Genomic DNA, 55,226 nt, shown 5'->3' on the forward strand with positions numbered 1-55,226 from the left:
TCGGCCAGGTAGGCATCGGGCGCGTCCTTGGGGCCCAGCGCGAACAGGTTGATGTGCTGGGTGCGGCCCGGCGTCTTCGAGGCAAAGGCCAGCTGACGGCGCTGCGCCAGCGTGTTGATCGCGGTGGACTTGCCGGCATTGCTGCGTCCGACGAACGCGATCTCGGCCAGATCCCCCTCGGGGAGGTGCTCCAGCTGCGCGGCGGTGGTCAGAAAACGGGCGCTGTGGGCCCAGGCGAGGGCGGTGCGGACGCTCGCGGAAGGTGCCGGGGCGCCGGGACGGGAGGATTCAGTCATGGAGCATTGTAAAATCCATCGGTTTGGTCCTCCGGTGCTTGTGCCCTGGAGGCATCGTCGACATTCCCAACCTCCCCGAGGCCCTTCGAGATGAAGACTCCTGTCGCGTTCGCCATCACTGCCGTGTTCGCCGCCCTCCTCGCGGCCCCCGTGTTTGCCGCCGACGCGCCGGCCGCGCCCGCCAAGCCCGATCTGGCCCTGGGACAGGACCTCTCGACCAAGGTGTGCTCCGCCTGCCACACCAACGATGGCTCGCGCGGCATCGTCGCCAATCCGATCCTGCAAGGCCAGCATGCCGCCTACCTGGTCAAGCAACTGACCGAATTCAAGGCCGGCGTGCGCAAGAACGCCGTCATGAACGGCATGGCCGCGCCGCTGAGCGACGCCGACATGCGCAATGTCGCCGCGTTCTACGCCAGCAAGCAGGCCAAGAACGGCTATGCGCGCAACAAGGACACCGTGGTGCTGGGCGAGAAGATCTGGCGCGGTGGCATTGCCGACAAGAACGTGCCGGCCTGCGCCGGCTGCCACAGCCCGAACGGTGCCGGCATCCCGAATCTGTACCCGCGCCTGGGCGGCCAGCACGCCGAGTACCTCGAAGCCCAGCTGACGAACTTCCGTGCCGGTACCCGTGCCAACAGCGTGCCGATGATGGACATCGCCGCGCGCATGAGCGACCAGGAAATCAAGGCCGTCGCCGACTACGCCGAAGGCCTGCGTTGAGGACGCCGGGCGCGTGAACTGAGCCACGCCGAACGGCGCGCGGAGCCACCGCCCCGCAGACGACGCGCCGCTATCATCGCGCCCATGCCCTACGTGCTTCGCGACCCGAACGGCGCCATCGCCAGCCTGCACCGCCACGCCCCCGCCGGCGATGCCGGCGAATTCCTGCCCGACGATCACCCCGATGTGCAGGGCTTCGTCGGCCACGCCGAATTCGCCCGCCTGGACGCCGATTTCGTCCGCGTGCTGGAAGACGTGATCGACACCTTGATCGCCAGGCACCTGATCGCCATCACCGACCTTCCTGCCGAGGCCCAGGCCAAGCTGTTCTCGCGCAAGAGCTTTCGCGAACATCGCTCGGGCCACGCCCTGAACCTGTTCGGCGACGCCGGTCCGCCGAAGCTCGGCGACCTCTGAGGCTGGGCCGCGCGCGCCGGCCAAGCCACCACCCGCAGCGGGGTTCCCGCGCCGGCCTGACGCCGCCGGTTCCACGACCGCGTAAGGTTCGCCCTCATGGTCCCGACCAAGGCTCATCGCCCGATGCCGACAGCGCCGCTGCGGCAGGTCGAACCCTCCGTCGAAAAGGCATTCCCATGCTCCTGCTCAAGAACCGTGGTTTCAAGCACCCGCTGGCCTCTGAGATCACGCCGCCAGCGGTCTTCCATGACCGCCGCGACTGGCTGCGCCGAGCCGCGCTGGCCGGTGCCGGACTCGCCGCCTGGACCTCCCGCGACGCCCTGGCGCTCGCCCCGGCGACCGGCCTGCAACGCCTGCAAGGCAAGCGCAGCACCGTGGCGGGGTCGATGGTGATGGACAAGCCCACGCCGCTGGGCGACGTGACCGGCTACAACAACTTCTACGAGTTCGGCACCGACAAGGACGAGCCCGCCCGCAACGCCCACACGCTGCGGCCCCGCCCGTGGAGCGTCTCGATCGAAGGCGAGGTGAAGAAGCCCGGCGTCTACGGCATCGACGACCTGCTCCGCCTGGCCCCGATGGAAGAGCGCATCTACCGCCTGCGCTGCGTCGAGGGCTGGTCGATGGTGATCCCCTGGGAGGGCTATTCGCTGGCCGAACTGATCCGCCGCGTCGAACCCACCGGCAACGCGAAATACGTGCAATTCGTGACCCTGGCCGACCCGGCCCAGATGCCCGGCCAGCGCTCCGGGGTGCTGGACTGGCCCTACACCGAGGGTTTGCGCCTCGACGAGGCCATGCACCCGCTGACCCTGCTGGCCTTCGGCCTGTACGGCGAGGTGCTGCCCAACCAGAACGGGGCCCCGGTGCGGCTGGTGGTGCCATGGAAGTACGGCTTCAAGAGCGCCAAGTCGCTGGTGAAGATCCGCTTCGTCAGCCAGCAGCCGGTGAGCAGCTGGATGCAGGCCGCACCGCAGGAATACGGCTTCTACTCCAATGTCAACCCGCATGTGGACCACCCGCGCTGGAGCCAGGCCACCGAGCGCCGCATCGGCGAAGGCGGCCTGTTCACGCCCAAGCGCCCGACCCTGATGTTCAATGGCTACGAGCCGCAGGTCGGCGCCTTGTATGCCGGCATGGACCTGAAGAAGTACTTCTGATGAACCGCCTGCTCCTGCACCCCGCGGCCAAACCGCTGCTGTGGCTGCTGCTGGCCGTCCCGCTGGCACGGCTGGTCTACCTCGGCAGCACCGATGGCCTGGGCGCCAACCCGGCCGAGGCGTTGATCCGCGGCCTGGGCGACTGGACGCTGCGCGGCCTGTGCCTGACGCTGGCCATCACCCCGCTGCGCCAGTGGACCGGCTGGAGCGGCCTGGTGCGCTTTCGCCGCAACATCGGCGTGGCCGTCTTTCTCTACGGCACGCTGCACTGGCTGGCCTACGCCGTGCTGGACCAGGGCCTGGACCTGCACGCCCTGCTGAAAGACATCGCCAAGCGGCCGTTCATCCTGGTCGGTACGGCGGCCTGGCTGGCCCTGCTGCCGCTGGCCGCGACTTCGTTCAACGCTGCGATCCGCAGGATGGGGGCGAAAGCCTGGCGCGACCTGCACAAGCTGGTCTACGTGATCGGCCCGGTGGCCCTGCTGCACTTTTACTGGATGAAGGCCGGCAAGCACGATTTCGCCGAGGTCGTTCTCTACGGCGCGATCGTCGCCGTGCTGCTGGGCTGGCGGTGGTGGCGGCGCCAGCCCACGTCCGTGCCGTCGTCGGCAGCGCGCCGTCCGATCGTCGGCTCGTCCGCGAGTCCGCCTCGATACGAACCTTGACGCCGGAGCGTCTGGCCGCACGCGGGTGCCGCAGCCCGGCATCCCTGTTTCATCGAGGCTCGGCCGCTGAAAGCGCCTGCACCACCTGGCGAAACTCGTCCTGGTTGACGTCGGAGATCGCCCAATACGTCATGCCGTTGCGCGACCAGTTCGCCAGCTGAAACCCGCGCTCGGCCTGGAAGGCCGCAGGCCGGTCGGCCTGCCGGGTTGGCCAGACATAGGCATCGACGATGTGCGGACCCTGGCGATAAACCAGCGCAGCCACCGGCCGTTGATCCAGATAGTCGATCCGCGCGCCCAGCAGCGTGGAGCCAGGAATCTGCAGTTCGCGCACCGGCGGCGAGAAATCGAGGCGGGCCGACAGCCAGGGCTTGACAGTGTGGTGGTCCGACGACGCCACGTCGACCAGGCGCTGACCCAGCGTCGAACGCACGTGGCTGGCGATGACCTCGTCGATCCGTTGCCGATCGCGGTCCCGATGCTGCCAGGCCAGGCCCAACCCGACCATCACCGCGGCCGACAGCCCGAGCGAGGCCAGCGCCGGACGCCAGTCCCACCCGCGCCAGCCGCGCCGCACGGCCACGCGGCGGTTCTCGGCGGCTCTCGGCGGCGGCTGCTGCGCGGAGAGCGATTCGGCGAGCCGGGCCCGCAACCCGGGCGGCGCGGCGTGGTACGAGAGGTGCTCGCGCAGGAGCTGGCGCGACCGGCGCATCGCCTCGACGCGAGTGCTCAGGCCGGCGTCCTGCGCCAATCGGCGCTCCACTTCGAGCCGGCTGCCCAGATCGAGCTCGCCGTCGATGAAGGCCTCCAGCCAGGGGGCGTCGAACTCGGGCTTCATGACGTGGTTCCATCGGGTGGGTTGCGCGGCACCTCGCGCAGCACGGGCCGCGCGCCCGGCGCCAAGGCCCGTCGCATCATGCCGCGCGCGCGGGCCAGGCGGGACATCACGGTGCCCACCGGCGCGTCGACGATGTAGGCGATGTCGGCATAGGCCAGGTCCTCGAATTCCCGCAGGATCAGCACTTCGCGAAAGACCACGGGCAGCTCGGCCAGGGCCTGGTTGATCAGCAGCTTGTCGGCGTTGCGCGAAGCCGCCCAGTGCGGCTCTTCGCAGGCGGGCGCTGCGACCTCCGACATCGCCGCTTCGTCGCCGTCGAATGCCGTCTCGGCGCCGGGCCGGTTCGCCTTGAGCCACGAGTAGCAGGTGTTCCTGACGATCTGAAGCAGCCAGCTCCTGGCGTTGTCGCCGCGAAAGCCGCCGATGTAGCGCATCGCCCGCTCGAAGGCATCCTGCACGATGTCCTGGGCGTCGGCATCGTTGCGGGCCAGCCAGCGGGCCAGGTTGTATGCCGCATCGAGGTGAGGCAGGACCAGCACGTCGATGCGGCGCCGGCTGTCGTCATCGAGCATGGTGCCCCCCATGGTGAAGTGACCGGCCGGGCCGCCCTTTTATTCCCGACACCCCGCCAGCGTATCGGCTTCTGGCGCCGCCCGGGAATGACCAACGCCCTGCGCCGGTCTTGCAGGACATGGTGGCGCGCTTTCGAGCCCCTCGTCAAGCGACGGTGGGCGGCGCACCCCGCCTGCAGGAGACCCGCATGGAACCGATGGACCGGAGACAGTTCTTGCGACTTCATGGCCTGGCCGGCGTGGTCTTCGCGTCGGGCCTGGACGCCTGCGCGGGCGGCCCCGGGACGTCGGCAACGGCCCGCGACGACTTCTACTTCGTGCAGTTGTCGGACGCCCACTGGGGTTATGTCGGCGGCGCCAACCCGGATGCGCGAGGCACGCTGCCGAAGGCGGTGGCCTCGGTCAACGCCTTGTCGCCGGCGCCGGCCTTCGTGATGTTCACCGGCGACCTGACCCACACCACCGACGATCCCGTGGAGCGTCGCAAGCGCCTGGCAGAGGTACGCGACATCGTGTCGACGCTGAGCGTCCCCGTGCTTCGCTTCATTCCCGGCGAGCACGATGCGTCGCTGGACCAGGGCGCGGCGTTTCGGGAGTTCTTCGGCGAGACGCACTATGCGTTCGATCACCAGGGCGTGCATTTCATCGCGCTCGACAACGTCAGCGACCCGCACGCCCAGCTGGGCGACGCGCAGTTGTCGTGGCTCGCCCAGGACCTCAGCCGCCAGGCAAGCGACCGCCCCATCGTGGTGTTCGCCCATCGCCCACTGTTCGACCTGTACCCGTCGTGGGATTGGGCCACGCGCGACGGTGCCAAGGCACTGGCCCTGCTGACGCCCTTCTCGAAAGTCACGGTGTTCTACGGCCACATCCACCAGGAACACCACCACCTGACCGGGCACATCGCCCACCATTCGGCCAAGTCCTTGATCTTCGCGCTGCCGGCCCCCGGTTCCCAACCCAAGCGGACCCCGCTGCCCTGGGATCCGTCGGCCCCCTACCGCGGCCTGGGGTTCCGGGAGGTGCAGGCCCGCTCCGGCGCGCCCCTGGCGATCACCGAATGGCCGGTGCAACGGAGCTGAGGCCATGGACGCCGAGCGTGATCTCCGCGACCGCCGCCGTTTGCTGATGATCGTCGGCGTGTCGGCCCTGTGCACGCTGGCCGGGCGGGCGTCGCCGGCCCCCCCGGAGCGGCGCATCGAACTGGTCGCCAAGCGCTTCGTCTTCATCCCCGACGCATTGCAGCTCCAACGCGACGAGGCGGTCGTCCTGCACATCGCCGGCGCCGACGTGCCGATGGGGTTCAGCATCCCGGACCTGGGCCTGCGAACCGACCTCCCGCCCGACCAGTTCACGAGCCTGCGCCTGAAGCCCGACCGGACCGGTCGATTCGTCTTCCTCTGCGACGTGTTCTGCGGCAGCGGCCACGAATCGATGAACGGCATGCTGACGGTGAGCGCCTGACCTGCGCCACGCCCGGCTTGCCGGCCGGACCTTGCGCCGTTCGAAAGCACGGTGAGGCGAATCCTCGGCCTCCGCCCCGACACCGGCCTGGCGGCCGGTGTTCCCCTCCACTTGATTCAGGAGCCCATGTCATGATCTTCTCTCGCACTTCATGGTCCCGCGGCTGGCACCGTCTGGCCGCCCCGGCGGCAGCGCTAGGAGTGGCCACCGGCGCCTGCGCGGCCGGCCACGTCATCGCCGGTTCGCGCCTGAGTGTCGACTTCGCCGATCCGGCCACCGGCTGGACCACCACCGACGCCGACCGCGTCGACGCGATCGACTGGATCAACAGCAGCGGCGCTCATGTCACCAACTTCGTCAGCAACGGCGGGCCGCTGCATTGCAACGACCCGCAGGAGTTCTTCGGGCAGGCCTACGGCGAACCGGAAGGCACCTCCCCACTGATGATCTTCGGCGGGTCGATGTCCACGTGGAAGAGCACCAAGCCCAGCGCGGGAAGCACCAAGACGACCGTTGCGAAGTGCCCCGACTTCGGTCCGCCGTCGGCGCTGACCGCCAGCCACTACCAGGTGTTCGGCAGCAAGTCGAAGTCGAACGAAATGCTGGTGACGCGGCGCTTCCTGTTCGGCGCCAACACACCGCTGTTCAGCGGCAAGGGCTTGCGCGGCTACGTGCCACGGCTTCCGATCGGGGTCTACAACCAGGTCCTGATCCCGAATGCCGCCGGCACCGGCATCAACGTCGTCGATGCCCGCGGCTGCAGCGGCGATTGCGAAATCACCGACTGGAACGGCCGCTGGTTCGCCGACGACGACGGGGTCGGCAACGGCATGGTGGTGATCCGCGCCCTGTCATCGACCAGTCCCGCCTACCTGACCGTCAACAACGACAGCTTCTCGGCCTCGAACCTGAGCTCCATCGTCCTCGCGCAGCCCGCGAGCGGCTGGACCTCCACGCTGACCGAGATCGAGGCCTTGTGCTTCTACGACCTGCAGAGCTGGCCCGCAACGCAGCGTCAGGCGCTGGCCTTGCCCAAGGGGTGTGCCGTGCCGCCGTGAGCTGCCCCCGGTCGCCCGGCCGTCGCCGCTCAGCCCTCGGCGAACAGCACCTGTCGGATCTCGGCCACCAAGGTCTCCACCGCCGCGGCCAGTTGCGCCAGGGCAGCCGGTGCGGGCGGCACGCCACGATGGAGCTCGGCCTCGACGGTCAGGATCTCGTCGACCAGATCGACGGCCCCCAGGGCGCCCACCGCGCCGCGCAGCTGGTGCAGCAGGCGCCCCAGCACGTCCAGCCGGCCCTCGGCCTGGGCCGCTCGCAGCGCTTCGGCGTCCTGGCCGTGGTGACGGGCGAAGACCTGCAGCAAGCGTCGCAGCAAGGCCTGGTTGCCGCCCAGTCCCGCCAGCGCGCGGGGCAGATCCAGGCCGGGGACGGCGAAGGGCGGCTCGCCGGCGTCGCCCGGCTTCGGTGGCAGCGCACCCGCCGCCAGTGTGGCCGCCAACCAGCGGCGCAGCACGCGGGCCAGCTCGCTCGGATCGACCGGCTTGGCAATGAAGTCATCCATGCCGGCGGCACGGCAGCGCTCGCGGTCGTCCTCGAACGCGTTGGCCGTCATCGCCACGATCGCGGTGCCCGCGTGGCCCGGCACCTGGCGGATGCGGCGCGTCGCTTCCAATCCGTCCATCTGCGGCATTTGCAGATCCATCAGGATCAGGTCGTAATGACTCAGGCGGGCCATCTCCAGCGCCATCTCGCCGTCGTCGGCAAGGTCGGGGCTCAGCCCCACCGCTTCGAGCAGTTGCGCACTGACCTCGCGGTTGAGCGGGTTGTCCTCGACCAGCAGCACCCGCGAGGTCGGATCGGGCCGCCACACCGCCTCGAGGCGCGCTTCGGCCGCCTCGCGCTCGCGCGGCAACGCGCGCGCCAGCGCGTCGTGCAGCAGCGACGGCGACACCGGCTTGACCAACACCGCCGCGAAGCCGATTTCGCCCAGCGCCGGTTGCGGCACCTGCCCCCCCATCGCCGAAATCATCAGGAAGGCGGGCTGCACCTCCAGCCCCGCCGCCCGGATGTGGCGCGCGGTCTCGATCCCGTCCATGCCCGGCATGCGCCAGTCCAGCACGCACAGCACGACCGGATCGCCCGCGGCCTCGGCCGCCGCCAGCGCCGCCAACGCGGCGCCGCCGGAGGCCGCGGTGTCGACGCGCAGCCCCAGCATCTCCAGCATCTCGGCAAGCACCACCCGAGCGTCTTCCAGGTCGTCCACCACCAGCGCCCGCGCGCCCTCGAAACGGGCCATGGCGCGGCGACCCGGCACCGGCGCCAGCGCCGGCTCCAGCGGCAGGTCGAACCAGAACCGGCTGCCCTGGCCCTCGCGGCTCTCGACGCGCAGCACGCCGCCCATCAGCTCGACCAGCCGCCGGCTGATGGTCAGCCCCAGGCCGGTGCCGCCGAAGCGCCGGGTGGTCGAGGTGTCGGCCTGTTCGAAGGCCTTGAAGATGCGGACCTGCTGCGCCGAGTCCATGCCGATGCCGGTGTCGCGCACCTCGTAGCGCACGAGCGGCCGGCCGTCGGCGTCGTGGACGCGGGTCAGGTTCACCCGCACATGGCCACGGTCGGTGAATTTCACCGCGTTGCCGATCAGGTTCACCAGCACCTGGCCCAGGCGAAGATCGTCACCGCGCAAATGGGTGGGCAGCGCCGGGTCGATGCGCTGCACCACCTCCAGGCCCTTCTCGATGGCCGGGTCGCACACCAGGTGGCAGGCCTGGCCGACCATGTCGTCGACATCGAAATCCCGCGACGCCAGGGTCAGCCGGCCGGCTTCGATCTTCGAGAAGTCGAGGATGTCGTTGAGGATCGCGAGCAGGTGGCGGGCCGCTCCATGGAGCTTGTCCAGGTGGCTCAGTTGCTGCGCGTCGGCATGGCGCCGCGCCAGGTGCGCCAGGCCGAGGATGGCGTTCATCGGCGTGCGGATCTCGTGGCTCATGTTGGCCAGGAATTCGCTCTTGGCGCGGGTGGCCGCCTCCGCCACGTCGCGGGCGCGAGCCAGTTCCTCGGTGCGCTCGGCCACCAACTCCTCCAGATGCAGGCGATGGCGGGCCAGCTCGTGCTCGATCGCGACGCGCTCGCCGATGTCGCGCGCGACGGCCGTGAACCGCCACTCGCCCGCGACCTGCGTCTTGGACAGGCTGACCTCCAGCAGCAGCGCCTCGCCGCCTCGCCGGCGGCCAGGGACCGGGGCACGCGCGGCCATGCGGCGCTGCCGGCTCTGCTCGGGCGTCTCGGCGGCGTAGGCGTCCAGATGGGCCTGGTGCCGCGCTTCGGCACCCGCCGGCAGCAGCCAAGCGAGCGGCTGGCCGACGATCTCCGCCGCGGCGTAGCCGAACAGCCGCTCGGCCGCCTCGTTGAAGCTCTCGACGGTCCCCTCTGGCGTCACGGTCAGCATCGCATCCGGGGCCGCCGTCAGCAGCGATCGCCACCGCTCCTCGCTGTCGGCGAGCTGGCGCAGATGCAGCGCCAGATCCGTCGCCATCCGGTTGACCGCTTGGCCCAGGCGGTCCAGCTCGCGCGTGGCCAGGCGCGGCACCTGGTGGTCGAGGTGTCCGCCGCCGATCGCGGCCGCCGCATCGCCCAGACGGCGCAACGGCCGCCCCACCAGGCGGTCCAGCCCCAGGAACAGCACGGCGGCGGCGGCGAGGAACATCGCCAGATCGAGGACATGCTCGCGCAGCGCCGTTTGCCACAAGGCGCCCAGCGCCGGGTTCAGGTCATAGCGCAGCACCACCGTGCCCACGCGGCGGTCCCGCGGCAGCGGCGCAAGCGCCGTGCGGTCGAAGGCCTGCACCAGCAGCATGTCGCCCAGGTCGCGGCGTTCCATTCGCTTGGCCACACCACCGGCGCGCAGGCCCACGGCCCAGTCGGGGGCCATGCCCGCCAGCGCACGGAACGGCTGGCCGACCTGGGCACTGTCGGTCGACACCATCACCTGGCGATCGGCATCCAGCACCGCCGCGTAATCGACCCGCGGGTCGGCCGTGGCCTGCACCACCAGCTCGGACAGCAAGGGCAGGCTGCCGGGTTCGGTGCGGGCCGCGATGACCGTCAGCAGCGCCAGCTCGCGCTGCCCCTGCGCGCGCGCACCCGCCCAGACCGCCGCCTCGGCGTTGTGCACCTGGTGGAGGAACGACACCAGCAGCGCCACCAGCGTGCAGCCCATCACCATCAACGGCAGCAGCCAGCGCAGGGGCCAGCGGGCCGGCTTGGCGCTCACTGGACGGCCCTCCGCGCCACGCGCTGCGGGATTCGCGCTTGGGAGCGGCCCGACGCGCTCACTGGACGGCCCTCCGCGCCACGCGCTGCGGGATTCGCGCTTGGGAGCGGCCCGGCGCGCTCACTGGACGGCCCTCCGCGCCACGCGCTGCGGGATTCGCGCTTGGGAGCGGCCCGGCGCGCTCATGCCCGCCCCGGCAGAAAACCGCCGTCGACCAGCCGGTCCATGTCCACCGGGTGCCGCAGCAGCCCGGCCCGCAGCATCACATCCTGCAGTCGGACCGCTGAAGCGAGCAGCGCCCCCGCGGCCGGCGACAGGCTGTCGCGGTTGGCCTGGACGCCGGGCAGGTCCAGGTCGGCGAACGCGGCCGGCACCTCGGCCGGCGGCAGCTTCAGCCGCGGGGCGATCTGCACCGAGCACGCCACCGGATCGGTCTGCCAGTCATCGCGGGCACGGAAGTGCCCGGCCACCAGCGCGCGCACCTGGGATTCGTAGGGAGGTGCCAGGACGTCGGTCCGCATCGCCAGTGTGTCGACGATGCGCCCCGGCACCTCGGCGCTGGAGAACAGCACGCGCGCGCCGGCCTGGATCAGCCGCGTCTTGACCGGCTCGTAGCTGACCACGGCATCGACCTGTCCATTGCGGTAGGCGGCCGCGTGTTCGTCGATCGCCAAGCTGATCACCTTCACATCCCGGCGCCGCAATCCGGCGCGCTGCAGCACGGCGTCCAGCATGACCGCGCCGGTGGCGCTGGTCTCGACCCCGATGCGGCGGCCCGCCAGTTCGGCCGGCGTGGTGATGTCGGGCCGGCTCATCACCACGTCGGCGCCGCGGGACACGTCGAGCACCGCCACCACGGTCAGCGGCAGTCCGTGCGAGCGTGCCGTCAGCACCTCGTCCAGCGTCAGCGCGGCGCCCTCCAGGGCCTGGCTGGCCAGCGCCCGCAGGCTGGCCGACGACGAAGGGACCTCGATCAGGCGCACCCGGTCGTTCGAGAAATAGCGCCGGGCCCGAGCCAGGTACATCAACTCGAAACCCGGCCAGGGCTGGGCACCCACCCGCAGCAGTGCGGTGTCCGACGGCGCGCAGGCCGCGAGCGCCCACGGCCCTGCGGCCAGGCTCCATAACAGTCGCCGGCGTGGGAGCTGATGCGGCGTGGCAACAGAAACCATGGGTGTTGTAGTCCATTGTGACCCAGTCACCACAGGCTAGTGAACTTCTTCGCGCACCCTCGTCACCGCCGCAGCACGGGTGCCAGCGCCCGGCCGGTGTGCGTGCCGGCCCGCACCAAGTCCTCGGGCGTGCCGGCGCAGACCACGCGCCCGCCGGCGGTGCCGCCATCGGGGCCGAGGTCGATGACCCAGTCCGCTTCGGCGATCACGTCCAGGTCATGCTCGATCACCACCACGCTGTGGCCGCCGTCGACCAGGCGGTGCAGCACATGGATCAGCTTCTCCACGTCGGCCATGTGCAGGCCCACCGTGGGCTCGTCCAGCACATAAAGGGTGTGCGGGGCTTTCTGGCCCCGGCGGGTCAGGTCGTCACGGACTTTGCTGAGCTCGGTCACCAGCTTGATGCGCTGGGCCTCGCCGCCGCTCAGGGTGGGCGAGGGCTGGCCCAGCGTCAGGTAGCCCAGGCCGACATCCTTCAGCAACTGCAGCGGGTGGGCGATGGACGGCATGCTGGCGAAGAATTCCACCGCCTCGTCGACCTCCATCGCCAGCACGTCGCCGATGCTCTTGCCGCGCCAGCTCACCGCCAGCGTCTCGGCATTGAAGCGCTGGCCGTGGCAGACGTCGCACGCCACCTTCACGTCGGGCAGGAAGCTCATCGCGATGGTGCGCATCCCCTGGCCCTCGCAGCCCGGGCAGCGACCCTGGCCGGTGTTGAAGCTGAAGCGCGCCGAGGTGTAGCCCCGCGCCTTGGCCTCCAGCGTCTCGGTGAAGAGCTTGCGGATCGGGTCCCAGAAGCCGATGTAGGTGGCGGGGCAGGAGCGCGGCGTCTTGCCGATCGGCGTCTGGTCGACTTCCAGCACGCGGTCCACGCCGCCCCAGCCGGTGAGCGACCGGCATCCGGTGAGCACCACCGAGGACGCCGCGGCTTCGTCGGGCTTGCGCCCCTTGGCCGCCACCAGCGCCGCGACGTTGGCCAGCAGCACGTCGCGCGCCAGGCTGCTCTTGCCCGAGCCGGACACGCCGGTGACGGCCACCAGCCGCGCCAGCGGCAGGTCCACGTCCACCTGCTGCAGGTTGTGCAATTGGGCGCCGCGCAGCAGCAGCGCGGGGCCATCGGCGCTCACCGCACGGCGGGCATGCAGAGGGTGCTTGAGCGGATGGGCCAGGAAACGCCCGGTCAGCGACTCGGGGTGCGACGCCAGGTCGCCTGCGCTGCCCTCGGCCACCAGCCGGCCGCCCCGCTTGCCGGCGCCGGGGCCGATGTCGATGATGTGGTCGGCGCGGCGGATGGTGTCCTCGTCGTGCTCCACCACCACCAGGGTGTTGCCGCGCTCGCTGAGGCTCTTCAGCGCGTCGAGCAGGATGCGGTTGTCGTGCGGGTGCAGGCCGATGGTGGGCTCGTCCAGCACGTAGCAGACGCCTTGCAGGTTGCTGCCCAGCTGCGCCGCCAGCCGGATGCGCTGGGCCTCGCCGCCGCTGAGCGTGGGCGCGGCGCGGTCCAGCGTCAGGTAGCCCAGGCCCACCTCGTCCAGGAACGCCAGCCGGCTCTGGATCTCGGTGATCACGTCGCGGGCGATGCCCGCCTCGCGTCCGATCAGGTGCAGGCTGTCGATCCAGGCCTTGGCGTCCTTCACCGATCCCTCGGCCACGCGATGGATCGGCAGGTCGGCGAAGGTCACCGCACGCGACGCCGCGTTCAGCCGCGCGCCGTGGCAGTCCGGGCAGGGCTCGCCGGCCACGCCCTCCACATCCGGCTCCTCGCTGGGAAAGCTCTGTTCGCGGCCCTTGTTGTCGTCGTCGCGCACGCTGTCGTCGAAGGCCTTGCGTTGCTCGCGGGTCAGTGCCAGCCCGGTGCCCACGCAGGTGGTGCACCAACCGTGCTTGGAGTTGTAGCTGAACATGCGCGGATCCAGCTCGGCGTAGCTGGTGCCGCAGGTCGGACAGGCGCGCTTGGTGGAGAACACCTTGACGCGGCCCAGCTGCGCGGTGCTGGCGCCGGCGTCCATCAGGCCGGCCAGGCCATCGAGCGGGCTCAGCAGATGCATCACGCCCTTGCCCAGGTCCAGCGCCTGGGCCAGCAAGGCGCGCAGCTCGGCTTCGTTCCCGGGGCTCACCACCAGGTCGCCCACCGGCAGTTCGAGGGTGTGCTCCTTGAAGCGGTCCAGCCGGGGCCACGGGTCGACCTTCAGGAACTCGCCATCGACCCGCAGGTGGCTGTGGCCCCGCGCCTTGGCCCACTTGGCCAGATCGGTGTAGACGCCCTTGCGGTTCACCACCAGCGGCGCCAGCAGGCCCACGTGCTGGCCCGGGTGGTCGCGCAGGATCTGCGCGGCGATGCTCTCGGCGCTCTGCGGCATGACCGGCGCGCCGTCCTTCACGCAGTGCTGCAGGCCCAGCTTGACCCACAGCAGGCGCAGGAAGTGCCAGACCTCGGTGGTGGTGGCCACCGTGCTCTTGCGACCGCCGCGCGACAGGCGCTGCTCGATCGCGACGGTCGGCGGAATGCCCCAGACCGCATCCACCTCGGGCCGGCCCGCCGGCTGCACGATGCTGCGCGCGTACGCGTTGAGCGATTCGAGGTAGCGGCGCTGGCCTTCGTTGAACAGGATGTCGAAGGCCAGCGTGGACTTGCCCGAGCCCGAGACACCGGTGACCACGCTGAACTTGCCGCGCGGAATGCTCACGTTGAGCGACTTCAGGTTGTGCTCGCGCGCGTTGACGATCTGGATCGCATCGTCCGCGGCGTCGCCGTTCCGCGGCCGGGGCTTCAGCAGGCTGCCCAGGTAGGCGCCGCCATGGACCGCCTCGCCGCCCATCTTCTCGCTCACCCCGAGCGCCCCGTCGTACTCGGCCAAGGCCCGGCCGGTGTGCGAGCTGGGGTGGCGGCGCAGATCTTCCGGCGTGCCCACGGCCACCACCTGGCCGCCGGCGTCGCCGCCTTCGAGGCCCAGGTCGATCAGCCAGTCGGCCGCCCGGATCACATCGAGGTTGTGCTCGATCACCAGCAGCGAATGGCCGGCGTCGAGCAGCTTGCGCAGCGCGCGCATCAGCTTGGCGATGTCGTCGAAGTGCAGGCCGGTGGTCGGCTCGTCGAAGACGAACAAGGTGCCCTTCTTCGCCACCGCCTGTCGCGGCGCACCGGCGGCCTCGGCGAGGTGGCCGGCCAGCTTCAGGCGCTGGGCCTCGCCGCCGCTGAGCGTGGGCACCGGCTGGCCCAGGCGCACGTAGTCCAGTCCGACGTCGACGATGGGCTGGAGCGTGCGCACCACCTCGCGGTCGGCGGCGAACAGTGCCACCGCCTCGCTCACCGTCAGGTCCAGCGTGTCGGCGATCGAGAGCTGGCGCGGACCGCGCACGATCTTCACGTCCAGGATCTCGTTGCGGTAGCGCCTGCCGTCGCAGTCCGGGCAGCGCAGGTAGACGTCGGACAGGAACTGCATCTCCACGTGCTCGAAGCCCGAGCCGCCGCAAGTCGGGCAGCGGCCGTCGCCGGCATTGAAGCTGAACATGCCGGCGGTGTAGCTGCGTTCCTGCGCCAGCGGCGCGACGGCGAACAGCTTGCGGATCTCGTCGAAGGCACCGACATAGCTGGCCGGGTTCGAACGCGCGGTCTTGCCGATCGGGCTCTGGTCGACGAACTGGACCTCGGCCAGATGATCCATGCCCAGCAATCGGTCATGCTCGCCCGGCACCTCGGTGGCCTTGCCGAAATGGCGGAACAGGGCCGGCACGAGCACGTCCTGCACCAGCGTGCTCTTGCCCGAGCCCGAGACCCCGGTCACCACCGTCAGGCAGTGCAGCGGGAACTCGACCGCGATGTCCTTCAGGTTGTTGTGCCGCGCGCCCTCCAGGATCAGCCGCGGCGTGCTCGCGTCGACGAAACGCTTGAAGCCCATGCCCACGCTCTTGCGTGCGCCCAGGTAGGCACCGGTCAGCGTGTCGGCATGGCGGGCCTGGTCGGGCGAGCCGTCGAACACGATCCGTCCGCCCTTTTCGCCGGGGCCGGGACCCATATCGATCAGCCGGTCGGCGGCCAGCATCACCGCCGGATCGTGTTCCACCACCACCAGCGTGTTGCCGGCGTCGCGCAAGCGGTGCATCGCGACGACGATCCGGTTCATGTCACGCGGGTGCAGGCCAATGCTGGGCTCGTCGAGCACGAACAAGGTGTTGACCAACGAGGTGCCCAGCGCGGTGGTCAGGTTGATGCGCTGCACCTCGCCGCCGCTGAGCGTGCGGCTCTGCCGGTCCAGCGTCAGGTAGCCCAGGCCGACGTCGCACAGGTACTTGATGCGGGTGCGCACCTCGCCCAGCAGCAGCTTGAGCGCCTCGTCGCGCAAAGCGTCGGGCAGGCTCAGCGTCTCGAAGAAGGTCTGCAGGCGCTCGATCGGCAGCAGCATCAGATCGCTCAGGCTCAGACCAGGCAAGGCCTGCAGTTGCTCGCGCGACCAGGCGGCCCCCACCGGCAGGTGGCGCCGGACCGGGTCCAGCACCGCATCCGCATTGGCCCGGGTGCCCAGGCGCCACAGCAGGGCCTCCCGCTTGAGCCGTGCGCCGCCGCAACTCGGGCAGGGGGTGTAGCTGCGGTACTTGGACAAGAGCACGCGGATGTGCATCTTGTAGGCCTTGCTCTCCAGGTACTCGAAGAAGCGGCGCACGCCATACCACTGCTTGTTCCAGTTGCCGTTCCAGTTCGGCGAGCCGTTCAGCACCCAGTCGTGCTGGGCCGGCGTGAGCTGGCTCCAGGCGGTGTCGCGCGGGATGCCGGCCTCGCCGGCGTACTTCATCAGGTCGTCCTGGCATTCTTTCCAGGCCGGGGTCTGCAGTGGCTTGATCGCGCCGCTGCGCAGGGTCTTGCGCTGGTCGGGGATCACCAGGCCGAAATCCACGCCGATCACCCGGCCGAAGCCACGGCAGGTCTCGCAGGCGCCATAGGCCGAGTTGAAGCTGAACAGCGCCGGCTGCGGGTCGCCGTAGCGCAAGCCGCTTTCGGGGCAATGCAGGCCGGTGGAGTAACGCCACAGCTCGGGCTCGCCTTCGTCGTGAGTCGACGCCGGCCCGCCCCGCGTCGACTCCCCCCCTTCGGTGGGCGGGGCTTGCACAGCAGGCCCCCGGGGGCGCGCATTCAGCGCGTAGACGGTGAGCCGGCCGCTGCCGCGCTTGAGCGCCAGTTCGATCGCCTCCATCACCCGCACGCGCTCGGCGGTGCCGACGCGGAAGCGGTCGGCAACGACGTCGAGCTGCTTCTTGCCGTCGACCGTGCGCTCGGCCTGCACCCGCGCGAAACCGCTGGCCTGCAGCCATTGTTCGAGTTGTTCGGCGCTGGTGTTGGCCGGCAATTCGACCGGAAAGGTCAGCACCAGGCGCGGGCCGCCGTCCTGGGTCGAGCCGGCGACCGCGGCAGCGCGCGCCTGCAGGTCTTCATAGATGGTCTCTGGCGTGTCGTGCCGCACCGGCAGCGCGGTCTGCTGGTCGAACAACTGGGCCGCCCGGGCGAAGAGCAGCTTCAGGTGGTCGTTCAGCTCGGTCATCGTGCCCACGGTGCTGCGGCTGGTACGGACCGGGTTGGTCTGATCGATCGCGATCGCCGGCGGCACGCCGTCCACCTTGTCCACCGCTGGCCGGTCCATGCGGTCGAGGAATTGGCGCGCGTAGGCCGAAAAGGTCTCGACATAGCGGCGCTGGCCCTCGGCGTACAACGTGTCGAACACCAGGCTGGACTTGCCCGAGCCGCTCGGGCCGGTGACCACGGTCATCTCCCCGGTGCGAAGGTCCAGGTCCAGGTTCTTCAGGTTGTGCTGGCGGGCGCCGCGGATGTGGATCAGGCCGGAGGACATGGGGAGGGGCGGGGGCAGGGGAAGACCCGCTATGTTGGCACGAGCCCGGCCCGGCCCCGGCGCACGGGGCTTCTGCCGCGGCATGGCGGCGCGCTTTCTGAAACTTTGGGTAAAGGCAGGGTCCTGGCGGTCATCCGTCGGGCCGGCTCGGCAGTTAAGGAACGATCCGCCTGGCGTTCGCCGGGATCAGAAAGGCTCTCGATGATTCGCCCTCTCGTACTGACCCTGTCGGTGACCGCCGCCGCGCTGCTGTCGGCCTGTGTCGTGGCACCGTACGGCTACCACGGCGGCTATGTGGCACCGGTCGATGGACCGGTGGTCGTCGCGCCGATGGCGCCGCCCCCGCCTCTGGTGGAGGTGCAGCCGGCCATGCCGTTCTACGGCGCCATCTGGATCGGCGGCTTCTGGAACTGGGTTGGCGGCCGCCACGTCTGGGTCGCCGGCCATTGGGACCACCCGCGCGACGGCTACCGCTGGCAGCCGCACCAATGGGAACAGCGCGGCAACCAGTGGAACCTGCGCGGCGGCTGGCGGCGCGAACGCTGAGCGGATGCCTGGTGTTGCCGAAAGGTGAAGAAGGCGTGAATTGACGGTTCCTCGGGCGGCTGATCGGAGGCTCGGACCGTCGCCGCCGCCGCTAGCCTTGGTGCATGGATCAACCCCTGCATCGCCATGCCCACGCCCTCTCCTGCTTCGCTCGTTGAACCCACCGCCTCCCCCGCTCGCGTCCTGGTGGTGGACCCCGACCCCGACGCCCGCCGCTGGGCGGACCTGTGCCTGCGGCCGCAGGGCCACAGCGTGCATGCCACGAGCGACGCCGACCTGATCGAGACGGCAGGCCAGCGCGGTTTCGACCTGGTGTTGATGGACCCGGCCGCCCGCGCGGGCCGCGGCACCCGCCACGGCCACGATGCCTGGCAGCGCCTGCGCGGCCTGCGTGACCAATGCACCCGCCTGCCGGTGATCGTGATGCACGCCGGACACGACGCCGACGACCGCACCGTGGCGCTGGAACTCGGCGCCGACGCGGTCGTGGACAAGCCCTGCGAACCGCGTGAATTGCGGGCCCGCGTGACGGCCCTGCTGCGGCGCCTGCGCGAGCAGGCGGCCGACCGCGTGATCTGCTTCGGGCCCTGGCGACTGGATCCGGACCAGCGCCGGCTGCACGTGCCCACCGGCTTGCAGATCAGCCTGAGCGCCGCAGAATGCCGCCTGCTGCAGACCTTGCTGCGCCACCCTCGCCGGGGCCTGGGTCCCGCCCAGCTGCGCGCACTGGTGCAGGACGGCGACGGCACGCCGATCGACCGCCGGGTCGACCAGCTGATCTCGCGCCTGGGTCCGCACCTGGACGCCGACGCCCGCCGCGACCAGCTGCTGCACCGCCTGCGGGGCGTCAGCCACTGGTTCGACGCGCTGGACTGAGCCCGCCCAGGCCCGCGGCAGGTCCGGGGACCGCACGGCCCGCCGCGCAGCGGCTCATTCGCCCGCGAAGAATCGCTCGACCAGCGCGTACTGCTCGGGCACGTTCAGCGCCGGCGCGTGGCCGCAGCCGGCGATGTTGACCACCACGGCGCGCGGGCCGCGTTGGCGCATCTGTTCGGCGACCTCGGGCTCCAGCAGGTCGGAATGCTCGCCGCGCAGACACAGCACGGGCACGGTCAGCGCATCCCAGGCCACCCATTGGTCGTAGTCGGCCGGGTGGTGGATGAACTGCTGCACCATCGCCGGATCGTAGTGCGGCGTCACCCGGCCATCCGGCAGCCGTCGCACCGAGGTTTCGGTCAGGCGCCGCCACTGCGCGTCGGTCAGGAACCCATAGGGCTGGTAGACGGTGCGGAAGTACTGTTCCAGCTCGCTCACCGTGGCGAAGGCGGGCGGACTGCCGGCGTAGCTGCGGATGCGCTCGACCGCCGGAGCAGCCAGCTGCGGCCCGATGTCATTCAGCACCAGCCGGGTGATGCGACCGGCCAGCGGGCCGGCTGCCGCACGCAGGCCGATCGCCCCGCCCATCGAGGTGCCCAGCCAGCGGCACTGGGCGATCCCCAGTTGGTCGACCAGCGCGGTCGCCAGCTCGGCATAGAAGGCCAGGCAATACTCGCGCGCCGGGTCGGGGCTCCATTGGCTCAGGCCGCGGCCGATCGTGTCCGGGCAGATCACGCGGTAACGGGTGGCCAGGCGCAGCGCGATGTCGTCCATGTCGCGCCCTGTGCGCGCCAGGCCGTGCCAGGCGATCACGGTGTCGGCGTGGCCGGTGCCCCACTCTGTGTAGTGCAGCTCGCGGCCGGCGCAACTCAGGTAGTGCGAGGTGAAACTCATGGCGCGGTCTCCGGTCGGTGGACGGATCAGGATGTGCGGCGCTGCGCGCCCTGGCGCAGCCGCCCGACCACGCCGCTGGGAAAGTGGTACACGGACAGCACGAACAGCAACCCCAGCCACAGCAGCCAGCGCTCGGGTGCCACCAGGTGCGACAGCAGCGGCACCTGGGACAGCACGCCGCCATCGCCGCCCAGCCCCTTCAGCAGATCCTGCAGATAGTTCTGCGCCAGCACGAACAGCACCGTGCCGAGCACCGCGCCGTACATCGTTCCCATGCCGCCGATGACCACGATCAGCAGGATGTCGAGCATGATCTCGAACGACAGCGTGGTGTCCGGCCCGGTGTAGCGCAGCCACAGCGCCAGCAGCGCGCCGGCCGCGGTCGCGAACAGCGCCGACAGCACGTTGCTGAGCGTGCGGTAGACGACGGTGCGGTAGCCGATCGCCTCGGCGCGGAAGTCGTTCTCGCGGATCGCCAGCAACACCCGGCCGAACGGCGAATTGACGATGCGCAGCAGCAGGCCGAACAGCAGCAGCACGGCGGCGAAGATCAGGTAGTAGGTGAGGATCTTGCCGTCGATCATCAGCCCGAAGTGCGGCCGCGCGAAGGGCTCGAAGGCGGGTGAGAGCACGTCCGGCAGGCTGAAGCTCAGGCCGTCTTCGCCACCGGTGAAGTCGGACAGCTGCGACGCCAGGGTCTGGAATGCCGCCGCCACCGCCAGCGTGATCATCGCGTAGAAGATCGCCTTCACGCGCAGGCTGAACAGCCCGATCAGCAGGCTCAGGGCCAGCGACACCGCCAGCGCACCCGCCAATCCCAGCAGCACCGCGCCGAAGCCCACGCCGCCGTCGCCGTCGGCCAGCCGGGTGCAGGCGATCGCCACGCCATAGGCACCGATGCCGAAGAACATCGTGTGCGCGAAGCTGACGATGCCGGTGTAGCCCAGCAGCAGGTCGTAACTGGCCACCAGCAGGATGAACACCAGCATCTTGGCCGCCACCCCCAGCGCCTTTTCACCGTGAAACAGGAACGGCGCCAACGCCAGCGCGACGAGGATGAACAGCAGCACCGCCGCGAGCCAGCGGCTGCGCGGCAAATCGTGCGAAAGCAGGCGGTTCAGCATGGGGTCAGCGATTCGAAAGCGGGTACAGCCCCTGCGGCCGCCACAGCAGCACCGCCACCATCAGGCCGATGTTCGAGAACAGCGCCACCTTGGGCGCCAGGAAACCGGCGTAGTTGGCCACCAGGCCGACCATCAGCGCGCCGACGAAGCAGCCCAGCGTCGAACCCAGGCCGCCGATGATGATGACGATGAAGATCAGCGTGTTGACCTGCGCGCCGATCTGCGGGGCGACGCTTTGCTGGTACAGGCCCCACATCACGCCGCCCAGACCGGCCAGCGCCGAACCGGCGACGAACACGCCGACGAACAGGCGGCGGATGCGGTAGCCCAGGGCTTCGACCATCTCGCGGTCCTGCACGCCGGCGCGGATCAGCAGGCCGAGCTTGGTGCGGTTCAGCGTCCACAGCAGCGCCGCGAACACGACCAAGCCGATGACGACCGCCAGCAGCCGGTACTTCTCGACCGCCGCATTGCCGAAGATCAGCGCCCCCTGCAGCGCCTGCGGCAGCGGCAGCGGGATCTGCTCCGGGCCCCAGATCATCTTGATGCACTCCTCGCCGATGATCATGCCGCCCATCGTGATCAGGATCTGCTTCAGGTGCTGCCCGTAGACCGGCCGCACGATGAAGCGCTCGAAGGCCAGGCCGACCGCGCCGGCAGCCAGCATCGCGGCCAGCATCGCCAGCCCCACGGCCGCCAGGTTCTGCAGCAGCGACGGGCTGGTCGTCCAGCCGCCCAGTTGCCCCAGCACGGTGGTGGCGACGAAGGCGCCGATGGCGATGAACACGCCATGACCGAAGTTCAGCACGTCCATCAGGCCGAAGACCAGCGTCAGGCCCGACGCGATGATGAAGACGATCAGGCCCATCGCCAGCCCGGCCACGGTCAGCGTCAACCAGGTGCTGGCGCTGCCCATCAGCGGCAGACCGACCAGCATGACCCCCGCCAGCAGCGCCAGCGGCCGCGCGTCGAACTGCCTCTGGGGAATGGCGGCGCCGGCCGACGGTGCGGCTGCCGCGCTGGCCTGCGAGGTCATTGGTGCGCTCCCAGCGTCAGACCCAGCAGGCGCTGCTGCAGGGCCTCGTCTTCGGCCAGCTCGGCCATGCGGCCGGCGTGTACCACGCGGCCGTCGTCCATCACCGCCACCTGGTCGCCCAAGGCCTTGGCCATCATGAAGTTCTGCTCCACCAGCAGAATGGTGGTGCGCTGGCGCTTGAGCTCCTGCAGCGCCGCCACGAGGTTCAGGATGATCGCCGGCGCCAGGCCCTTGCTGGGCTCGTCGATCAGGATCAGTTCGCGCGGCTCGATGATGGCGCGCGCCACCGCCAGCATCTGCTTCTGCCCGCCACTGAGCTTGCCGGCCGGATAGAGCCAGAACTTGTGCAGCGCCGGAAACAGGCCGAAGATCCAGTCGAGCCGGGCGGGGTCGAGATCGTCCACACGCCGCGCCGCGCGGGCGGCCAGCAGCAGGTTGTCCTGGACCGTCAGGTCGCTGAAGATGCCCATGCTCTCGGGCACGTAGGCGATGCCGAGTTGCGCGATCTCGGGCGTGCCGGCCTGCCCGCCGGGGCCGCCGATCTGCCGGCCCTTGAAGCGCACCGCCCCTTGCGACGCCGCCCACAAGCCCATGATGGTTCTGAGGGTGGTGCTCTTGCCCGCGCCGTTGCGCCCCAGCAGCATCGTCACCTGGCCGGGGTGCACCGCCAGGTCCACGCCGTGCAGGATGTGGTACGCGCCGATGTGGGTGTGCACGCCTTCCAGCGTCAGGACGGCACTCACGACGGCACCTCGTCGACCACCGGCGCGGTGCCCAGGTAGGCCTGCTGCACGACATCGGATGCGATCACCGCCGCGGGCTCGCCGTCGGCCACCAGGGCGCCGTTGTGCAGCACGACGATGCGGTCGGCCAGCTCGCGCACCACGTCCATCTTGTGCTCCACCAGCAGGATCACGCGGTCGCGCCGCGCCTTCAGCGCGCGGATCAGGTCCAGCACCACCGGCACCTCGTCCACGCTCATGCCGGCGGTGGGCTCGTCGAACAGGTAGACCCGCGGATCCAGTGCCATCAGCAGCGCCACTTCGAGCTTGCGCTGGTCGCCGTGCGGCAGCGTGGCGGCCAGCGCCTCGCGCTTGTCCCACAGCCGCACGGTGGCCAGGATCTCGCGGCTTTCCTCCAGCCAGTCCTTGCGGTCGCTCCAGACCTGCCACAGGGTCAGCCCGCCGCCGTGGCGCGCCTGCACGGCCAGGCGCAGGTTCTCCTGCACGCTCAGGTGAGGGAACAGCTGGGTCAGCTGGAACGCCCGGCCCAGGCCGCGCCGGGTGCGCAGCGGCGCGCTCAGCCGGGTGATGTCCATGTCGTCCAGCAGCACCTGACCCTCGCTGGCCGCCAGCTGGCCCGAGATCAGGTTGAAGTAGGTCGTCTTGCCTGCGCCGTTGGGGCCGACGATGGCGGTGAGCGTGCCGGGCGCGAACGCGCACGACACACGGTCCACCGCCACGTGGCCGCCGAAGCGGATGGTCAGGTTGCGGGTCTCCAGCACGGCAGCGCCAACGACCGGGTTCAGCGCTTGTTCAGGATCGGCACCTGCATCTCTTCCGGCTTGATCTCGCGCACCAGCTCGGGCACGCCCCAGGCGAAGGCCGGGTCCACCTTGATCCGGAAGTGGTACATGCTCTGCATCGCCTGGTGGTCTTCCTTGCGGAAGGTCATCTTGCCCTTGGGGGTCTCGAAGCTCATGCCCTCCATCGTGCTGATCAGCTTGGCGGTGTGGGTGTCGCCATGGGTCCTCTTCAGCGCCTCCACCAGCGCGATCGCCGCGCTCATGCCGCCGGCGGTGAAGAAGTCGGGCGGGGTCTTGAACTGCTTGTAGTGGCTGGCCACCAGCCACTCGTTGACCGGGTTCTTCGGGATGCCGAAGTAGTAGTAGGTGGCGCCTTCCATGCCGGGGAAATTCTTGTACGCCGCCATCGCCGGCAGGATGTTGCCGCCGGTCTGCACCTCGATGCCGAAGCGCTTCTTCAGGTCCAGCGCAGCCAGCGCGGCATAGGGCGGGTTGGCCCCGGCCCACACCACCTCGATCACCTTGTGGCCCGGCTTGTCCTTCAGCGCATCGACCAGGCGCTGGATGCCGGCGGTGAAATCGGTGGTGGCCGGCGGCAGGTATTCCTCGTGGACGATCCGGGCCTGCTTGAGCGCGTCCTTGAAGGCCTTGACGCCGTCGCGTCCGAAGGCGTAGTCCTGGGCCAGCGTCGCGACGCTGACGCCGGGATGATCCAGCGCCGCCGCGTTGGCAATCGCGTCCTGCGACGAATTGCGACCGGTGCGGAAGATGTACTTGTTCCACTTCGACCCGGTGATCGAATCGGCCACGGCCGGCTCCACCAGCAGGATCTTCTTGTACTCGGCCGCCACCGGCAGCATCGCCAACGCGACGCCGGACGAGGTCGGTCCGACGGCGATGTCCGCCTTGTCATCGCCGTAGGCGGCTTCGAGCAGGCTCTTGCCCAGATCGGGCTTGCCCTGGTCGTCCTTCTCGATCACCACCAACTTCTTGCCCGCCACCATCATCGTGCCGCCGGTGGCGTACTCCAGGCCGAGGTTGAAGCCGACCGAGGTCTGCTTGCCGTAGGCCTCCAGCGGGCCGGTGAGGCTGTGGATGTGGGCGATGCGGATTTCACCCGCCGCCGCGGCCGCCGCGCCCGGCGTCAGCACGCCCGCGGCAGCCAGCGCCAGCAGCGACACCGACGCCGCCAGCGCCTGGCGACGGCTGGCAACAGGGAGGGGGGAAGCAAGGGCAGCAGTACGACGGTGGCTCATGACGTCTCCAAGATCCATCGGGTTGTGATGGACCGCTTCTCCGCAATGCCTGTGCCGAATCCGTCGAACCGCGGGTAAGTCCCAGGCCGAAAGCCGCCCCCGGCAGGGGCCGCACCAGGGTTCGCGACACGGCATGCGGCGTTTCGCAGCCGGCGCGCTGCCCGCATTCGTCTTGTGGCCGTCCAATCACCGGACACACCGCCGAGACAACCGACACTCGGGGCCGGCGGATGTCCGCCCGTCAGACAATCGGCGCCAGCGGCCCGACCCGCGCTCAGCCCCCGAAGCGCACCTCGTCCGCCGGGGTCAGCGACACCGTCGGCCCGAAGCTGGTCAACCAGCGCAGGGTCTGGTTGTGGTGGGTGATGACTTGCTGCGGGCTGAGGCCAGGGCTGCCGGGCGTGGAGTGCGCGTCCGAGGCCAGCACCACGGCGTAGCCCAGCGCCAGGGCCTGACGCACCGTGGTATCGACGCAGAACTGGGTCTGCAACCCGCAGATCACCAGGGCATCGACCCCGCGCTCGTCCAGCAAGGATTTCAACGCAGTGCCGTGGAAGGAATTCGGGGTGGACTTGGCGATGCGCAAGTCGGTCTCGCGGACGACCAGCCCGTCAGCCAGTTGCCAGGCGGCGGAACCGCGCAGCAGCGGGCCGTCGGCTTCCTCGTGCTGGATCAGCAGCACCGGCACCTCGGCCTGCCGCGCACGATCCGCCAGACGGTTGATGCGGGCCAGCACGTTGGCGATGTCGTGGGCGGCCTCCTCGCCGCTGCAAAGGCCTTGCTGGAGATCGATGATGAGCAGCGCTGAGGTCATGATGAAAAATTGGAGGAGTGGAGGGAGTTTCGCGCACAGCGGACGAGGCGGTCGGCCGGCGCGTCAGGCCGACGAACCGTCGGCTTGCGCGGCCAACTGGGCCAGCTTCTCGTACAGAGTCGCCCGCGCGATGCCCAAGCGGCGAGAAGCGGCCAGCTTGTTGCCGCCGGTGGCCTGCAACGCGGCGCGGATGGTGGCAGCCTCCAGTTCGGCCACGGCCTGGGGCAAGGACTTGACGCAGCCAGGCTCGGGCGGCGCCGACCAGGGCGCGCCCGGGTCGGCCGGCGGGTCCCCCGGGTTCGTCGCGCCGGCCTGCGTCGACAAGGCGGTGATCGCCTCCCAGCCCGGCAGGCGGTCAAAGTGGCGCGCCGTCAACACCAGGTCGTCGCTCATCAGGCTGGCCTGTTCCAGCACATTGCGCAGCTCGCGGATGTTGCCGGGCCAGCGCTGGCGGGCGAGCAGGTCCAGCGCGTCGGCGCTGAGCGACCGGGGCGCCATGCTGCTGCGGCGCGCGATGTCGTCCAGCAAATGGTCGGCCAGCGCGTCCAGGTCGGCCAGGCGCTCGCGCAGCGCCGGCAGCCGGATCGGCAGCACGTTGAGGCGGTAGTAGAGGTCGGCACGGAAGCGGCCATCGGCCACCATGGCGGCCAGGTCGCGGCTGGTGGCCGCGATCACCCGCACGTTCAGCGTCTCGACCGCGTTGCTGCCCAGCGCCTCGACCTCCTGCTCCTGCAGCACCCGCAAGAGCTTGGCCTGCAGGGCCAGCGGCATGTCGCCGATCTCGTCCAGGAACAAGCTGCCGCCGTCGGCCAGCTTGAACTTGCCCGGCCGCCCCTTCTTGTCGGCACCGGTGTAGGCGCCGGCGGCGACGCCGAAGAACTCGGCTTCGAGCAAGGTGTCGGGCACCGCCGCGATGTTGACGCCGACGAAGGGGTGGGCCGCGCGCGGGCTGGCCGCATGGATCGCCTGCGCCATCAGTTCCTTGCCGGTGCCGGTCTCGCCGAGCAGCAGCACCGTGGCATCGCTGCCGGCGACGCGGCGGGCCTGGCGCTTGACTTCCACCACCGCCGGGCTGCTGCCGATGAAGCTGGCGATGGTGTATTTGGGCCGCCGGTTCTTCACCTGCTCGGCCGCCAGTTGGCGGCGGGCGTCTTCCAGCTCCAGATGCAGCCGATGGAACTTGCTCATCAGCGGCTGCATCGTGGTTTCGGGATGGTCGAGCAGGACCAGCCCGAGCGCGCCGATCACCCGGCCGGTGGCGTCGCGCAGCGGCAGCCGGCTGACCAGGAAGGTGCCGGCCTTGTTGGTCAGCAAATCCACCAGCATCGGCTGACCGCTCTCGATCACCTGGGCCATCAAGGTGTTGGGAACCACCTCCTCGACCCGCTTGCCGACGAAATCGGCCTCGCGCTCGAAGCCCAGCGCGGGCAGGAAGCGCTTGTAGCCATCGCTGATCCAGACGATGCGGTGTTGGCGATCGACCACCATCATGCCCTGCGCGCTCTGGGCGAAGAGGTCGAACATGCTGCGCGCGGCGAGCTTGAGCGCCTCATCGGCGTCGCGCGGCAAGATATCGGGCATCACGGGCATCACGGGCATCACGGGCATCACGGGCATCAGGGCGCCAGTGTATGAAGCGCGGACAGCCCCCGGCCCCGGGCTTGCCCGAAGAGCGGGCTGCAAGGGGTGGAATCTTCAGGGCAGGTCATTGTAATTGCGTAATTACAAGATTACAGTACCGCCCATGAGCGCTGACGCCAGTCCCCTGCGGGGGGTTTCCATGCACGATCAGGTGGCCGCCAGGCTGCGCGCGATGATGTTCGAGCGCCAGCTCGAACCGGGCGCCTGGATCGACGAGAAGGCGCTGGCCAACCGCTGGCAGATCAGCCGCACGCCCTTGCGCGAGGCGCTGAAGGTGTTGGCCGGCGAGGGCCTGGTGGAACTGGTGCCGCAGCGCGGCTGCAAGGTCGTGGCGCTGAGCGAGGCCGACGCCGAGGAGCTGTTCCCGGTGATGGCCCTGTTGGAAGGCCGTTGCGCCCGCGAGGCCACGCTCAAGGCCAGTGCCACCGAGCTGGCCGAGCTGGGCCGCCTGCACGACGAGCTGGAACGCTGCGCCGCAGCGCCGGACGTGGACGGCTACTACCGCACCAACCACGTGTTCCACAGCCGCGTCCAGCAGTTGGCGGGCAACCGCTGGCTGGACCGCTGCACCACGGATCTGCGCCGCTTCATGCGCCTGATGCGCGGCCGTCAGCTGAACCTGCCTGGCCGCATGGCCACCTCGATCGGCGAGCACCGGGCGCTGATGGCCGCCATGCGCGAGCGTGACGCGGCCGGTGCCCAGCAGGCCATGCACGACCATTTGCTGGCCCAGCTGGCAGCACTCAAGGCGCTCGATGCGCTGGCGACCATCCCTCCTGAGGAACCCTGCCATGCTGAATGAGTTGAAGGGTGCGGCGCGCCGCCTGCGTCAGGACCGCGTGCTGCGCGGCATGATCAGCGAATCCCGGCGCCTGCTCTCGCAACGGGGCGAGGCGAGCAGCCTGGCGATCGCCGGCGAGCTGGTGGCGCAGCTCGATGCGGCGCTGGCGGCCGACCCGAAGGAAGGCCTGATCGACGCCTTCTTCGACGCGCAGGCCGGCGCCTTCTCGCCGCAACCCGCCGACGTTCTGGCCGCCGCACAGGCCTATGCCGCCCGGCCCGAAGCCGACACGCTGATCCGCCTGACCCAGGCGGCCGAGCCGCCGCGGCAGGAGCTGTTCCGGCGCATCAACCGCAGTCCCGGCGGCACCGCCGTGCTGCTGCGGCTGCGCCATGCCCTGCTCGAACGCCTGGCGAAAAAGCCGGCCTGGAAAGCCGTGGATGCCGACCTGCGGCATCTGCTGTCGAGTTGGTTCAACCCCGGCTTCCTGGAGATGCGGCGGGTCGACTGGAACTCGCCGGCCCAGTTGCTGGAGCAGATCATCCACCACGAGGCCGTGCACGCGGTGGACGGCTGGGACGACCTGCGCCGGCGCCTGCTGCCGGACCGCCGCATGTTTGCGTTCTTCCATCCGCAGCTGCCGCAGGAGCCGCTGATCTTCGTCGAGGTGGCGCTGGTGCCGGAGATGGCCGACGCGATCGCGCCGCTGATCGACAAGCACGCCGCCGCCCTCGCGCCCGATCAGTTTAAGGTGGCGGTCTTCTACTCGATCAGCAACTGCCAGCCCGGCCTGCGGGGCGTGAATCTGGGCAATTTCCTGATCAAGCGGGTGGCCGAACACCTGAAGGCCGAATTGCCGCAGCTCAAGACCTTTTGCACCTTGTCGCCGATCCCCGGCTTCATGGCGTGGCTGAGCCGCACCACCGAAGACCTGGCGCCCGAGCGCAAGCCTGCGCTGGCGGCCCGGGTGCAGGCGGCGCGGGCCACCTTGCACGACGCGGTCGGCGGCGACTGGACCGCGCTGACGCGCACCGCCACGCACGCGGCGCTGCCCGCAGCGGCGCGCGAAGCACTGCTCTGCCTGGCGGCGTTCTATCTGGTGCATGTCTCGCCGCAGCCGGGGGGCGATCCGGTCGCCCGCTTCCACCTGGACAACGGCGCCCGGCTGGAACGTCTGAATCCCGGCGCCGACCTCTCCGTCAAGGGCTTGCGCCAGTCGGCCGGCCTGATGGTCAACTACCTCTACGATCTGGCCCGCATCGACACCTGCCACGACCGCTTCGTGCACGGCACCGTGGTCCACGCCCGCGCGATCGCCGCGCTGATCTGACCCCTGCCGCTCGCACCCACCGATGCCTGGACACATCCGCTTCGAACCCGCCGATGAGCAGGGCATCGCCCGCCTCGTCATCGCCAACCCGGGCAAGCTCAACGCGCTGGACACCGCCATGTGGCGCGAGCTGCGCGCCCATGCCGAGGCCTTGCAGGCGGCCGCGTCCCCGCCGCGCGTCGTGATCGTCCAGGGAGAAGGCGCCAGCTTCGTGGCCGGCGGCGACATCGCCGAGTTCCCCGATTTCCGCTTCGACGCAACGACCTTGGCGCAGTTCCACGAAGATCTGGTCGCCCCCGCGCTGTGGAGCCTGCTGGCCTGCGATGTGCCGCTGGTCGCGCAGATCCAGGGCGCCTGCGTCGGCGGCGGGCTGGAGATCGCCGCCTGCTGCGACCTGCGCCTGTGCGGCCAGGGCAGCCGCTTCGGCGTGCCGATCGCCCGGCTCGGCTTTCCGATGGCGCCGGCCGAGATCGAGATCGTCGCCCGCGTGATCGGCGAAACGGTCTTGCGCGAACTGCTGCTGGAAGCGCGCGTGCTCGACGCCGACGAAGCCCGCGAGCGCGGCCTCGTGACGCGGGTCGTGCCCGACACCGCGGTGGCCACCGAAGCCCTGGCCGCGGCGCGCCGCATCGCCGAACTCTCGCCGCAGGCCATGCGGCTGAACAAGCAGGCGCTGCGCCGCTTCGCCCAGGGCGCGCCCAGCCAGCGCGCCGAGCGCGAACCGCACTACGCCTACGCACCGTCCGACGAACACCGCGAAGGCCTCGCCGCCTTCAACGAGAAGCGGCCGGCGCGCTTTCGCTGATCCGCGGTCTGCCGCGTCCCCTCGAACTCCACCCACCTGACATCATGAACAACGAGAACCTGTTCGTCGCCTTGCGCAGCGCCTTCCCGGCCGACCTCGATGCCACAGCCATCGAGACCGCCGACGGCCCCGGCGCGCCGCTGTACTACACCTGGCGCGACCTGGAGCGAGGCAGCGCACGCATCGCCAATCTGCTCGACTCGCTCGACCTGCCGCCCCACAGCCGCGTGGCCGTGCAGACCGAGAAAAGCGTCGAGGCGCTGATGCTCTACCTGGCCGTGCTGCGCGCCGGCCACGTCTACCTGCCGCTGAACACCGCCTACCGCGAAGCCGAGATCGAGTACTTCATCGGCAACGCCGAGCCGGCCGTGGTGGTGACCACGACGAAGAACTTCACCTGGGTCAGCCGGATCGCGTTCAAGGCCGGCAGCGCCCAGGTCTACACGCTCAACGACGACCGCAGCGGCAGCCTGCTCGACCGCGCCGCCTACCAGGGCGACGCCCACACCCCGGCCGTCAAGCAGGCCGACGACCTGGCCGCGATTCTCTACACCAGCGGCACCACCGGGCGCAGCAAGGGTGCGATGCTGAGCCATGGCAATCTGCTGAGCAACGCCCGCGTGCTGAAGAACTACTGGGCCTGGCAGCCCGGCGACGTGCTGATCCACGTGTTGCCGATCTTCCATGTCCACGGCCTGTTCGTGGCCTCGCACGGTGCGCTGCTGAACGGCAGCAAGATGATCTGGTTCGCGAAGTTCGATCCTCGGGCCGTGGTCGCCCGCCTGCCCGAAGCCACGGTCTTCATGGGGGTTCCCACGCTCTACGTGCGCTTGCTGGCCGAGGCCGGTCTGACGCGCGAAGCCTGCCGCCGCATGCGTCTGTTCGTCAGCGGCTCCGCGCCGTTGCTGCTGGACACCTTCACGGCATGGCAACAGCGCACCGGCCACACCATTCTCGAACGCTACGGCATGAGCGAGACCGTGATGCTGACCAGCAACCCCTGCCGCCCCGAGGACGGCGCGCGCCGCGGCGGCACCGTCGGATTCGCGCTGCCCGGCGTGGCCGTGCGGGTCCAGGACGACGCCGGCCAGGCGCTGCCGGCCGGCGAGATCGGCGGCATCCAGGTGCGCGGCCCGAACGTCTTCCACGGCTACTGGCGCATGCCCGAGAAGACCCGCGAGGAGTTCACCGCCGACGGCTGGTTCAAGACCGGCGACGTCGGCATCGTCGATGCGGCGGGCTATGTGACCATCGTCGGCCGAAGCAAGGACCTGATCATCACCGGCGGCTACAACGTCTACCCGGCCGAAGTGGAGGCGACGATCAACGACCTGCCCGGCGTCGCCGAGAGCGCCGTCATCGGCGTGCCGCACCCCGATTTCGGCGAAGGCGTGGTGGCCGTCGTGGTGCCGCGCGAAGGCGCCGCACTGACGGCCGACGCGGTGGCTGCGGCGCTCAAGCAGCGGATCGCCAACTTCAAGGTCCCCAAGCAGGTCTTCGTGGTGGCCGAATTGCCGCGCAACACGATGGGCAAGGTGCAGAAGAACCTGCTGCGCGAGCAGCACGCCGCGCTGTTCTCGGGCGCCTGAGCCACCTCCCTGGCCGTGTGCGAAAGCCGGCGCGCCTGCGTCGTCGGCGCGACGCCGGGCACGATGAACGTGAACGAGCTCACCGTCCGGTGCCGGACGGTGAGGCGTCGTGCGCGAGCGCTCGATAGCATCCGCGCTCACCCGACAACGCCTCGCCCGCCGAGGCCTCGCTCATGACCTTGACCCCGATATCCCGCCGCCTGGCGATCGCCACCCTGCCGCTGCTGCTGCTGCTGGCCTGCGCCACGCCCAAGCCCCCCGCGCCAGCGCCCTACCGCGGACCGGTGCTGCAGATCGAGCAATTGGACCGCGGCGTGCAGATCGTGCTGCCCGCCACGGTGCTGTTCGAGAGCGGCCAGGCGCTGTTCAACACCGAAGCCGCCGGCCCCTACCTGGACCGGGTCGCGTTCCTGCTGACCCACAAGACCGGCAAGCGGATCTCGGTCGAGGGACACACCGACGCCGATGGCAGCGCGGAGCTGAACCAGGCCTTGTCGCTGGCCCGCGCGCAGGCCGTGGCACAGGCCCTGGCCAGCCGCGGCGTCGCGCCGCAACGCATGCAGACCGAAGGCTTTTCGTTCAACCGGCCGGTGGCTTCGAACGCCACCGAGGAAGGCAAGCGCCTGAACCGGCGGGTCGAACTGATCGTGCTGGACGAAAAGGTCGCTGCACTGACCTCGGGCGAGCCCAGCGGCGCGTTCGAATCGGCGTGGGCCAAGCTCAAGGGCCTGATCGAGCGCGGACTGGTCAAGCCGGTCGCCGGCGCGGCGTCGCAACCGTGAACGGCCCCGCCGAGCGGGCGTCGCTGGCACGCCGCGGCTGGCTGCTGGGCGCAGCAGGCACGATCGGCGGATGGGCCACGTCGCCTGCAACGTCCGCGGCAGTCCCCCACCCGCGCGAGCCTCTCCGGCCGCCACCGTCGCGGCCTCGCATCGGCCTGGCGCTGGGTGGCGGCTCGGCGCGCGGTTTCGCGCACATCGGCGTGCTGAAGGCGCTGGACCAGGCCGGCATCCGGCCGGAGGTCGTGGCCGGCACCAGCGCCGGCGCACTGGTCGGCGCCTTCTACGCGGCGGGCTGGACGCCCTGGCAGATCGAAAGCTTCGCGCTGCAGGTGCGCGAGGCCGACATGGCCGATTTCACCAGCTCCGGCCAGCGGGGGATGCTGGCCGGCGATGCGCTCGCACGGGTCGTCGACGAACGACTCAAGTCGGCCCGGATCGAAACCCTGCGCACCCGTTTCGCGGCCGTTGCGACCGACCTCAAGACCGGCGAGCTGGCGCTGCTGCGCCAGGGTCCGGTGGCCGATGCCGTGCGGGCCTCGTGCAGCATCCCGGGCGTGTTCGTGCCCAAGGACTTGAACGGCCGCGAACTGGTGGACGGCGGCCTGGTATCGCCGCTGCCCGTGGGCTCGGCCCGGCAGCTGGGCTGCGACCTGGTGATCGCGGTCGACGTCGCCGCGCGCCCCCAGCGCTCCAGCCTCCTCGGGCTGTACGACGTCGTCCTGCAGTCGTTCGAGATCATGGGCCGCGCCCTGGCCGACCAGGAGGGTCGCAGCGCCGACCTGCTGATCCGCCCCGACACCGGCCGGTTCGCCAGCACCGATTTCAGTGCCCGGCGCGAAATGATCCAGGCCGGCTACGAGGCCGCCCAGGCGCTGCTGCCGGCGCTTCAGCAGCGCCTGCTGCGCAGCGCCTCGCCGCGGCCGACCGGGCGCGGCTGACGCCGCTGCGCCGGGCCGACGCTATTCGTCGCTGTCGCCGTCGTTGCCCGCAGGCTGGCTGGCCGCCTCGGGGCGCAACCCGGCCTGCGGCCGCAACGGCAGCACGCCGCCGCCCAAGCCCAGCGGGCGGTTCTGCACCGCGCCGAACAAGACCCCGCCCGGCGGCGGGCTGACCCGCGCGACCGGCAACGCCGGCGCGGAGCGATTGGCCGTGGCCGGGTCGGGCAGACTCAGTTCGATGGTCGGGGCACCGCCGCGCGGGCCCAACTGCACCGAGCGCTTGGAGACCGACAGCAGCACCGTGTCGCCCTCCACCACGGCGCCGGTGCGCCAGGCCTTCGCCGGCTGGTCGCCCACCGCGATCAGGGCCACCCCCTGCGGCGAGGTGCCCGCGCCGCGCGGCGCCACCACGCCCAGCAGGTGGTAGCGTTCGTCTGAGCTCGGTGCGTCCTCCTCGGCGTCGGCCGGGGCGGCGGCACCCAGCAAGCGCCCCAGGTCGCCGCCCATCGCCACGTGGCGCATCGGCAAGTGCGCCTGCGCCGGCAGACCCGGGCGTGGCGCGGCCAGCCTCAATCCCCAGAACAACAGGCTGGCCGACACCACGGCCCACAGCCCGAAGCTTAACAATTTGGTCCGCATCCGACGATTATGATGCAGCCACTTCGAGGCCCGCACACGCCGCACCCCCCACCATCATGACGACTGCCCCCCTGCTCCACCGCACCCGCCCGGCGCCCCGTCGTCGCGGCTTCACGCTGATCGAGTTGATGGTGGTCCTGGTGATCATCGGCGTGCTGGCGGCGCTGATCGTGCCCAACGTGCTCGAACGTGCCGACGACGCCCGAGTCACCGCGGCACGCACCGATGTGGGTAACCTGATGCAGGCGCTCAAGCTCTACAAGCTCGACAACCAGCGCTATCCGACTGCCGAACAGGGCCTGCAGGCGCTGGTGACGCGCCCCACCACCGAGCCGATCCCGCCGAACTGGAAGACCTACCTCGACAAGCTGCCCAAGGACCCGTGGGGTCACGACTATCAGTACGCGAACCCGGGCGTGAAGGGCGAGATCGACGTGTTCAGCTACGGCGCCGACGGCCAGCCCGGGGGCGAGGGCAAGGACGCCGATATTGGCTCCTGGCAGTAACCCCGGCCGCCGGCCACTGGGCGCGACGCCTGCCGGCTTCACGCTGCTGGAGCTGATGGTGGTGATGGCCTTGCTGGCGATCGCCGTCGCGCTGGTGACGCTGTCGCTGCGCGATCGCGATGCCAGCCAGCTCGATGAAGAGGCGGTGCGGCTGTCGGCCTTGTTCGAAGGGGCCCGGGCGCGCTCTCGCGCCACCGGCCAGGAAGTGCTGTGGCACCCCGCGGGGCCGAACGGCACCGGCTTCGAGTTCAGCGGACTGTCGTCCGACGCGGGCCTGCCGTCGGCCTGGCTCGACGACCGCACCCGGGCCGAGGTGATCGGCGCACCGGTGGTGCGCCTGGGGCCCGAGCCAGTGATCGGCGCGCAGCGCGTGGTGCTGCACCTCGAAGATCGCCAGTTGGTGCTCGCCACCGATGGCCTGGCACCGTTCGCGGTGCTCGACAGCGGCGCCGCCACCGCGGTGCAGTGACGCCATGCGCCGCCTCCTGAGCCCGGGATTCACGCTGGTCGAGGTGCTGGTGGCGGTGGCCATCGTCGCGGTGGTGCTGGCCGCCGGCAGCCGTGCCGGCGGCGCCCTGCTGAACAACGCGCAGCGGCTCTCCAACGTCACGCTGGGCCAGTGGTGCGCCGAGAACCAGCTCGCCAATCTGCGTCTGGCCAAGGTCTTTCCCGACGTCGGCGAAGCCAACTCGGAATGCACCGAGCTCGGCAGCCGATTCCGCCTGACCCAAACGGTGCGGGCGTCGTTCAACCCGAGCTTCCGGATCGTCGACCTGTCGGTCGCGACCGAGGACGCGACGCCGCTGCTGCGCCTGTCGGTGATCGTGCCGAGGTATTGAGATGCGGTCCCGCCGGCGTCCGTCGACAGCACCGCGCGGCTTCACGCTGGTCGAGGTGCTGGTGGCGATGTTCATCATGTCGGTCCTGGCACTGATGGCCTGGCGCGGCGTCGACGCGCTCGCCCGCACCCGCGATGGCGCCCGCGAGAACACCGAGCGCGTGCTGCGCCTGGACACCGTGCTGGCCCAATGGCAGGACGATCTGCAGCAGGTCCAGGACACGCCCGCCGTGCCGCCGCTGAGCTTCGATGGCGGCTCGTTGCGGCTGAGCCGGCGCAGCCCCCAGGGCATGGAATACGTGGTCTGGACCCGGCAGGGCAACCAGCTGTGGCGCTGGGCCTCGCCGCCGGTGACGCGGGTGCAGGACCTGCAGCAATGGTGGCTGCGCGGCCAGCAGTGGTCGGCCATCAGCGCCGACGCGCTGGCCATGCTCGACGGCGTGTCCAGCCTGCAGGTCTATTACTTCCAGGTCGGCGACAACGCATGGTCCAACGCCCAGTCGACCGGCAACGTCGGCCCCGCCACCGCGGCACCGGCCGCGTCGTCGGCCTCGTCGGCCACGCCCGGCACCGATCACGACGCCTTGCCCAAGGGCGTGCGGCTCGTGCTGGGCCTGCCCGGCGGCACGCTGACCCGCGACCTGCTGCTGACGCCATGAGACGCCCTTCGCGCCCTGCGCAACGCGGCGCCGCCCTGTTGCTGGCGATGCTGATCGTGGCTCTGGTGGCCACCTTGTCGGCCGGCATGGTCTGGCAGCAATGGCAGGCGATCGAGGTCGAGAGCGCGGAGCGCGCCCGCACGCAGGCCGCCTGGCTGGTGCAGGGCGCGGTCGACTGGGCCCGCCTGATCCTGCGCACCGATGCCCAGGACACCAAGCATGCCAACATCGATTCGCTCGACGAGGTCTGGGCGACGCCGCTCAAGGACGTGAAGCTCTCCGAATTCCTCGCCGCCGACCGCAACAACAGCACCGACGTGACGCTGGACGCCTTTCTGTCGGGCCAGATCAGCGACGCGCAGGCTCGCTACAACCTGCGCAACCTGCTCGACGACGACCCGGAGGTCGCGATGCTGCAGTTCAGGGTGCTGCAGCGGTTGACCCAGATCCTGGGCCTGCCCAGCGACCTGGCGCCGCGCATCGCCGACGGCATGCGTGGCGCCGACAAGGCCGAGAACCAGCTCGATGCCAACCAGAAGGTCTCGCCGGATTCGCCGCTGGCACCGCAGCGGCTGAGCGACCTGGCCTGGCTGGGCCTGGACCCGCAGCAGATCGACCGCCTGAAACCCTTCGTGACCATCCTGCCCGCGGAGACGCCGGTCAACATCAACACCGCCCCGCCCGAGGTGCTGATGGCCTCGATCGACGGCCTGGACCGCGCCAGCGCCGAGCGCCTGATGCAGGCCCGCCTGAACGGTGGCCTCGCGCGCGTCGCCGCAGCCTCCGCCTACCTGCCCAAGAACCTGAGCGTCGACCCCCGCCTGCTGGGGGTCAATTCGAGCTTTTTCGACATCCTGGGCGAACTCCGCTACGACGATTTCGTGCTGCGCGAGCTGACCCTGGTCCAACGCCGGGGTCAGGACGTGCAGGTGATGTGGCGCGAGACCCTGCCCCCAGAATCATGAGCGCCGCCGCCGTGGGCCGACATGGCGGCCACCATAATGAGATACAACCCGGCCTTGCCGCCGGGAGCCTGAAGTCATTGCTCCCCTGCCGACAACCTGGCCTGCCCTGTCCATGTCCTTATTGATTGTTCAGCTGCCGTCGCCGCCACGGCTCACCGCCCAGCAGATGCCGGCGCGCGTCGCGCCGGACTCGACCGAGCTGAACTACGTCCTCAGTGCCGACGGGGTGCAGGTGAACCGCCAGGGTCGCCAGACGGCCGCCCTGCTGCCCCGCGCGCAGACGACGATCGCGGTGCTGGCGCCGGGCGATCTCGCCTGGCACCGCCTGACCGCCCCCAAAGCCCCGGCCAATCGCCTGCGCGCGGCCCTGGCCGGCGTGCTGGAGGAATCGCTGCTCGACGACGAAGCCGATCTTCACCTGGCCGTCGCGCCGAACTGGAAGGCCGGCGAAGCCGGCTGGGTGGCGGCGGCGGCCCGGCCGTGGCTCAAGGCGCAGATCGACGCGCTGGAGGCCACCGGGCTGTCAGTGGACCGGTTGGTGCCGGCCTGGGCGCCGGACGACACGCCCGCCGCCCACGTCTTCAACCCGGGCGACGGCGGCGGCAGCCAGCTCGCCTGGCGCGACGAGCACGGGCCGCTGTGCCTGCCGCTGGCCGGCGGCGGTGCCCGCAGCCTGCTGGAACGCCGGCAGGCCGGCCGCGCGGTGCGCTGGTCGGCCACGCCCGACTGCGCCAGCGAGGCCGCCAGCCTGGCCGGCGACACCGTGGCCGCGCTGTCGCCGGCCGATTTCCTGCTGGCGGCGGCGCGCAGCGACTGGAATCTGCGCCAGTTCGACCTCAGCCCGCAGCGCCGCGGCAGCCGCATCGCACGCGACCTGCTGCAGCGCTTGCTGCGCGACCGGGCCTGGCGCCCGGTGCGCTACGGCCTGGCAGCCCTGCTGTTGGTGAACCTGGTCGGGCTCAACGCCTGGGCCTGGCAGCAGCGCCAGGCCCTGGAGGCGCAAAAGCGCAGCCTCGTCAGCGTGTTGCAGACGAGCTTTCCGAAGGTGCGGGCGGTGATCGACGCGCCGGCGCAGATGCAAAAGGAAGTCGAGCGCCTGCGTGCCGCCGCCGGTCAGCCCGGTGAAGGCGACCTGGAGCCGATGCTGTCGGCGGTCGCATCGGCCTGGCCGGCCTCGCGCGGGCCGGCCGACTCGATCAAGTTCGAACCCGGCCGCCTGACCCTGGGCAGCGCCGGCTGGACCCCGGCCGAGGTCCAGGCCTTGCGCAACGCGCTGCAGGTGCAGGGGCTGGACGCCGAATCCGCCGCGGGGCGCCTGGTGATCAGCCGACGGGCGCCCGGCGGCGCCGGAGAGCCCCGATGAACCCGTTGATGCAAGCCCTGCGACCCTACTGGAACGGGTTGTCGCAACGCGAACGCCAGGCCGTCATCGCAGCGGCACTCGCGCTGTCGCTGTTGCTGGTGTGGGCCGTCGGCGTGCGACCCGCCTGGCGCACCTGGAAAGAGGTGCCGGGCGAACGCGAGGCTGTCGAGGCGCAGATCCTGCAAATGAAAGGGCTGGCGGCCGAAGCCCACGAACTCGGCGCCTTGCCGCCGGTGAGCGCAGAGCAATCGGCACAGGCCTTGAAGGCCGCCACCGACCGTCTCGGCAGCAAGGCCAGGTTGCAGGTGCAGGGCGACCGCGCCACGCTGACGCTGACCGGCGTCGATGCGCAACCGTTCAGCGCCTGGCTGGCCGAAGTCCGCAGCGGCGCGCGCGCCCGCCCCATCGATCTCCAGCTCAGCCGCAACGGCAGCAGCTTGAGCGGCCAGGTGGTGGTCAGCCTGGCGGGCGGCGGCGAATGAGCATGAAACCGACGCTCTCGCTGGTGCGGGCCTCGGCCGCTCGCCCGCCCACGGGCAAGAAGGGGGCCCGCACGCCGACCGGTTCGGTACGCTGGGGCGCCGCAGGCCTGGTGGTCGGCGCTGCGCTGGCCCTGTTCGCCTTCGCGCCGGCAGCGTGGCTTGCGCGCGCGGTGACCCAGGCCACCCAGGGCCGGCTGCTGCTGGCCGAGCCGGCGGGCACGGTGTGGCAGGGCAGCGCGCTGCTGGTGCTGAGCGGCGGTCCGCGCGACGCCGCGGTGCTGCCTTCGCGGCTGCAGTGGACGCTGCGACCCTTCTGGGGCGGCCTTCGCCTCGGCCTGACCCAGGCCTGCTGCCTGAAGGGCACGCCGACGCTGACCTGGCGTCCGCGCTGGGGCGCCCAGCAATGGCAGCTTCAGACGGACACCGACGTCGTGGGGCAGTGGCCGGCCGCTTGGCTGGAAGGGCTGGGCGCGCCGCTGAACACCTTGCGCCCCAGCGGTTCGCTGACCTTGACGGCGCGCGCGCTGAGCCTGGACGAGGCGCAGGGCCGCTGGCAGCTGCATGGGCAGGCCTGGCTGGACCTGCAGCAGATGTCGTCGCGTCTGACGACGGTCGAGCCGCTGGGCAGCTATCGCCTCAGCCTGTCGCCGCGCGGCGACAGCGCGCTGCAAGTGCAGCTCAGCACCCTGTCCGGCGCGCTGCAACTCAGCGGCAACGGGCAGATCGGGACCAACGGCGGGCACTTCGAAGGCCAGGCCCAGGCGGCGCCGGGTTTCGAGGCGCCGCTGAACAATCTGCTGAACATCATCGGCCAGCGCAACGGCGCCCTGGCCCGCATTTCGATCGGGTGACCATGACTTTGCACGCCACTTCCTCTCGCCCCGCTCGGCCGACCCCCTCGGCCCGGCCTGCAGCGCCGCTGCTGCTGGCGCTGCTGCTCGGGCTTCACGGCGCGCCGCGCGCGGCCGAGACCGAGATGCCGATGCCCTCGACGCATGCGCGCGCGCCGGTGACGCTGAATTTCGTCAACGCCGACATCGAGATGGTCTCGCGGGCGATCGCGGCCATGCTGGATCGCCAGATCATCGTCGACCCACGCGTCAAAGGCCAGCTCACGATCACCAGCGACAAGGCGCTGCCGCCCCAGGAGGCCTGGCGCAACTACCTGGCGGCACTGCGCGGCCTGGGCTTCACCGTGGTCGAGAACGCGGGCCTGCTGAAGGTGGTACCCGAAGCCGAGGCCAAGCTGCAGGCGGGCACGGTGTCGGTGGGCGCGCCGTCGGCGCGCGGCGACCAGATCCTGACCCAGATCTTCCACCTGGACCACGAGAACCCGAACAACCTGGTGCCGGTGCTGCGGCCGCTGATCAGCGCCAACAACACGATCAACGCCAACGCCAGCAGCAGCACGCTGGTGATCACCGACTACGCCGACAACCTGCAACGCCTGGGCAAGATCATCGCCGCGCTCGACCAGCCCGCGGCGTCCGAGGTGGCGGTGGTGCGCCTGAAGCATGCGGTGGCGTCCGACCTCGCCCCGCTGGTGCAGAAGCTCGCCGACAACGGCCCGACCCTCGGCGCGCCGGGCGCGGTGGCGCTGCAGTCCACCGGCACCACGGTGCTGATCGAGCCGCGCAGCAACTCGCTGATCGTGCGCGCGGCCAATCCGGCCCGGATGGCCGCGGTGCGCCAACTGATCGACCAGCTCGACCAACCCACGCCCGGCGGCGGCCCCGCCGGCAACATCTGGGTCGTCTACCTCAAGAACGCCGACGCCACCAAGCTCGCCGAGGTGCTGCGTGCCGCGCTGGCCGGCGGCGGCAGCAGCAGTACGGCGGCCGGCAGCATCGGCAACGCGCGCACGGGGGGCAGCGGCCTGTCGGCCAGCGGCAGCCTGCTCGGGCAGGCCGGTGCCGCCGGCGGCAATGCCGCCGCGTCGGGCACCGGGACCGCCAGCGCCGCCGCCACCACGCCCGTGGCGGCCTCGCCGCAACCGTCCACCGGCGGCCAGATCCAGGCCGACCCGTCGACCAACTCGCTGATCATCTCGGCGCCCGAGCCGGTCTACCGTCAGTTGCGCGAGGTGATCGACCAGCTCGACCAGCGCCGTGCGCAGATCTATGTCGAGTCGATGATCGTCAAGGTCGACGCGTCGAAGGAGGCCGATTTCGGCATCCAGTGGCAGGATTTGCTGGCCAACAATTCCAAGACCACCGGCCTCGCGATCGGCACCAACTTCGGCACCGGCGGCAACAACATCATCAACCTGTCGCTGGCCGGCGGCGCCACCTCGACCAGTTCCGGCACCTCGGTGACCGTGCCGGGCCAGGGCCTGAACGTCGGGCTGATCACCAAGATCAACGGCATCTACACGCTGGGCGCCCTGGCGAATTTCCTGCAGACCAAGGCCGGGGCGAACGTGCTGTCGACACCCAACCTGGTCGCGCTGGACGGCGAGGAGGCCAAGATCGTGGTCGGCCAGAACGTGCCGTTCATCACCGGCTCGTACACCAACACCGGCTCGGGCACCGGCGCCACCAACCCGTTCCAGACCATCGAACGCAAGGACGTGGGCCTGACGCTGCGCATCAAGAGCCAGGTCGGCGAGGGCAACACCGTGCGCATGACGATCTACCAGGAAAACTCGTCGGTCAACCAGAACACCACGGCGGGGCTGATCACCGACAAGAGCTCGGTCGAGACCACCGTGGTCGTCAACGATGGCCAGATGATGGTGCTGGGCGGGCTGATGAAGGATGAATATTCGGACAGCGACGGCCAGGTGCCGGGCCTGTCCAGCCTGCCGCTGATCGGCAACCTGTTCCGCAACAACACGCGGACCCGGGTCAAGACCGATCTGATGGTGTTCCTGCGGCCGGTCGTGATCCGCGACCAGCAGGCCTCCGACCAGTTGGTGATGGACCGCTACGAGGCGATCCGCGCGCTGCAGCAGAACAGCCAGCCCGAGCCCAGCCGGCTCACGCCGATCAACGAGTCGGCGGTGCTGCCGCCGCTGCAGAACGGCCGACCGGTGACGCCGATGCCGCCTGCTGCGCCGGCCTCCGCCGCCGGCGGCCACTGAACTCCATCCGCGGAAGACGCCACACCATGGGCCCCCGGCATCCCCTGCCCTACGCCTTCGCCAAGGCCAACACCCTGCTGCTCGAGGACGACGGCCGGCAGCTGACCCTGCGCCTGGCCGACACCACGCCGCGCAGCGCGCTCACCGAGGTGCTGCGGCTGTATGCCGTGGACCATTTCGAGACCGAGGCCCCCGCCGCGCTGGCCGATCGCCTCTCGGCGGCCTATGCCGGCGGCGAGGCCAGCGCCGCCGCGGTGGTGGGCGAAGTCGAGAGCGCCGTCGACCTGTCGCGCATGATGCAGGAGCTGCCGGCCGTCGAGGACCTGCTCGAAGCGGCCAACGACGCCCCCATCATCCGCATGCTCAACGCCTTGCTGACGCAGGCGGCCAAGGACGGCGCGAGCGACATCCACATCGAACCCTACGAGCGCAGCTCGTCGGTTCGTTTCCGGGTCGACGGCACGCTGCGCGAGGTGGTGCAGCCGAACAAGGCGCTGCACGCGGCGCTGATCAGCCGCCTGAAGATCATGGCCGAGCTCGACATCGCCGAGAAGCGCCTGCCGCAGGACGGCCGCATCAGCCTGCGCATTGGCGGCCGGGCGATCGACGTGCGGGTCTCGACCCTGCCCAGCGCGCATGGCGAGCGCGCCGTGCTGCGCCTGCTCGACAAGAGCGAATCGCGCTTCACGCTGGAAGGCCTGGGCATGGACGGCGAGGTGCTGCAGGCCTTCGATGCGCTGGTGCACCAGCCGCACGGCATCGTGCTGGTCACCGGTCCGACCGGCTCGGGCAAGACCACCACGCTGTACGCCTCGCTGGGCCGGCTCGACACCGCCACCACCAACATCCTGACGGTCGAGGACCCGGTCGAATACGAGCTGCCGGGCATCAGCCAAACCCAGGTCAATCCGAAGATCGACCTGACGTTCGCCAAGGCCTTGCGCGCCTTCCTGCGCCAGGACCCGGACGTGATCATGGTGGGCGAGATCCGCGATGGCGAGACCGCGCAGATCGCGATCCAGGCCTCGCTCACCGGCCATCTGGTGCTGGCCACGGTGCACACCAACGACGCCCCGTCCACCGTCGCGCGGCTGATCGACATGGGCGTCGAACCCTTCCTGCTCAGCTCCAGCCTGCTGGGCGTGCTGGCACAGCGGCTGGTGCGAAAGCTGTGCCCGCATTGCAAGAAGCGAGGCGACGACGAACGCGGTGAGCCGCGCTGGCATCCGGTGGGCTGCGCCGAATGCAGCCACACCGGCTACAAGGGCCGCACCGGCGTCTACGAATTGATGGTGGTGGACGACGCCGTGCAGGCGCTGATCCACAGCCGTGCCAGCGAGGGTGAAATCGTCGCCGCGGCCACCCGCCGCGGCCTGCGCCCGATGCGCGAGGCCGGCGAGCGGCTGGTCCACGAGGGCATCACCTCGATGGAAGAAGTGGTCCGGGTCACTCGCGAGTGAGCGTGATATTGCATGCCGGCCTATAAATACGAAGCCCTGGATGCGGCCGGCAAGACGGTCGGCGGGCTGATCGAGGCGGACAACGTCAAGGCGGCACGGGCGCTGGTGCGCGACAGCGACTTGGTGCCGCTGACCGTGACCGCGGTGGGCTCGAAGGACACCGCGGCGGACGGCCAGGTGAAGTTCAAGCGCCGCGTCTTCAGCGCGTCGGGGTTGACCGTGTGGACACGCCAGCTGGCCGGCTTGGTCGGCTCGGGCCTGCCGCTGGAGCGCGCGCTGACCGCGCTGGCCGACGAGGCCGAGGACCCCAGGCACAGCGAGCTGGTGGCCCACCTGCGCAGCGAGGTCAACGCCGGCAGTCCGTTCGCCCGGGCGCTGGTGTCCTGCCCCAAGGATTTCGACGACGTCTACCGCGCGGTGGTGGCCGCCGGCGAGCAGAGCGGTGCGCTCGGCCCGGTGCTCGAACGCCTGGCCGACGACCTCGAAGAGCGCCAGGGTCTGAAGGCCAAGCTGATCGGCGCGATGCTGTATCCCGCCATCGTCTCGCTGATCGCGGTGGTGATCGTGACCTTCCTCGTCACCTACGTCGTGCCTCAGGTGGCCAGCGTGTTCGCGAGCAGCAAGCACGCGCTGCCCTGGCTGACGGTGGCGATGCTGGGGTTCAGCGGCCTGGTGCGCAGCTACGGCCTGATCCTGGCGGCCCTGCTGGTCGCGGCCGGCGCCGGCCTGGGCTATGCGCTGCGCAACGAGGCGTTCCGCGAGCGCTTCGACGCCAGCCTGCTGAATCTGCCGCTGGTGGGCCGCTTGACCCGCGGCTACAACGCCGCGCGGTTCGCCGGCACGCTGGCGATGCTCGCGGGGGCCGGCGTGCCCATCCTGAAGGCGTTGCAGGCGGCGGCCGAGACGCTGGGCAACCGCGCGATGCGTGCCGATGCGCTGGCCGCGCTGGTCCAGGTGCGCGAGGGCGCCCCGCTGGCCTCGGCGTTGGCGGCCAAGAAGCGTTTCCCGGGCCTGCTGGCGATGTTCAGCCGGCTGGGCGAGCAGACCGGCCAGCTGCCGCTGATGCTCGAGCGCGCCGCGCGCCAGCTCAGCGGCGAGGTCCAGCGGCGGGCGATGGCGATGGCCACCTTGCTGGAGCCGCTGCTGATCGTGGTGATGGGGATGGTCGTGATGCTGATCGTGCTGTCGGTGATGCTGCCCATCATCCAGCTCAACACCTGGGTCAAGTGAGCCGGCGGGCCGCCTCCGGGCCCGCGATTTGCTACGCTTGATCTGACCTCGGTTTGCCCGTCTCTTCGCGCCGCCGGGGCCGTGCGGTGTTTGCTGCAATGAGGCTGCCGGAATTCCCTCCGGCGCCGGCTTGGATGGAGGTCCGATGTCTGCTTCTCATGAGCTCATGTCCATGGCCCCGGGGGGCCGCATCCCGATCGCCCGCATGCGGGCCGTGTTCCACCCGGGCGATGTCGAGCAGAAGCTGGGCAAGCTGCCGCCACGCGAACACGAGATGCTGCGCGGCACCTACGAGCGCATGCTGGAGAAAGGCCCCGAGCGGTTCCAGGTCAAGCCCTCGGGCCTGCCGGCGATGACGCACCTCTACGATGAACTGCCGAACTTCCACGAGGTGCTCGACGACCTGCGTCGCCAGATCGCCCTGTGCGAGGACAGCCGCGACGCGCTGGAGATCACCCCGATGCTGCTGCTGGGCCCGCCCGGCGTCGGCAAGACCCATTTCGCCCGCGAGGTGGCCAAGCTGCTCGGGACCGGCATGGGCTTCATGAGCATGAGCTCGCTGACCGCCGGCTGGGTGCTGTCGGGCGCGTCCAGCCAGTGGAAGGGAGCGCGGCCGGGCAAGATCTTCGAGACCCTGGTCGAAGGCGCCTACGCGAATCCGGTGATGGTGGTCGACGAGATCGACAAGGCCCGCGGCGAACACGCCTACGACCCGCTGGGCGCGCTCTACAGCCTGCTCGAACACGACACCGCGCAGGCCTTCACCGACGAGTTCGCCGAAGTGCCGATCGACGCCAGCCAGGTGATCTGGGTCGCCACCGCCAACGACGAGCGCGACATCCCCGAACCGATCCTGAACCGCATGAACGTCTACCAGGTGCAGGTGCCCGATCGCGATGCGGCACGCACCATCGCCCGTCGCCTGTACGACAGCATCCGTACCGAGCACCACTGGGGCCGGCGTTTCGAGGCCGAGCCCGCGGCCGAGGTGCTGGACGCGCTCGCGGCGATGGCGCCGCGCGAGATGCGCCGGGCCTGGATGACCGCGTTCGGCAACGCCCGGCTCGCCGGACGCGACGAGGTCAAGGCCCAGGATCTGCCGGCCGCGTCGCAACGCAAGGCGGGCATCGGTTTCGTGCACTGACGCGGCGGCCCGGTGCCGCCACTATCATGCGGCGATGCCTGTCTCGCTGGATGACCGCCTGGTGGTCGCGATCTCGTCGCGCGCCCTGTTCGATTTCGAGGAAGAAAACCAGGTCTTCGAACGCGACGACGATCAGGCCTACATGCGCCTGCAGCTCGAACGGATCGACGATCCCGCGCGCCACGGCGTGGCCTTTTCGCTGGTGCGCAAGCTGCTCGCCTTCAACCGCGACGGACGGACCCGGGTCGAGGTCGTCATCCTGTCGCGCAACGATGCGGTCTCGGGTCTGCGCGTGTTCCGCTCGGCCGCCCATTACGGCCTGGCGATCGAGCGCGGCGCCTTCACCCGCGGCGCGGCGCCGTGGCGCTACCTGAAGCCGTTTCGCGCCCACCTGTTCCTGTCGGCCAACGAAGCCGACGTGCGCGCGGCGCTGGCGGCCGGCGTGCCGGCGGCGCGGGTCTATCCGCACTCGGAGCGCGCCTCCGAGGCCCATCCGGACGAAGTCCGCATCGCCTTCGACGGCGACGCGGTGCTGTTCTCCGACGAGGCCGAGCGCGTCTATCAGCGCGACGGTCTGGGCGCCTTCCAGCGCCACGAGGCCGCGCACGCGGCCACACCGCTGCCGCCCGGCCCGTTCAAGCCGCTGCTGGATGCGCTGCACCGCCTGCGCAGCGACGCCGGTGCCGGCCAGCGCGTGCGCACCGCCTTGGTGACCGCGCGCAGCGCGCCAGCCCACGAGCGGGCGATCCGCACCCTGATGGACTGGCGCGTGGAAGTCGACGAGGCGCTGTTCCTGGGCGGCCTGTCCAAGGGCGAATTCCTGCAGCAGTTCGAGCCCGATTTCTTCTTCGACGACCAGACCGGCCATGTCGCCGACGCCGCGAGCCGGGTGCCGTCGGGCCATGTGGTGGCGGGCGTCAGCAACGGCGGCTGACCGTCCGGAGCGCAGCGCCGGCTTGGGCGACAATCCCGCCCGCCTGCAGCCCACGAAGCCGCCGGCGCCCTGCCACTTCATCGAGCCACGAACTTGACCGCCTCCGCGACCGTCGACGCGACGCCCCCTTTGCCCGTGCCAGCCGCCGCCGGCCACCCGCCCGGCCTGAAGATCATCTTCCTGACCGAGATGTGGGAGCGCTTCAGCTATTACGGCATGCGCGCCCTGCTGGTGCTGTACCTCGTCAATGCGCTGGGCTACCCACGCGCCGACGCGCTGGCGCTCTACGGCCTGTACACCGCCCTGGTCTACCTGACGCCGCTGATCGGCGGCAGCCTGGCCGACCGCTGGCTGGGCTCGCGGCTGGCTGCGGTGATCGGCGCCTCGATCATGATGCTGGGCCATTTCGCGATGGCCGTGCCCTCGCTGCTGCACCTGGCGCTGGGCCTGCTGATCGTCGGCAACGGGCTGTTCAAACCCAACACCACCTCGATGGTGGGCATGCTCTATCCGGCCGACGATCCACGGCGCGCCGGCGGCTACACCATCTTCTACATGGGCGTGAACCTGGGCGCCTTCCTGTCCCCGCTGGTGGCCGGCACGCTGGGCGAGCGCCTGGGCTGGCACTGGGGTTTCGCCAGCGCCGGCGTGGGCATGGCCCTGGGACTGACCGTGCTGTTGCGCGGCCAGTCCCTGCTGGGCCGGGCCGGATTGCGCGACGACCAGGACGCCGTGGGCCGCCGCCATCTGCCGCTGGTGCTGGCCAGTTGCGTGGTGGCGGTCCTGGGCCTGGAGGCGGTGCTGGCGGCCTGGCCGATGCTGGAGCGGGCCTGGGCTTCGCTGTCCGGCGAGGCGCAGGGCGCAGCCGGGCTGGCGCTGATCGGCCTGAGCCTGGCCGGCTGGCGGCGCCGCGGCGGCGCAGCCACGCCGCTGACCCGCGCCGAGCGCGGACGGGTGCTCGCGATCACGGTCGTGGCCTTCTTCGTGATCTTCTTCTGGATGGGGTTCGAGCAGGCCGGCGGCACGATGACGCTGTTCGCCGACAAGCAGACCGACCGCCACGCCTTCGGTTTCGAGATTCCCGCGTCGTGGTTCCAGTCGATCAACCCGTTGGTGATCGTGCTGCTGGCACCGCTGTTCTCTGCCCTCTGGACCCGGCTGGACCGCTCGCGCTGGGCGCTGCCCGACACGGCCAAGCAAGGCCTGGGGATGATCGTGCTGGGCCTGGGCTTCGTGGTGATGGCGATGGCGCAATCGCGCGCACAGCGCCTGGGCAGCGTCGGCCCGCTGTGGCTGACCTCGGTCTACACCCTGCACACCGTCGGCGAGCTGATGCTGTCGCCGGTCGGCCTGTCGCTGGTGTCGCGCGTCGCCCCCGGGCGCCTGGTGGGCCTGCTGATGGGCGTGTGGCTGATGGCCACCGGCATCGCCAACTACCTGGCCGGCGCGCTCGAAGGCCTGCTCGCGGGCAGCGGCGTGCCGATCTATGCCTTCCTGTTCGGCTCGTCGATCGGCGCCGGCCTGCTGCTGCTGATGCTGACCCCGTGGCTGCAACGGCTGATGCACCGACCCGCGTGAGACGAGGAGCCCCCGCATGAGCGACGCCGACTTTTTCGCCGCCCCGGCCTTCAAGGCCGACGAAGCCCTGGCCCGCCTGCGCCGCGAACTGCGCGACGCCGGCCTGACCGAACGCGAAGGCCGCTTCGAGCGGCAGGGTCAGGCCTGGGCGCGAGCCGCTCTGGCGGCAGACGGCCAATCGCTCGCCGTGGCGGTGGTGAAAAAACCCAGTCGCCAGAGTCCGGAGTGGCTGAGCCGGACGGTGCGTGACAGCGCCCAGGTCCGAGACTTCGTCGCCGACGTGAAGAAGCTCCTGGCCGGCGCCGCCGACCGCGACGACTGAGACCTGCGCCGGGCCCTGCGGCCTGGCGGTCGGGCTCAGCGCTCGACCACGACGAAGTGTTTGCGCACGCGCTCCAGCACTTCGAACGAGCCGCGAAAGCCGGCCGGAATCACCGCCGCCTCGCCCGGGCCGACATCGGTCACCGTGCCGGCGTCGTCGCGCAGGCGGGCCCGCCCCTCGAGCACCACGAAGTACTCGTGCTCGTGCGGACCGAACTCGATGCGCCAGCGGCCGGGCTCGCAGGCCCAGATGCCTGCGGCCACGCCGTCGGGGGCGCTCTCGTACAGCGTCCAGGTCAGACGCTCGGGGGCGCCGACTTCACGCCGCTCGGCGCGGGGCTGGTCCACCACCGGTGCGGTGGCAGGAGGATCGAAGCGGATGATGGGGTTCATGGTGCTTGTCGCTCGTCGAACACGTTTCAAGGCCTTCGTGGGGCGTCAGTTCAGCCGGATCGGGATCGTCACCGGCCCGTCGTTGATCAGGTGGACCTGCATGTCGGCACCGAATTCTCCGGCGGCCACCTTCGGGTGCGCCGCACGGGCCCGGGCCAGCACCTCGTCGTAGAGGGCGCGCCCCTGCGCGGCCGGCGCCGCTCCGGTGAAGCTGGGGCGGTTGCCGCCGCTGACGTCGGCGGCCAGCGTGAACTGCGAGACGATCAGCAGGCCGCCCGCCGTGCCCTGGCCGTCGAGGTCCTGGACGCTGCGATTCATCTTGCCGTGCTCGTCGCCGAAGATGCGCAGCTTCAACAGCTTGTCGACCAGCCGGCCGGCCTGAATCGCCGTGTCCGCCGGCTCGGCGCAGACCAGCACCAGCAGGCCGGGGCCGATCTCGCCCAGCGTCCGACCGGCCACGTCCACGCGGGCCTCGCGCACCCGCTGCACCAGCGCAATCATGCGGCGCAGGTCTTCAACATCAGGTTCGCCATGGCGGGCGTCGCTCAGCGATGCAGGATGTCCAGCAACTCGACCTCGAAGTGCAGGGTCGCGTTGGGCGGGATCACGCCTGCGGCACCGCGCGCGCCGTAGGCGATGTCCGGCGGGCAGGTCAGCTCGGCCTTGCCGCCAATCTTCATCTTCTGCAGTCCTTCGGTCCAGCAGGGAATGACGCGGTTGAGCGGGAACTCGGCCGGCTCCCCCCGGCTGTAGGAGCTGTCGAACTCCTTGCCGTTGGCCAGCGTGCCGCGGTAGTTGACTCGCACCGTGTCGAAGGCTTGCGGCGGGGTGCCATGGCCTTCGCGCAACGAGCGGAACACCAGGCCGCTGGCGCTGCGCTCGGGAGCCGACGCACCGGCGGCCGGTGCCGCGTGGGCGCAAAGCGCACAGGCGAGCCACAGGCCGGTGCCGGCCGCCGCGAAGGAAATGTGTTTCGACATCATGTGAGGCTCCAGCGGTGAATTCGAAGCCGGCCTTCAGGCCAGCGTGATGCGCGCGAACTTGCGCTTGCCGACCTGGACCACCCAGGTGCCGGCATCGACCTTCAAACCCTTGTCGCTGACCACCGTGCCGTCGATGCGCACGCCGCCCTGCTCGACCAGGCGCAGGCCCTCGCTGCTGCTGGGCACCAGGTTGGCCGCCTTCAGCAGCGCGCCGATCGCCATCGGCGCGCCGCCGAGCTCGATCTCCGGGATCTCGTCGGGAATGCCGCCCTTGGCACGGTGGTCGAAATCGGCCTCGGCGGCGTCCGCGGCCGAGGCACTGTGGAATCGGGTGGTGATCTCCTTGGCCAGCGCCACCTTGGCGTGCTTGGGGTTGCGGCCGGCCGCGACCTCGGCCTTCAGGGCGGCGATCTCGGTCTCCGAACGGAAGCTCAGCAGCGTGAACCACTTCCACATCTGCTCGTCGCTGATCGACAGGACCTTCGCGAACATGGTGTTGGCCGGCTCGGTGATGCCGACGTAGTTGTTCTTGGACTTGGACATCTTCTCGATGCCATCCAGTCCTTCGAGCAGCGGCATGGTCAGGATGCACTGCGGCTCCTGCCCATATTCGCCCTGCAGCGCGCGCCCCACCAGCAGGTTGAACTTCTGGTCCGTGCCGCCCAGTTCCAGGTCGCTCTTCAAGGCCACCGAGTCGTAGCCCTGCATCAGCGGATACAGCAGCTCGTGGACCGAGATCGGCGTGTTGGACTGGAAGCGCTTGGTGAAGTCGTCGCGCTCGAGCATGCGCGCCACGGTGTACTTGGCGGCCAGCTCGATCATGCCGCGCGCGCCCAACGGATCGCTCCATTCGCTGTTGTAGCGGATCTCGGTCCGGTCCGGATCCAGCACCAGGCTGGCCTGGGCGTAATAGGTCTTGGCGTTGGCCTCGATCTGCTCGCGCGTCAGCGGCGGACGGGTGGCGTTGCGACCCGACGGGTCGCCGATCATCGACGTGAAGTCGCCGATCAAGAAGATCACCGTGTGGCCCAGGTCCTGCAGCTGGCGCAGCTTGTTCAGCACCACGGTGTGGCCGATGTGGATGTCGGGCGCCGTCGGGTCCAGCCCGAGCTTGATGCGCAGCGGCGTGCCGGTGGCCTCCGAGCGCTGCAGCTTCTTGATCCAGTCGGCTTCGGGCAGGAGTTCGGCGCAGCCGCGGCGGCTGATGGCCAGCGCCTCGCGCACCGAATCGCTCAAGGCGGGGCTGGACGGGGCGGGCGAGAGCAGTTCGGACATGGTGAAACAGGCGGTGAGAAAGGTCGTCAAAACCGACCTCGAAGGTATACTCGCGGGTCGCTAAAACAGCTGCCCACGGCAGCCTGCGCATCTGCGGCCGGCAGGGGTGGCCGACGCCCGATTCTACGGGCCGCCCTGCGGCGCCCCGGGAGGCGCTCCACGGCTTGCGCAGTTTCACAGCCACCCGAACCCAGGGCGCTCGGGCGTCCGACGACAACACGTGACTTCGTTGGAATCCACCTTGGCGGCCGCCCTGTCGACGGCCTGGCGCGCACTCCGCCGCTTCACCTCCGCACATCACCGCGGTCTCGCCGCCACCGCCCTCGCCGCGCTGGCGGTGGTGGGTGTCGGGGCGTTCGCGATCGCGCCGATGGCCCCCGATGCGGCGCTGCTGCCGCAGCGCCTGGTCAGCGAGACCGTGACGCCGGAGCCCGTCGACGGGCAGCTCGATGCGCTGGCCGGCGCGCGGCTGACGCTGTCGCGCAGCACCCGGACCGACGCCGGCGACACCGCCGACAGCCTGCTGCGCCGGCTCGGCGCCGCCGACCCCGAGGCGGTCCGGTGGCTGCGCAGCGACCCCACCGCGCAGCGCCTGTTCAACGGCCGGCCCGGCAAGATGGTCAGCGCGACCTTGAGCGGCGAGGGGCAGTTGCTGACACTGGTGGCGCGTTTCCCGGCGCAAGGCGAGACCGACGCCACCCCCACCCATTTCACCCGGCTGACGCTGAGCCGTGGCGAGGGGCCGGCCTGGCACAGCACCATCGAGGAGCTGCCGTTGGCGGTCACCACGCGCGTCGCCAGCGGCAGCATCCGCTCCTCGCTGTTCGCCGCCACCGACGAGGCCGACATTCCCGACCCGATCGCGGTGCAGCTCGCCGACATCTTTTCGAGCGACATCGACTTTCACCATGCGCTGCGCAGCGGCGACAGCTTCAGCGTCGTCTACGAGGCGCTGACGGCCGACGGCGAGCCGATCACCTGGAACCAGGCCAGCGGCCGGGTGCTCGCAGCCGAATTCGTCAACAACGGCCACGCCTACAACGCCGTGTGGTTCGACGGGGACAAGGGCGGGTATTACGACTTCAACGGCCAGAGCCTGCACCGCGCCTTCCTGGCCAGTCCGATGCGCTTCTCGCGCGTGACCTCGGGCTTCGCGATGCGCTTTCACCCGATCCTGAAGAAGTGGAAGGCCCACCTGGGCGTGGATTACGGCGCGCCGATCGGCACCCCAGTGCGCGTGGTGGGCGATGGCGTCGTCAGCTTCGCCGGCCAGCAGACCGGCTACGGCAATGTGATCCAGGTCCAGCACAGCGGCGACCGGATGACCGTCTACGCCCATCTGAGCCGCATCGACGTGCGCCGCGGCGAGCACGTCAGCCAGGGCGAGAACATCGGCGCCGTGGGTGAGACCGGCTGGGCCACAGGACCGCACCTGCACTTCGAGTTTCGCCTGCACGGCCAGCAGCTCGACCCGCTGGTGGTGGCGAAGTCCGCCGAGACCGTCGCGCTGGCCTCGGCGGACCGTCCCCGCTTCGCGCTGCAGGCGCAGCAGCTGAAGTCGGCGCTGGACGTGGCCGAATCGGTCCATGGCCTGGCCGGGCGGATCGACTAGGCGCTCCCATTCACAGCGACCGCTCGCCAGGATGCCCATGCTGACCCTCGGTCTGATGTCGGGTACATCGATGGACGGCGTCGATGGCGTGCTGGCGCGCTTCGAGCCGGGCCATGACCTGCAGATCCTGGGCCACGCGCACCGGCCGATGCCCGCGGGTTTGCGCGCCGAGCTGATGGCACTGAACCAGCGCGGCGACGACGAGTTGCACCGCGCCGCCTTGGCCGCCAATGCGCTGGCGCGGCTGCAGGCCGACACGGTGGCCGCGGTGCTGGCGGCCTCGTCGACGCCACCGGAAGCGGTGCAGGCGATCGGCTCGCACGGGCAGACCGTGCGCCATCGCCCGGGCGAATTCGATGACGTGGGCTACACCGTGCAGCTGAACCAGCCGGCCCTGCTGGCCGAGCTCACCGGCATCGCGGTGATCTGCGATTTCCGCAGCCGCGACGTGGCCGCCGGCGGCCAGGGCGCGCCGCTGGTGCCAGCCTTCCATCAGCAGGTCTTCGGTACCACGGCGGCGCCGCGGGCCGTGCTGAACCTGGGCGGGATCGGCAACCTGACGCTGCTGCCGGCGCAGGCCGGTCCGGCGCAGGCCCTGCGGGGTTTCGACTGCGGCCCGGGCAACGCGCTGCTGGACCACTGGGTGGCGCTGCATCGCGGCCAGGCCTTCGACGCCGACGGCCTCTGGGCCGCCGGCGGCACCCCCCACGCCGGCTTGCTGGCGAAGCTGCTGGAGGAGCCCTTTCTGCAAAAGGACCCGCCCAAGAGCACCGGCAGGGACTTGTTCAATCCGGCCTGGCTGGCTCGCCAGCTCGCCGCCTTTGGCGACCTGCCGCCGCAAGACGTCCAGGCCACGCTGGCCGCCTTCACGGCCCGCAGCGCGGCCCGGGCGCTGCTGTCCCAGGCCCCCCAGACCGCGGAGTTGCTGGTGTGCGGCGGCGGCGCGCTGAACGGCGACCTGATGCGGCGGCTGGCGGCAGAGCTGCCCGGCATACCGGTGCGCAGCAGCGCCGAGCGGGGGCTGCCGCCGCTGCAGGTCGAGGCGGCCGCCTTCGCCTGGCTGGCCTGGGCGTTTTTGAACGGCCTGCCCGGCAACCGTCCCGCCGTCACCGGCGCCCGGGCGGCCCGTGTGCTGGGCGCGCTGTACCCGGCGCACTGAACGCCGGGGAAGAAAGCCCCTGCGGACGTGAAAAAGCCGCCCGGAGGCGGCTGGCGCGCAGGTGCCGCGGGGTCTCAGGCCGAGAAGCTGGAGCCGCAGCCGCAGGTGGTCGTGGCGTTCGGGTTCTTGATGACGAACTGCGCACCCTGCAGATCTTCCTTGTAGTCGATCTCGGCGCCGACCAGGTATTGCAGGCTCATCGCGTCGATCAGCAGCGTGACGCCGTTTTTGTTCATCTGGGTGTCGTCGTCATTGGCGACTTCGTCGAAGGTGAAGCCGTACTGGAAGCCCGAACAGCCGCCCCCCTGCACGAACACGCGCAGCTTCAGTTCGGGGTTGCCCTCTTCGGCGACGAGATCGGCCACCTTGGCCGCGGCGCTGTCGGTGAAGATGATGGGTGCGGGCATCTCGCTGGATGCGGACGGGGCGGTGGTTTCGGCGATAGCGTTCATGGCGGGATCCTCGGACTGGACAGGAGGCAAATTCGTTCGATCTCGTCTCGGCGGACGAGACCGGGGAGCGATCAACCCTGGCTCGATGCCGCGAGCTTCAAGGTTGGCTTTTCTTCGTCGGGAGCCCGGTGGCGCAACTCCCCGTCGATCGTCGCACCCTGGTGCATTTCCAGGGCTTCGTACAGCACATCACCCACAATGCGGGCCTTGGGCTGCAATTCAAGCAGTTCGGTCGATTGCACCGGTCCCTGCACATGGCCGTTGATGATCACATGCCCGGCGATCACCTTGCCCTGGACACGGGCTTTTTCACTGATCACCAGCAGGCTGGGGCCATCCGCCAGCACGTCGCCCCGCACTTCGCCATCGATGCGCAGGCCGTCGCTGAAGTGCAACTCGCCCTGCACCACCGTGCCTTCACCGATCAGGCTGCGGATCGGGGGCTGCTTCTTGCGGTTGAACCACATGGGAGATCTCCGTTCGGTCGAGCGCGGCCCCTTGGCGGGGTGCTCAGAGGCGGGCCAGCTGGGTCACGCGCACGCGACCCTGGCTGTCGGTCACCCGGACTTGTGCCGTTTTTACCACGGCCTGCGCCGGGTGCTCGACCCGCCCCTCGACCCGCAGGTACCGGCGGATCTGCAAGGGCTGCGGGCCGCCCGGCATGGCCTGGGTCCAGGGCTTGCCGTCCAGCGTGCCGGCCAGGGTCACGTCGTAGCGGCCCTGGAAACCCGGGCCGGCCGAGGCGCCCATCATCACCAGCAGCTGGAAATGCGTACGGGTCGCGCTCTCGGCGTCCA

Annotated in this window: 54 protein-coding genes (2 of these 54 cut by a window edge); 32 read left to right on the plus strand and 22 right to left on the minus strand. The window is 70.3% G+C overall.

Features of this window, described 5'->3' with window-relative positions; genetic code table 11:
* On the minus strand, positions 1-296 hold the 5' portion of the coding sequence (gene yihA, locus AC0N04_RS04115) for a ribosome biogenesis GTP-binding protein YihA/YsxC (protein WP_474278894.1). It extends 433 nt beyond the left edge of the window; the window shows 296 of its 729 coding nt (coding positions 1-296); its start codon is at positions 294-296; its stop codon lies off the left edge, out of view.
* A 90-nt stretch (positions 297-386) separates the two neighbouring features.
* Here yihA and AC0N04_RS04120 point away from each other — a divergent pair, with 90 nt between their 5' ends.
* The 4 genes from AC0N04_RS04120 to AC0N04_RS04135 all read left to right on the plus strand — a co-directional run bounded on the left by AC0N04_RS04120 (position 387) and on the right by AC0N04_RS04135 (position 3,261).
* Positions 387-1,019: a c-type cytochrome gene (locus tag AC0N04_RS04120; RefSeq protein WP_474278896.1), complete on the plus strand. Its 633-nt coding sequence runs from the start codon at positions 387-389 to the stop codon at positions 1,017-1,019.
* Positions 1,020-1,103: 84 nt separating this feature from the next.
* The gene (locus tag AC0N04_RS04125) at positions 1,104-1,436 is read left to right on the plus strand and encodes a hypothetical protein (RefSeq protein ID WP_474278898.1); all 333 of its coding nucleotides are present in this window, start codon (positions 1,104-1,106) and stop codon (positions 1,434-1,436) included.
* A 176-nt stretch (positions 1,437-1,612) separates the two neighbouring features.
* Positions 1,613-2,596, plus strand: coding sequence for a protein-methionine-sulfoxide reductase catalytic subunit MsrP (msrP, locus tag AC0N04_RS04130; RefSeq protein ID WP_474278900.1), 984 nt, complete (start codon positions 1,613-1,615; stop codon positions 2,594-2,596).
* Complete coding sequence (locus AC0N04_RS04135; protein WP_474278902.1) at positions 2,596-3,261, plus strand: protein-methionine-sulfoxide reductase heme-binding subunit MsrQ; 666 nt, start codon at positions 2,596-2,598, stop codon at positions 3,259-3,261. Before msrP ends, AC0N04_RS04135 begins: the two co-directional genes overlap by 1 nt.
* Positions 3,262-3,310: 49 nt before the next feature.
* On the opposite strand, the gene AC0N04_RS04140 is transcribed toward AC0N04_RS04135, so the two are convergent.
* Together AC0N04_RS04140 and AC0N04_RS04145 are read right to left on the minus strand one after the other, a co-directional pair.
* The gene (locus tag AC0N04_RS04140; protein ID WP_474278904.1) at positions 3,311-4,099 is read right to left on the minus strand and encodes an anti-sigma factor family protein; all 789 of its coding nucleotides are present in this window, start codon (positions 4,097-4,099) and stop codon (positions 3,311-3,313) included.
* Positions 4,096-4,671: a sigma-70 family RNA polymerase sigma factor gene (locus tag AC0N04_RS04145; RefSeq protein ID WP_474278906.1), complete on the minus strand. Its 576-nt coding sequence runs from the start codon at positions 4,669-4,671 to the stop codon at positions 4,096-4,098. The genes AC0N04_RS04140 and AC0N04_RS04145 overlap by 4 nt, the downstream gene beginning before the upstream one ends.
* 188 nt (positions 4,672-4,859) lie before the next feature.
* Between AC0N04_RS04145 and AC0N04_RS04150 the strand changes: the two genes are divergently transcribed.
* From AC0N04_RS04150 to AC0N04_RS04160, 3 genes are all read left to right on the plus strand, one after another.
* Positions 4,860-5,753, plus strand: coding sequence for a metallophosphoesterase family protein (locus tag AC0N04_RS04150; protein WP_474278907.1), 894 nt, complete (start codon positions 4,860-4,862; stop codon positions 5,751-5,753).
* 4 nt (positions 5,754-5,757) lie between these two features.
* Complete coding sequence (locus AC0N04_RS04155; RefSeq protein WP_474278909.1) at positions 5,758-6,135, plus strand: cupredoxin domain-containing protein; 378 nt, start codon at positions 5,758-5,760, stop codon at positions 6,133-6,135.
* 131 nt (positions 6,136-6,266) lie between these two features.
* Positions 6,267-7,193, plus strand: coding sequence for a hypothetical protein (locus AC0N04_RS04160; RefSeq protein ID WP_474278911.1), 927 nt, complete (start codon positions 6,267-6,269; stop codon positions 7,191-7,193).
* Between the two features lie 29 nt (positions 7,194-7,222).
* Here AC0N04_RS04160 and AC0N04_RS04165 read toward each other — a convergent pair whose 3' ends face one another.
* The 3 genes from AC0N04_RS04165 to uvrA all read right to left on the minus strand — a co-directional run bounded on the left by AC0N04_RS04165 (position 7,223) and on the right by uvrA (position 17,417).
* Positions 7,223-10,405, minus strand: a complete 3,183-nt coding sequence (locus tag AC0N04_RS04165; protein WP_474278913.1) for a response regulator — start codon at positions 10,403-10,405, stop codon at positions 7,223-7,225.
* 182 nt (positions 10,406-10,587) lie between these two features.
* Positions 10,588-11,577, minus strand: a complete 990-nt coding sequence (locus AC0N04_RS04170; protein WP_474278915.1) for an ABC transporter substrate-binding protein — start codon at positions 11,575-11,577, stop codon at positions 10,588-10,590.
* A gap of 62 nt (positions 11,578-11,639) precedes the next feature.
* Positions 11,640-17,417, minus strand: coding sequence for an excinuclease ABC subunit UvrA (gene uvrA / locus AC0N04_RS04175; protein ID WP_474278917.1), 5,778 nt, complete (start codon positions 17,415-17,417; stop codon positions 11,640-11,642).
* 201 nt (positions 17,418-17,618) lie between these two features.
* Between uvrA and AC0N04_RS04180 the strand changes: the two genes are divergently transcribed.
* Both AC0N04_RS04180 and AC0N04_RS04185 read left to right on the plus strand, forming a co-directional pair.
* Positions 17,619-17,963, plus strand: a complete 345-nt coding sequence (locus tag AC0N04_RS04180; RefSeq protein ID WP_474278919.1) for a hypothetical protein — start codon at positions 17,619-17,621, stop codon at positions 17,961-17,963.
* Positions 17,964-18,089: 126 nt separating this feature from the next.
* Positions 18,090-18,839 (plus strand): response regulator transcription factor, encoded by a 750-nt coding sequence (locus tag AC0N04_RS04185; RefSeq protein ID WP_474278921.1) that lies wholly within the window; start codon positions 18,090-18,092, stop codon positions 18,837-18,839.
* 54 nt (positions 18,840-18,893) lie between these two features.
* Here AC0N04_RS04185 and AC0N04_RS04190 read toward each other — a convergent pair whose 3' ends face one another.
* The 8 genes from AC0N04_RS04190 to AC0N04_RS04225 all read right to left on the minus strand — a co-directional run bounded on the left by AC0N04_RS04190 (position 18,894) and on the right by AC0N04_RS04225 (position 27,078).
* Positions 18,894-19,733, minus strand: a complete 840-nt coding sequence (locus AC0N04_RS04190) for an alpha/beta fold hydrolase (RefSeq protein ID WP_474278923.1) — start codon at positions 19,731-19,733, stop codon at positions 18,894-18,896.
* 26 nt (positions 19,734-19,759) lie between these two features.
* Positions 19,760-20,857, minus strand: coding sequence for a branched-chain amino acid ABC transporter permease (locus AC0N04_RS04195; protein WP_474278925.1), 1,098 nt, complete (start codon positions 20,855-20,857; stop codon positions 19,760-19,762).
* Positions 20,858-20,861: 4 nt separating this feature from the next.
* Positions 20,862-21,794: a branched-chain amino acid ABC transporter permease gene (locus AC0N04_RS04200; RefSeq protein WP_474279066.1), complete on the minus strand. Its 933-nt coding sequence runs from the start codon at positions 21,792-21,794 to the stop codon at positions 20,862-20,864.
* A 95-nt stretch (positions 21,795-21,889) separates the two neighbouring features.
* Positions 21,890-22,636: an ABC transporter ATP-binding protein gene (locus tag AC0N04_RS04205; protein WP_474278927.1), complete on the minus strand. Its 747-nt coding sequence runs from the start codon at positions 22,634-22,636 to the stop codon at positions 21,890-21,892.
* The gene (locus AC0N04_RS04210; protein WP_474278929.1) at positions 22,633-23,397 is read right to left on the minus strand and encodes an ABC transporter ATP-binding protein; all 765 of its coding nucleotides are present in this window, start codon (positions 23,395-23,397) and stop codon (positions 22,633-22,635) included. The genes AC0N04_RS04205 and AC0N04_RS04210 overlap by 4 nt, the downstream gene beginning before the upstream one ends.
* Positions 23,398-23,417: 20 nt before the next feature.
* Complete coding sequence (locus tag AC0N04_RS04215) at positions 23,418-24,674, minus strand: substrate-binding domain-containing protein (protein WP_474278931.1); 1,257 nt, start codon at positions 24,672-24,674, stop codon at positions 23,418-23,420.
* Between the two features lie 274 nt (positions 24,675-24,948).
* Positions 24,949-25,488, minus strand: a complete 540-nt coding sequence (locus AC0N04_RS04220; protein ID WP_474278933.1) for a cysteine hydrolase family protein — start codon at positions 25,486-25,488, stop codon at positions 24,949-24,951.
* 63 nt (positions 25,489-25,551) lie between these two features.
* Positions 25,552-27,078 carry a sigma-54 interaction domain-containing protein gene (locus AC0N04_RS04225; RefSeq protein WP_474279068.1) on the minus strand — a complete coding sequence of 509 codons (1,527 nt, stop codon included), beginning with the start codon at positions 27,076-27,078 and terminating at the stop codon, positions 25,552-25,554.
* 154 nt (positions 27,079-27,232) lie between these two features.
* Between AC0N04_RS04225 and AC0N04_RS04230 the strand changes: the two genes are divergently transcribed.
* From AC0N04_RS04230 to AC0N04_RS04255, 6 genes are all read left to right on the plus strand, one after another.
* The gene (locus AC0N04_RS04230; RefSeq protein ID WP_474278935.1) at positions 27,233-27,931 is read left to right on the plus strand and encodes a GntR family transcriptional regulator; all 699 of its coding nucleotides are present in this window, start codon (positions 27,233-27,235) and stop codon (positions 27,929-27,931) included.
* Complete coding sequence (locus tag AC0N04_RS04235) at positions 27,921-29,240, plus strand: malonyl-CoA decarboxylase domain-containing protein (RefSeq protein ID WP_474278937.1); 1,320 nt, start codon at positions 27,921-27,923, stop codon at positions 29,238-29,240. The genes AC0N04_RS04230 and AC0N04_RS04235 overlap by 11 nt, the downstream gene beginning before the upstream one ends.
* A gap of 22 nt (positions 29,241-29,262) precedes the next feature.
* Positions 29,263-30,045: an enoyl-CoA hydratase/isomerase family protein gene (locus AC0N04_RS04240; RefSeq protein WP_474278939.1), complete on the plus strand. Its 783-nt coding sequence runs from the start codon at positions 29,263-29,265 to the stop codon at positions 30,043-30,045.
* Between the two features lie 44 nt (positions 30,046-30,089).
* Entirely contained in the window at positions 30,090-31,634 is a 1,545-nt protein-coding gene (locus AC0N04_RS04245) for a malonate--CoA ligase (RefSeq protein ID WP_474278940.1), read from the plus strand.
* A gap of 173 nt (positions 31,635-31,807) precedes the next feature.
* Complete coding sequence (locus AC0N04_RS04250; protein ID WP_474278942.1) at positions 31,808-32,416, plus strand: OmpA family protein; 609 nt, start codon at positions 31,808-31,810, stop codon at positions 32,414-32,416.
* Entirely contained in the window at positions 32,413-33,354 is a 942-nt protein-coding gene (locus AC0N04_RS04255) for a patatin-like phospholipase family protein (RefSeq protein ID WP_474278944.1), read from the plus strand. The genes AC0N04_RS04250 and AC0N04_RS04255 overlap by 4 nt, the downstream gene beginning before the upstream one ends.
* A 21-nt stretch (positions 33,355-33,375) precedes the next feature.
* Here the strand turns inward: AC0N04_RS04255 and AC0N04_RS04260 are convergent, their stop codons facing one another.
* Positions 33,376-33,993 (minus strand): hypothetical protein, encoded by a 618-nt coding sequence (locus tag AC0N04_RS04260; RefSeq protein ID WP_474278946.1) that lies wholly within the window; start codon positions 33,991-33,993, stop codon positions 33,376-33,378.
* A gap of 56 nt (positions 33,994-34,049) precedes the next feature.
* Here AC0N04_RS04260 and gspG point away from each other — a divergent pair, with 56 nt between their 5' ends.
* From gspG to AC0N04_RS04335, 15 genes are all read left to right on the plus strand, one after another.
* The gene (gspG, locus tag AC0N04_RS04265) at positions 34,050-34,499 is read left to right on the plus strand and encodes a type II secretion system major pseudopilin GspG (RefSeq protein ID WP_474278948.1); all 450 of its coding nucleotides are present in this window, start codon (positions 34,050-34,052) and stop codon (positions 34,497-34,499) included.
* Complete coding sequence (locus tag AC0N04_RS04270; protein ID WP_474278950.1) at positions 34,483-34,968, plus strand: prepilin-type N-terminal cleavage/methylation domain-containing protein; 486 nt, start codon at positions 34,483-34,485, stop codon at positions 34,966-34,968. Before gspG ends, AC0N04_RS04270 begins: the two co-directional genes overlap by 17 nt.
* Positions 34,969-34,972: 4 nt before the next feature.
* Entirely contained in the window at positions 34,973-35,338 is a 366-nt protein-coding gene (gene gspI / locus AC0N04_RS04275; RefSeq protein ID WP_474278952.1) for a type II secretion system minor pseudopilin GspI, read from the plus strand.
* Position 35,339: 1 nt separating this feature from the next.
* Positions 35,340-35,996 carry a PulJ/GspJ family protein gene (locus AC0N04_RS04280; RefSeq protein ID WP_474278954.1) on the plus strand — a complete coding sequence of 219 codons (657 nt, stop codon included), beginning with the start codon at positions 35,340-35,342 and terminating at the stop codon, positions 35,994-35,996.
* Positions 35,993-36,961, plus strand: a complete 969-nt coding sequence (gspK, locus tag AC0N04_RS04285) for a type II secretion system minor pseudopilin GspK (RefSeq protein ID WP_474278956.1) — start codon at positions 35,993-35,995, stop codon at positions 36,959-36,961. The genes AC0N04_RS04280 and gspK overlap by 4 nt, the downstream gene beginning before the upstream one ends.
* 112 nt (positions 36,962-37,073) lie before the next feature.
* Positions 37,074-38,324, plus strand: coding sequence for a type II secretion system protein GspL (gene gspL / locus AC0N04_RS04290; RefSeq protein ID WP_474278958.1), 1,251 nt, complete (start codon positions 37,074-37,076; stop codon positions 38,322-38,324).
* Entirely contained in the window at positions 38,321-38,806 is a 486-nt protein-coding gene (gspM, locus tag AC0N04_RS04295) for a type II secretion system protein GspM (protein ID WP_474278960.1), read from the plus strand. The genes gspL and gspM overlap by 4 nt, the downstream gene beginning before the upstream one ends.
* A gap of 2 nt (positions 38,807-38,808) precedes the next feature.
* Complete coding sequence (gspN, locus tag AC0N04_RS04300; protein ID WP_474278962.1) at positions 38,809-39,657, plus strand: type II secretion system protein N; 849 nt, start codon at positions 38,809-38,811, stop codon at positions 39,655-39,657.
* A 2-nt stretch (positions 39,658-39,659) separates the two neighbouring features.
* Positions 39,660-41,888: a type II secretion system secretin GspD gene (gspD, locus tag AC0N04_RS04305; RefSeq protein ID WP_474278964.1), complete on the plus strand. Its 2,229-nt coding sequence runs from the start codon at positions 39,660-39,662 to the stop codon at positions 41,886-41,888.
* A 26-nt stretch (positions 41,889-41,914) separates the two neighbouring features.
* Positions 41,915-43,348, plus strand: a complete 1,434-nt coding sequence (gene gspE, locus AC0N04_RS04310) for a type II secretion system ATPase GspE (protein ID WP_474278966.1) — start codon at positions 41,915-41,917, stop codon at positions 43,346-43,348.
* Positions 43,349-43,360: 12 nt separating this feature from the next.
* On the plus strand, positions 43,361-44,578 hold the full coding sequence (gene gspF / locus AC0N04_RS04315; RefSeq protein ID WP_474278968.1) for a type II secretion system inner membrane protein GspF: 1,218 nt from the start codon (positions 43,361-43,363) through the stop codon (positions 44,576-44,578).
* Positions 44,579-44,723: 145 nt separating this feature from the next.
* Positions 44,724-45,722, plus strand: a complete 999-nt coding sequence (locus AC0N04_RS04320; RefSeq protein ID WP_474278970.1) for an AAA family ATPase — start codon at positions 44,724-44,726, stop codon at positions 45,720-45,722.
* 34 nt (positions 45,723-45,756) lie between these two features.
* The gene (locus AC0N04_RS04325; protein WP_474278973.1) at positions 45,757-46,656 is read left to right on the plus strand and encodes a 5'-nucleotidase; all 900 of its coding nucleotides are present in this window, start codon (positions 45,757-45,759) and stop codon (positions 46,654-46,656) included.
* Between the two features lie 93 nt (positions 46,657-46,749).
* Positions 46,750-48,234 carry a peptide MFS transporter gene (locus AC0N04_RS04330; protein ID WP_474278975.1) on the plus strand — a complete coding sequence of 495 codons (1,485 nt, stop codon included), beginning with the start codon at positions 46,750-46,752 and terminating at the stop codon, positions 48,232-48,234.
* Positions 48,235-48,250: 16 nt separating this feature from the next.
* Positions 48,251-48,556, plus strand: coding sequence for a hypothetical protein (locus tag AC0N04_RS04335; RefSeq protein ID WP_474278977.1), 306 nt, complete (start codon positions 48,251-48,253; stop codon positions 48,554-48,556).
* A gap of 35 nt (positions 48,557-48,591) precedes the next feature.
* On the opposite strand, the gene AC0N04_RS04340 is transcribed toward AC0N04_RS04335, so the two are convergent.
* From AC0N04_RS04340 to tyrS, 4 genes are read right to left on the minus strand one after another with little or no spacing between them, the layout of a single operon-like run.
* On the minus strand, positions 48,592-48,948 hold the full coding sequence (locus AC0N04_RS04340) for a cupin domain-containing protein (RefSeq protein WP_474278979.1): 357 nt from the start codon (positions 48,946-48,948) through the stop codon (positions 48,592-48,594).
* 45 nt (positions 48,949-48,993) lie between these two features.
* The gene (dtd, locus tag AC0N04_RS04345; RefSeq protein WP_474278981.1) at positions 48,994-49,449 is read right to left on the minus strand and encodes a D-aminoacyl-tRNA deacylase; all 456 of its coding nucleotides are present in this window, start codon (positions 49,447-49,449) and stop codon (positions 48,994-48,996) included.
* 44 nt (positions 49,450-49,493) lie between these two features.
* Entirely contained in the window at positions 49,494-49,928 is a 435-nt protein-coding gene (locus AC0N04_RS04350) for an FKBP-type peptidyl-prolyl cis-trans isomerase (protein WP_474279070.1), read from the minus strand.
* Between the two features lie 36 nt (positions 49,929-49,964).
* Positions 49,965-51,206 carry a tyrosine--tRNA ligase gene (gene tyrS, locus AC0N04_RS04355; RefSeq protein ID WP_474278983.1) on the minus strand — a complete coding sequence of 414 codons (1,242 nt, stop codon included), beginning with the start codon at positions 51,204-51,206 and terminating at the stop codon, positions 49,965-49,967.
* Between the two features lie 220 nt (positions 51,207-51,426).
* Between tyrS and AC0N04_RS04360 the strand changes: the two genes are divergently transcribed.
* Positions 51,427-52,818: a peptidoglycan DD-metalloendopeptidase family protein gene (locus tag AC0N04_RS04360; protein WP_474278985.1), complete on the plus strand. Its 1,392-nt coding sequence runs from the start codon at positions 51,427-51,429 to the stop codon at positions 52,816-52,818.
* Between the two features lie 31 nt (positions 52,819-52,849).
* On the plus strand, positions 52,850-53,977 hold the full coding sequence (locus tag AC0N04_RS04365; protein WP_474278987.1) for an anhydro-N-acetylmuramic acid kinase: 1,128 nt from the start codon (positions 52,850-52,852) through the stop codon (positions 53,975-53,977).
* A gap of 74 nt (positions 53,978-54,051) precedes the next feature.
* Here AC0N04_RS04365 and erpA read toward each other — a convergent pair whose 3' ends face one another.
* The 3 genes from erpA to AC0N04_RS04380 all read right to left on the minus strand — a co-directional run.
* A complete protein-coding gene (gene erpA / locus AC0N04_RS04370) occupies positions 54,052-54,429 on the minus strand; it encodes an iron-sulfur cluster insertion protein ErpA (protein ID WP_474278989.1) in 378 nt (125 codons plus the stop codon).
* Positions 54,430-54,500: 71 nt separating this feature from the next.
* Positions 54,501-54,896 (minus strand): bactofilin family protein, encoded by a 396-nt coding sequence (locus AC0N04_RS04375; RefSeq protein WP_474278991.1) that lies wholly within the window; start codon positions 54,894-54,896, stop codon positions 54,501-54,503.
* Between the two features lie 43 nt (positions 54,897-54,939).
* A protein-coding gene (locus tag AC0N04_RS04380) for a DUF6776 family protein (RefSeq protein ID WP_474278993.1) crosses the window boundary here: on the minus strand, positions 54,940-55,226 show its end. 430 nt of this gene lie beyond the right edge of the window; only the last 287 of its 717 coding nucleotides appear in the window; its start codon lies off the right edge, out of view; it ends in the stop codon at positions 54,940-54,942.

The sequence above is a fragment of the Ideonella sp. sgz306126 genome, assembly GCF_056032705.1.

What these genes read in the sequence shown, in the direction of transcription:
- AC0N04_RS04120 (WP_474278896.1), top strand. Translation starts at nt 387, where the DNA reads ATGAAGACTCCTGTCGCGTTCGCCATCACTGCCGTGTTCGCCGCCCTC.
- AC0N04_RS04125 (WP_474278898.1), top strand. Translation starts at nt 1,104, where the DNA reads ATGCCCTACGTGCTTCGCGACCCGAACGGCGCCATCGCCAGCCTGCAC.
- msrP (WP_474278900.1), top strand. Translation starts at nt 1,613, where the DNA reads ATGCTCCTGCTCAAGAACCGTGGTTTCAAGCACCCGCTGGCCTCTGAG.
- AC0N04_RS04135 (WP_474278902.1), top strand. Translation starts at nt 2,596, where the DNA reads ATGAACCGCCTGCTCCTGCACCCCGCGGCCAAACCGCTGCTGTGGCTG.
- AC0N04_RS04140 (WP_474278904.1), bottom strand. Translation starts at nt 4,099, where the DNA reads ATGAAGCCCGAGTTCGACGCCCCCTGGCTGGAGGCCTTCATCGACGGC.
- AC0N04_RS04145 (WP_474278906.1), bottom strand. Translation starts at nt 4,671, where the DNA reads ATGCTCGATGACGACAGCCGGCGCCGCATCGACGTGCTGGTCCTGCCT.
- AC0N04_RS04150 (WP_474278907.1), top strand. Translation starts at nt 4,860, where the DNA reads ATGGAACCGATGGACCGGAGACAGTTCTTGCGACTTCATGGCCTGGCC.
- AC0N04_RS04155 (WP_474278909.1), top strand. Translation starts at nt 5,758, where the DNA reads ATGGACGCCGAGCGTGATCTCCGCGACCGCCGCCGTTTGCTGATGATC.
- AC0N04_RS04160 (WP_474278911.1), top strand. Translation starts at nt 6,267, where the DNA reads ATGATCTTCTCTCGCACTTCATGGTCCCGCGGCTGGCACCGTCTGGCC.
- AC0N04_RS04170 (WP_474278915.1), bottom strand. Translation starts at nt 11,577, where the DNA reads ATGGTTTCTGTTGCCACGCCGCATCAGCTCCCACGCCGGCGACTGTTA.
- uvrA (WP_474278917.1), bottom strand. Translation starts at nt 17,417, where the DNA reads ATGTCCTCCGGCCTGATCCACATCCGCGGCGCCCGCCAGCACAACCTG.
- AC0N04_RS04180 (WP_474278919.1), top strand. Translation starts at nt 17,619, where the DNA reads ATGATTCGCCCTCTCGTACTGACCCTGTCGGTGACCGCCGCCGCGCTG.
- AC0N04_RS04185 (WP_474278921.1), top strand. Translation starts at nt 18,090, where the DNA reads ATGCCCACGCCCTCTCCTGCTTCGCTCGTTGAACCCACCGCCTCCCCC.
- AC0N04_RS04190 (WP_474278923.1), bottom strand. Translation starts at nt 19,733, where the DNA reads ATGAGTTTCACCTCGCACTACCTGAGTTGCGCCGGCCGCGAGCTGCAC.
- AC0N04_RS04195 (WP_474278925.1), bottom strand. Translation starts at nt 20,857, where the DNA reads ATGCTGAACCGCCTGCTTTCGCACGATTTGCCGCGCAGCCGCTGGCTC.
- AC0N04_RS04200 (WP_474279066.1), bottom strand. Translation starts at nt 21,794, where the DNA reads ATGCTGGTCGGTCTGCCGCTGATGGGCAGCGCCAGCACCTGGTTGACG.
- AC0N04_RS04215 (WP_474278931.1), bottom strand. Translation starts at nt 24,674, where the DNA reads ATGAGCCACCGTCGTACTGCTGCCCTTGCTTCCCCCCTCCCTGTTGCC.
- AC0N04_RS04220 (WP_474278933.1), bottom strand. Translation starts at nt 25,488, where the DNA reads ATGACCTCAGCGCTGCTCATCATCGATCTCCAGCAAGGCCTTTGCAGC.
- AC0N04_RS04225 (WP_474279068.1), bottom strand. Translation starts at nt 27,078, where the DNA reads ATGCCCGTGATGCCCGATATCTTGCCGCGCGACGCCGATGAGGCGCTC.
- AC0N04_RS04230 (WP_474278935.1), top strand. Translation starts at nt 27,233, where the DNA reads ATGAGCGCTGACGCCAGTCCCCTGCGGGGGGTTTCCATGCACGATCAG.
- AC0N04_RS04235 (WP_474278937.1), top strand. Translation starts at nt 27,921, where the DNA reads ATGCTGAATGAGTTGAAGGGTGCGGCGCGCCGCCTGCGTCAGGACCGC.
- AC0N04_RS04240 (WP_474278939.1), top strand. Translation starts at nt 29,263, where the DNA reads ATGCCTGGACACATCCGCTTCGAACCCGCCGATGAGCAGGGCATCGCC.
- AC0N04_RS04245 (WP_474278940.1), top strand. Translation starts at nt 30,090, where the DNA reads ATGAACAACGAGAACCTGTTCGTCGCCTTGCGCAGCGCCTTCCCGGCC.
- AC0N04_RS04250 (WP_474278942.1), top strand. Translation starts at nt 31,808, where the DNA reads ATGACCTTGACCCCGATATCCCGCCGCCTGGCGATCGCCACCCTGCCG.
- AC0N04_RS04260 (WP_474278946.1), bottom strand. Translation starts at nt 33,993, where the DNA reads ATGCGGACCAAATTGTTAAGCTTCGGGCTGTGGGCCGTGGTGTCGGCC.
- gspG (WP_474278948.1), top strand. Translation starts at nt 34,050, where the DNA reads ATGACGACTGCCCCCCTGCTCCACCGCACCCGCCCGGCGCCCCGTCGT.
- gspI (WP_474278952.1), top strand. Translation starts at nt 34,973, where the DNA reads ATGCGCCGCCTCCTGAGCCCGGGATTCACGCTGGTCGAGGTGCTGGTG.
- AC0N04_RS04280 (WP_474278954.1), top strand. Translation starts at nt 35,340, where the DNA reads ATGCGGTCCCGCCGGCGTCCGTCGACAGCACCGCGCGGCTTCACGCTG.
- gspK (WP_474278956.1), top strand. Translation starts at nt 35,993, where the DNA reads ATGAGACGCCCTTCGCGCCCTGCGCAACGCGGCGCCGCCCTGTTGCTG.
- gspL (WP_474278958.1), top strand. Translation starts at nt 37,074, where the DNA reads ATGTCCTTATTGATTGTTCAGCTGCCGTCGCCGCCACGGCTCACCGCC.
- gspM (WP_474278960.1), top strand. Translation starts at nt 38,321, where the DNA reads ATGAACCCGTTGATGCAAGCCCTGCGACCCTACTGGAACGGGTTGTCG.
- gspN (WP_474278962.1), top strand. Translation starts at nt 38,809, where the DNA reads ATGAAACCGACGCTCTCGCTGGTGCGGGCCTCGGCCGCTCGCCCGCCC.
- gspD (WP_474278964.1), top strand. Translation starts at nt 39,660, where the DNA reads ATGACTTTGCACGCCACTTCCTCTCGCCCCGCTCGGCCGACCCCCTCG.
- gspE (WP_474278966.1), top strand. Translation starts at nt 41,915, where the DNA reads ATGGGCCCCCGGCATCCCCTGCCCTACGCCTTCGCCAAGGCCAACACC.
- gspF (WP_474278968.1), top strand. Translation starts at nt 43,361, where the DNA reads ATGCCGGCCTATAAATACGAAGCCCTGGATGCGGCCGGCAAGACGGTC.
- AC0N04_RS04320 (WP_474278970.1), top strand. Translation starts at nt 44,724, where the DNA reads ATGTCTGCTTCTCATGAGCTCATGTCCATGGCCCCGGGGGGCCGCATC.
- AC0N04_RS04325 (WP_474278973.1), top strand. Translation starts at nt 45,757, where the DNA reads ATGCCTGTCTCGCTGGATGACCGCCTGGTGGTCGCGATCTCGTCGCGC.
- AC0N04_RS04335 (WP_474278977.1), top strand. Translation starts at nt 48,251, where the DNA reads ATGAGCGACGCCGACTTTTTCGCCGCCCCGGCCTTCAAGGCCGACGAA.
- AC0N04_RS04340 (WP_474278979.1), bottom strand. Translation starts at nt 48,948, where the DNA reads ATGAACCCCATCATCCGCTTCGATCCTCCTGCCACCGCACCGGTGGTG.
- dtd (WP_474278981.1), bottom strand. Translation starts at nt 49,449, where the DNA reads ATGATTGCGCTGGTGCAGCGGGTGCGCGAGGCCCGCGTGGACGTGGCC.
- AC0N04_RS04350 (WP_474279070.1), bottom strand. Translation starts at nt 49,928, where the DNA reads ATGTCGAAACACATTTCCTTCGCGGCGGCCGGCACCGGCCTGTGGCTC.
- tyrS (WP_474278983.1), bottom strand. Translation starts at nt 51,206, where the DNA reads ATGTCCGAACTGCTCTCGCCCGCCCCGTCCAGCCCCGCCTTGAGCGAT.
- AC0N04_RS04365 (WP_474278987.1), top strand. Translation starts at nt 52,850, where the DNA reads ATGCCCATGCTGACCCTCGGTCTGATGTCGGGTACATCGATGGACGGC.
- erpA (WP_474278989.1), bottom strand. Translation starts at nt 54,429, where the DNA reads ATGAACGCTATCGCCGAAACCACCGCCCCGTCCGCATCCAGCGAGATG.
- AC0N04_RS04375 (WP_474278991.1), bottom strand. Translation starts at nt 54,896, where the DNA reads ATGTGGTTCAACCGCAAGAAGCAGCCCCCGATCCGCAGCCTGATCGGT.